56 protein-coding genes (2 of these 56 cut by a window edge) are annotated in these 55,360 nt (G+C 64.7%); 31 read left to right on the top strand and 25 right to left on the bottom strand.

The annotated features are described in order from the left end of the window. The 3 genes from VSR72_RS01850 to VSR72_RS01840 all read right to left on the bottom strand — a co-directional run. Positions 1-1,697, bottom strand: partial view of a tannase/feruloyl esterase family alpha/beta hydrolase gene (locus VSR72_RS01850; protein WP_342950697.1) — the 5' portion only. Its footprint begins 79 nt before the window's first position; 1,697 of the gene's 1,776 nt are visible here — the first part of the coding sequence; its start codon is at positions 1,695-1,697; the stop codon falls past the left edge of the window. A gap of 191 nt (positions 1,698-1,888) precedes the next feature. Then, positions 1,889-2,617, bottom strand: a complete 729-nt coding sequence (locus tag VSR72_RS01845; protein ID WP_342950696.1) for a substrate-binding domain-containing protein — start codon at positions 2,615-2,617, stop codon at positions 1,889-1,891. An 85-nt stretch (positions 2,618-2,702) separates the two neighbouring features. Next, entirely contained in the window at positions 2,703-3,728 is a 1,026-nt protein-coding gene (locus VSR72_RS01840; protein WP_342950695.1) for an amidohydrolase family protein, read from the bottom strand. 359 nt (positions 3,729-4,087) lie between these two features. Between VSR72_RS01840 and VSR72_RS01835 the strand changes: the two genes are divergently transcribed. After that, the gene (locus VSR72_RS01835) at positions 4,088-5,269 is read left to right on the top strand and encodes an epoxide hydrolase family protein (protein ID WP_342950694.1); all 1,182 of its coding nucleotides are present in this window, start codon (positions 4,088-4,090) and stop codon (positions 5,267-5,269) included. A 3-nt stretch (positions 5,270-5,272) separates the two neighbouring features. Here VSR72_RS01835 and VSR72_RS01830 read toward each other — a convergent pair whose 3' ends face one another. Next, positions 5,273-6,235, bottom strand: a complete 963-nt coding sequence (locus VSR72_RS01830; RefSeq protein WP_342950693.1) for a fatty acid desaturase — start codon at positions 6,233-6,235, stop codon at positions 5,273-5,275. A gap of 167 nt (positions 6,236-6,402) precedes the next feature. Here VSR72_RS01830 and VSR72_RS01825 point away from each other — a divergent pair, with 167 nt between their 5' ends. Together VSR72_RS01825 and VSR72_RS01820 are read left to right on the top strand one after the other, a co-directional pair. Continuing rightward, the gene (locus VSR72_RS01825; RefSeq protein WP_342950692.1) at positions 6,403-7,227 is read left to right on the top strand and encodes a PhnD/SsuA/transferrin family substrate-binding protein; all 825 of its coding nucleotides are present in this window, start codon (positions 6,403-6,405) and stop codon (positions 7,225-7,227) included. Positions 7,228-7,444: 217 nt separating this feature from the next. Further along, on the top strand, positions 7,445-8,245 hold the full coding sequence (locus tag VSR72_RS01820; RefSeq protein ID WP_342950996.1) for a MetQ/NlpA family lipoprotein: 801 nt from the start codon (positions 7,445-7,447) through the stop codon (positions 8,243-8,245). Between the two features lie 32 nt (positions 8,246-8,277). On the opposite strand, the gene VSR72_RS01815 is transcribed toward VSR72_RS01820, so the two are convergent. Continuing rightward, complete coding sequence (locus tag VSR72_RS01815) at positions 8,278-9,201, bottom strand: DMT family transporter (protein ID WP_342950691.1); 924 nt, start codon at positions 9,199-9,201, stop codon at positions 8,278-8,280. A gap of 124 nt (positions 9,202-9,325) precedes the next feature. Here VSR72_RS01815 and VSR72_RS01810 point away from each other — a divergent pair, with 124 nt between their 5' ends. The 3 genes from VSR72_RS01810 to VSR72_RS01800 all read left to right on the top strand — a co-directional run bounded on the left by VSR72_RS01810 (position 9,326) and on the right by VSR72_RS01800 (position 12,803). Further along, complete coding sequence (locus VSR72_RS01810) at positions 9,326-10,240, top strand: LysR family transcriptional regulator (RefSeq protein ID WP_342950690.1); 915 nt, start codon at positions 9,326-9,328, stop codon at positions 10,238-10,240. A 132-nt stretch (positions 10,241-10,372) separates the two neighbouring features. Beyond that, positions 10,373-11,770: a dihydrolipoyl dehydrogenase gene (locus VSR72_RS01805; RefSeq protein WP_342950689.1), complete on the top strand. Its 1,398-nt coding sequence runs from the start codon at positions 10,373-10,375 to the stop codon at positions 11,768-11,770. 52 nt (positions 11,771-11,822) lie between these two features. After that, positions 11,823-12,803, top strand: coding sequence for a zinc-dependent alcohol dehydrogenase family protein (locus VSR72_RS01800; protein WP_342950688.1), 981 nt, complete (start codon positions 11,823-11,825; stop codon positions 12,801-12,803). Positions 12,804-12,823: 20 nt separating this feature from the next. On the opposite strand, the gene VSR72_RS01795 is transcribed toward VSR72_RS01800, so the two are convergent. Then, a complete protein-coding gene (locus VSR72_RS01795; RefSeq protein WP_342950687.1) occupies positions 12,824-13,735 on the bottom strand; it encodes a TauD/TfdA family dioxygenase in 912 nt (303 codons plus the stop codon). A 210-nt stretch (positions 13,736-13,945) separates the two neighbouring features. Between VSR72_RS01795 and VSR72_RS01790 the strand changes: the two genes are divergently transcribed. Both VSR72_RS01790 and VSR72_RS01785 read left to right on the top strand, forming a co-directional pair. Continuing rightward, a complete protein-coding gene (locus tag VSR72_RS01790) occupies positions 13,946-15,394 on the top strand; it encodes an AlkA N-terminal domain-containing protein (RefSeq protein WP_342950686.1) in 1,449 nt (482 codons plus the stop codon). Then, positions 15,391-15,882, top strand: a complete 492-nt coding sequence (locus VSR72_RS01785) for a methylated-DNA--[protein]-cysteine S-methyltransferase (protein ID WP_342950685.1) — start codon at positions 15,391-15,393, stop codon at positions 15,880-15,882. Before VSR72_RS01790 ends, VSR72_RS01785 begins: the two co-directional genes overlap by 4 nt. A 56-nt stretch (positions 15,883-15,938) precedes the next feature. Here the strand turns inward: VSR72_RS01785 and treA are convergent, their stop codons facing one another. Further along, positions 15,939-17,633, bottom strand: a complete 1,695-nt coding sequence (gene treA / locus VSR72_RS01780; RefSeq protein ID WP_342950684.1) for an alpha,alpha-trehalase TreA — start codon at positions 17,631-17,633, stop codon at positions 15,939-15,941. Positions 17,634-18,149: 516 nt separating this feature from the next. Between treA and tkt the strand changes: the two genes are divergently transcribed. Then, positions 18,150-20,267, top strand: coding sequence for a transketolase (gene tkt, locus VSR72_RS01775; RefSeq protein ID WP_342950683.1), 2,118 nt, complete (start codon positions 18,150-18,152; stop codon positions 20,265-20,267). Here the strand turns inward: tkt and VSR72_RS01770 are convergent, their stop codons facing one another. Together VSR72_RS01770 and VSR72_RS01765 are read right to left on the bottom strand one after the other, a co-directional pair. Further along, positions 20,268-20,555 carry a DUF1488 domain-containing protein gene (locus tag VSR72_RS01770; protein ID WP_342950682.1) on the bottom strand — a complete coding sequence of 96 codons (288 nt, stop codon included), beginning with the start codon at positions 20,553-20,555 and terminating at the stop codon, positions 20,268-20,270. Positions 20,556-20,645: 90 nt separating this feature from the next. After that, on the bottom strand, positions 20,646-20,807 hold the full coding sequence (locus tag VSR72_RS01765; RefSeq protein WP_342950995.1) for a DUF1328 family protein: 162 nt from the start codon (positions 20,805-20,807) through the stop codon (positions 20,646-20,648). Positions 20,808-20,960: 153 nt separating this feature from the next. Here VSR72_RS01765 and VSR72_RS01760 point away from each other — a divergent pair, with 153 nt between their 5' ends. Next, positions 20,961-21,329 (top strand): BON domain-containing protein, encoded by a 369-nt coding sequence (locus VSR72_RS01760; protein ID WP_342950681.1) that lies wholly within the window; start codon positions 20,961-20,963, stop codon positions 21,327-21,329. Between the two features lie 19 nt (positions 21,330-21,348). On the opposite strand, the gene VSR72_RS01755 is transcribed toward VSR72_RS01760, so the two are convergent. Further along, positions 21,349-22,698, bottom strand: a complete 1,350-nt coding sequence (locus tag VSR72_RS01755; RefSeq protein WP_342950680.1) for a cation:proton antiporter — start codon at positions 22,696-22,698, stop codon at positions 21,349-21,351. A 142-nt stretch (positions 22,699-22,840) separates the two neighbouring features. Here VSR72_RS01755 and VSR72_RS01750 point away from each other — a divergent pair, with 142 nt between their 5' ends. The 3 genes from VSR72_RS01750 to VSR72_RS01740 are packed head-to-tail and all read left to right on the top strand — an operon-like array spanning position 22,841 to position 24,661. Beyond that, complete coding sequence (locus VSR72_RS01750; protein ID WP_342950679.1) at positions 22,841-23,230, top strand: ester cyclase; 390 nt, start codon at positions 22,841-22,843, stop codon at positions 23,228-23,230. A gap of 11 nt (positions 23,231-23,241) precedes the next feature. Further along, positions 23,242-23,652 carry a sugar ABC transporter ATPase gene (locus tag VSR72_RS01745; protein WP_342950678.1) on the top strand — a complete coding sequence of 137 codons (411 nt, stop codon included), beginning with the start codon at positions 23,242-23,244 and terminating at the stop codon, positions 23,650-23,652. 22 nt (positions 23,653-23,674) lie between these two features. Next, the gene (locus VSR72_RS01740; protein ID WP_342950677.1) at positions 23,675-24,661 is read left to right on the top strand and encodes a dienelactone hydrolase; all 987 of its coding nucleotides are present in this window, start codon (positions 23,675-23,677) and stop codon (positions 24,659-24,661) included. A 3-nt stretch (positions 24,662-24,664) separates the two neighbouring features. Here VSR72_RS01740 and VSR72_RS01735 read toward each other — a convergent pair whose 3' ends face one another. Continuing rightward, positions 24,665-25,468: an IclR family transcriptional regulator gene (locus VSR72_RS01735; RefSeq protein ID WP_342950676.1), complete on the bottom strand. Its 804-nt coding sequence runs from the start codon at positions 25,466-25,468 to the stop codon at positions 24,665-24,667. A 162-nt stretch (positions 25,469-25,630) separates the two neighbouring features. On the opposite strand from VSR72_RS01735, the gene VSR72_RS01730 reads away from it, so the two are divergent. The 5 genes from VSR72_RS01730 (at position 25,631) to VSR72_RS01710 (ending at position 31,570) form a co-directional block, all read left to right on the top strand. Further along, positions 25,631-27,385 carry an FAD-dependent oxidoreductase gene (locus tag VSR72_RS01730; RefSeq protein WP_342950675.1) on the top strand — a complete coding sequence of 585 codons (1,755 nt, stop codon included), beginning with the start codon at positions 25,631-25,633 and terminating at the stop codon, positions 27,383-27,385. A 57-nt stretch (positions 27,386-27,442) separates the two neighbouring features. Then, entirely contained in the window at positions 27,443-28,204 is a 762-nt protein-coding gene (locus VSR72_RS01725; protein ID WP_342950674.1) for an SDR family NAD(P)-dependent oxidoreductase, read from the top strand. Between the two features lie 42 nt (positions 28,205-28,246). Next, on the top strand, positions 28,247-29,611 hold the full coding sequence (locus VSR72_RS01720) for an aromatic acid/H+ symport family MFS transporter (protein WP_342950673.1): 1,365 nt from the start codon (positions 28,247-28,249) through the stop codon (positions 29,609-29,611). 281 nt (positions 29,612-29,892) lie between these two features. Continuing rightward, positions 29,893-30,465 carry a LysR substrate-binding domain-containing protein gene (locus VSR72_RS01715; protein ID WP_342950672.1) on the top strand — a complete coding sequence of 191 codons (573 nt, stop codon included), beginning with the start codon at positions 29,893-29,895 and terminating at the stop codon, positions 30,463-30,465. A gap of 103 nt (positions 30,466-30,568) precedes the next feature. Then, complete coding sequence (locus tag VSR72_RS01710; protein WP_342950671.1) at positions 30,569-31,570, top strand: hypothetical protein; 1,002 nt, start codon at positions 30,569-30,571, stop codon at positions 31,568-31,570. A 7-nt stretch (positions 31,571-31,577) separates the two neighbouring features. Here the strand turns inward: VSR72_RS01710 and VSR72_RS01705 are convergent, their stop codons facing one another. From VSR72_RS01705 to VSR72_RS01690, 4 genes are all read right to left on the bottom strand, one after another. Then, positions 31,578-31,775 carry a hypothetical protein gene (locus tag VSR72_RS01705; protein WP_342950670.1) on the bottom strand — a complete coding sequence of 66 codons (198 nt, stop codon included), beginning with the start codon at positions 31,773-31,775 and terminating at the stop codon, positions 31,578-31,580. Between the two features lie 152 nt (positions 31,776-31,927). Continuing rightward, the gene (locus tag VSR72_RS01700; protein ID WP_342950669.1) at positions 31,928-32,437 is read right to left on the bottom strand and encodes a hypothetical protein; all 510 of its coding nucleotides are present in this window, start codon (positions 32,435-32,437) and stop codon (positions 31,928-31,930) included. Positions 32,438-32,635: 198 nt separating this feature from the next. Then, positions 32,636-34,078: a carbohydrate porin gene (locus tag VSR72_RS01695; protein ID WP_342950668.1), complete on the bottom strand. Its 1,443-nt coding sequence runs from the start codon at positions 34,076-34,078 to the stop codon at positions 32,636-32,638. 97 nt (positions 34,079-34,175) lie between these two features. After that, positions 34,176-34,544, bottom strand: a complete 369-nt coding sequence (locus tag VSR72_RS01690) for a hypothetical protein (RefSeq protein WP_342950667.1) — start codon at positions 34,542-34,544, stop codon at positions 34,176-34,178. A gap of 725 nt (positions 34,545-35,269) precedes the next feature. On the opposite strand from VSR72_RS01690, the gene VSR72_RS01685 reads away from it, so the two are divergent. From VSR72_RS01685 to VSR72_RS01670, 4 genes are all read left to right on the top strand, one after another. Then, positions 35,270-36,604 (top strand): nitrate/sulfonate/bicarbonate ABC transporter ATP-binding protein, encoded by a 1,335-nt coding sequence (locus tag VSR72_RS01685; protein WP_342950666.1) that lies wholly within the window; start codon positions 35,270-35,272, stop codon positions 36,602-36,604. A 240-nt stretch (positions 36,605-36,844) separates the two neighbouring features. After that, positions 36,845-37,621, top strand: a complete 777-nt coding sequence (locus VSR72_RS01680; protein ID WP_342950665.1) for a DUF4118 domain-containing protein — start codon at positions 36,845-36,847, stop codon at positions 37,619-37,621. Between the two features lie 16 nt (positions 37,622-37,637). Then, complete coding sequence (locus tag VSR72_RS01675) at positions 37,638-38,552, top strand: alpha/beta fold hydrolase (protein WP_342950994.1); 915 nt, start codon at positions 37,638-37,640, stop codon at positions 38,550-38,552. Positions 38,553-38,575: 23 nt separating this feature from the next. Continuing rightward, positions 38,576-39,340, top strand: coding sequence for a MipA/OmpV family protein (locus tag VSR72_RS01670; protein WP_342950993.1), 765 nt, complete (start codon positions 38,576-38,578; stop codon positions 39,338-39,340). A 24-nt stretch (positions 39,341-39,364) separates the two neighbouring features. On the opposite strand, the gene VSR72_RS01665 is transcribed toward VSR72_RS01670, so the two are convergent. The 4 genes from VSR72_RS01665 to VSR72_RS01650 are packed head-to-tail and all read right to left on the bottom strand — an operon-like array spanning position 39,365 to position 43,820. Beyond that, positions 39,365-40,597 carry an FAD-dependent oxidoreductase gene (locus tag VSR72_RS01665; protein WP_342950664.1) on the bottom strand — a complete coding sequence of 411 codons (1,233 nt, stop codon included), beginning with the start codon at positions 40,595-40,597 and terminating at the stop codon, positions 39,365-39,367. Between the two features lie 27 nt (positions 40,598-40,624). Further along, a complete protein-coding gene (locus tag VSR72_RS01660; protein WP_342950663.1) occupies positions 40,625-40,978 on the bottom strand; it encodes a RidA family protein in 354 nt (117 codons plus the stop codon). Positions 40,979-40,980: 2 nt separating this feature from the next. Further along, positions 40,981-42,507, bottom strand: a complete 1,527-nt coding sequence (locus VSR72_RS01655; protein ID WP_342950662.1) for an amidase family protein — start codon at positions 42,505-42,507, stop codon at positions 40,981-40,983. Between the two features lie 26 nt (positions 42,508-42,533). Next, positions 42,534-43,820: an MFS transporter gene (locus VSR72_RS01650; RefSeq protein ID WP_342950661.1), complete on the bottom strand. Its 1,287-nt coding sequence runs from the start codon at positions 43,818-43,820 to the stop codon at positions 42,534-42,536. Positions 43,821-43,922: 102 nt separating this feature from the next. Here VSR72_RS01650 and VSR72_RS01645 point away from each other — a divergent pair, with 102 nt between their 5' ends. After that, a complete protein-coding gene (locus VSR72_RS01645; RefSeq protein ID WP_342950660.1) occupies positions 43,923-44,579 on the top strand; it encodes an XRE family transcriptional regulator in 657 nt (218 codons plus the stop codon). Between the two features lie 53 nt (positions 44,580-44,632). Here the strand turns inward: VSR72_RS01645 and hutU are convergent, their stop codons facing one another. Continuing rightward, the gene (gene hutU / locus VSR72_RS01640; protein ID WP_342950659.1) at positions 44,633-46,321 is read right to left on the bottom strand and encodes a urocanate hydratase; all 1,689 of its coding nucleotides are present in this window, start codon (positions 46,319-46,321) and stop codon (positions 44,633-44,635) included. Between the two features lie 56 nt (positions 46,322-46,377). After that, the gene (gene hutH, locus VSR72_RS01635) at positions 46,378-47,916 is read right to left on the bottom strand and encodes a histidine ammonia-lyase (RefSeq protein ID WP_342950658.1); all 1,539 of its coding nucleotides are present in this window, start codon (positions 47,914-47,916) and stop codon (positions 46,378-46,380) included. A gap of 266 nt (positions 47,917-48,182) precedes the next feature. Between hutH and VSR72_RS01630 the strand changes: the two genes are divergently transcribed. The 7 genes from VSR72_RS01630 to VSR72_RS01600 all read left to right on the top strand — a co-directional run bounded on the left by VSR72_RS01630 (position 48,183) and on the right by VSR72_RS01600 (position 52,915). Further along, positions 48,183-48,941, top strand: a complete 759-nt coding sequence (locus VSR72_RS01630) for an ABC transporter substrate-binding protein (RefSeq protein WP_342950657.1) — start codon at positions 48,183-48,185, stop codon at positions 48,939-48,941. A 91-nt stretch (positions 48,942-49,032) separates the two neighbouring features. Further along, positions 49,033-49,722 carry an ABC transporter permease gene (locus tag VSR72_RS01625; protein ID WP_342950656.1) on the top strand — a complete coding sequence of 230 codons (690 nt, stop codon included), beginning with the start codon at positions 49,033-49,035 and terminating at the stop codon, positions 49,720-49,722. Then, positions 49,719-50,432: an ABC transporter permease gene (locus VSR72_RS01620; RefSeq protein WP_342950655.1), complete on the top strand. Its 714-nt coding sequence runs from the start codon at positions 49,719-49,721 to the stop codon at positions 50,430-50,432. The genes VSR72_RS01625 and VSR72_RS01620 overlap by 4 nt, the downstream gene beginning before the upstream one ends. Positions 50,433-50,466: 34 nt before the next feature. Continuing rightward, positions 50,467-51,234 (top strand): ABC transporter ATP-binding protein, encoded by a 768-nt coding sequence (locus VSR72_RS01615; protein WP_342950654.1) that lies wholly within the window; start codon positions 50,467-50,469, stop codon positions 51,232-51,234. 265 nt (positions 51,235-51,499) lie between these two features. After that, positions 51,500-51,865, top strand: coding sequence for a hypothetical protein (locus tag VSR72_RS01610; protein WP_342950653.1), 366 nt, complete (start codon positions 51,500-51,502; stop codon positions 51,863-51,865). Between the two features lie 96 nt (positions 51,866-51,961). Next, the gene (locus tag VSR72_RS01605) at positions 51,962-52,480 is read left to right on the top strand and encodes an AraC family transcriptional regulator (RefSeq protein ID WP_342950652.1); all 519 of its coding nucleotides are present in this window, start codon (positions 51,962-51,964) and stop codon (positions 52,478-52,480) included. Between the two features lie 27 nt (positions 52,481-52,507). Beyond that, on the top strand, positions 52,508-52,915 hold the full coding sequence (locus VSR72_RS01600; RefSeq protein ID WP_342950651.1) for a VOC family protein: 408 nt from the start codon (positions 52,508-52,510) through the stop codon (positions 52,913-52,915). Between the two features lie 21 nt (positions 52,916-52,936). On the opposite strand, the gene VSR72_RS01595 is transcribed toward VSR72_RS01600, so the two are convergent. The 3 genes from VSR72_RS01595 to VSR72_RS01585 form a co-directional block, all read right to left on the bottom strand. Continuing rightward, positions 52,937-53,251 carry a hypothetical protein gene (locus VSR72_RS01595; protein WP_342950650.1) on the bottom strand — a complete coding sequence of 105 codons (315 nt, stop codon included), beginning with the start codon at positions 53,249-53,251 and terminating at the stop codon, positions 52,937-52,939. Between the two features lie 151 nt (positions 53,252-53,402). Beyond that, positions 53,403-53,594 carry a hypothetical protein gene (locus tag VSR72_RS01590; RefSeq protein WP_342950649.1) on the bottom strand — a complete coding sequence of 64 codons (192 nt, stop codon included), beginning with the start codon at positions 53,592-53,594 and terminating at the stop codon, positions 53,403-53,405. Between the two features lie 288 nt (positions 53,595-53,882). Beyond that, positions 53,883-54,338 carry a MarR family transcriptional regulator gene (locus VSR72_RS01585; protein WP_342950648.1) on the bottom strand — a complete coding sequence of 152 codons (456 nt, stop codon included), beginning with the start codon at positions 54,336-54,338 and terminating at the stop codon, positions 53,883-53,885. A 294-nt stretch (positions 54,339-54,632) separates the two neighbouring features. Between VSR72_RS01585 and VSR72_RS01580 the strand changes: the two genes are divergently transcribed. Continuing rightward, on the top strand, positions 54,633-55,124 hold the full coding sequence (locus VSR72_RS01580; protein WP_342950647.1) for an SET domain-containing protein: 492 nt from the start codon (positions 54,633-54,635) through the stop codon (positions 55,122-55,124). A 12-nt stretch (positions 55,125-55,136) separates the two neighbouring features. On the opposite strand, the gene VSR72_RS01575 is transcribed toward VSR72_RS01580, so the two are convergent. Then, positions 55,137-55,360 carry the 3' end of a porin gene (locus VSR72_RS01575; RefSeq protein ID WP_342950646.1) on the bottom strand. 916 nt of this gene lie beyond the right edge of the window, so 224 of the gene's 1,140 nt are visible here — the last part of the coding sequence; its start codon lies off the right edge, out of view — the gene reads right to left on this strand; the stop codon is at positions 55,137-55,139.

Below are 55,360 nucleotides of genomic sequence, written 5' to 3'. Positions count from 1 at the left end.
TTATACAGCGGTGCGCCCTGCGTCCAGTTCGCGCCGAGGTGCCAGTCGCCAGTGCCCGTGAACTGCGCGACTGCCGGGTACGGATACACCGGGCGGCTGGCCGTCACATTGCTGGACGCATCGGTCTGGTAGGTCATGACCGCGTTCGGGGCCGTGCCCTGCTCGGCCCACCCCGTGATCTGCGAGACGAGGTCGATGTTCGGGAAACCTTCGCCGCCACCGCAATGCGCGACGCCGGGCACGAGGTACAGGCGTGCGAAATCGCTCACGTTCGAGGCGCCCATCGTGTTCTGCATCGCCTCGTAGTACTGGATCGTGAACAGCGGCGAAATATGTTGATCCGCCCAGCCGTGCCACAGGATCAGCTTGCCGCCCGCCTTCTTGAACGCCGAGAGGTCGGGGCTCGTTGCGTCCATCAATGGATGGTTGGCCTGCAGGTAGGTCGGGTAGAAGCTCGCGTCCGTGTAGCCGAAGGTATCGATGGTCGGCATGGTGGGCGAGCCCGTGAAGATCAGGTTATAGGCGCCCGTCACGATCATGTAGCTGAACAGGCTCTTCACCGAAACCGGTGCGGCCGTCGAGTTCGTCGTCGGCACTTCCACGCCTACCCAGTTCTCTTCCGAACCCCTCTGCGGGGAGCCCGCCAGCATGCGCTCGCCCGTTGTCGCGTCCGTCGGTCCGCCGTAGATCTTGCTCGCAGTGTCCACCTCGGCTTCGGTCAGGCAGTTGCTCGTGTTCGTCGCGCCCTGCGCACACTGGATCGATGCGGGATCGAAATTGCAGGTGCGCGGGTCGGCGATCAGGCCATCGGGCACGCCTGCCTGGCCGCCGCATGCCGCCACGACCGCCTTGTGCAGCACGAGCGCCTTGTCGGCGTAGAGCGTTGCGTTGCCGGTGCTGTCGCCGGTCGTGCTTTGCGACTTCACGCTCCAGCCGTGATAGAGCGAATTCTGGATCTGGAAGTGTGCCGCCGGCGCGCCCGCGACGATGCCGTTATAGTCGTTCGGGTAACGCTGCGCCGCCATGAGCGCTTCGCGGCCGCCATCCGAGCAGCCGATGAAGTACGCATACTTCTGCGTCTGGCCGTAATAGGCCTTGATGAGCTTTTCCGCCGTAAGCGTCGTGATGTGCTGGCCGCGATAGGCGAAATCGGCCTGCTTTTGCGGGTCCGTGGTCCACGTCGTGTCGTTGCCCGAGTGGCCCATGTCCGTCGCCGCCGTCACGAATCCGCCTTCCTGCACGAGCGGGCACGTGTAGCTGAAGCTGAACGACGATTGCTGCGTCGGGTCGCTCACGTTGCCGCACAGCCCGCCGCAGCCCAGCGCCGCGAAGCGCTGCGTCCACGTGCTCACCGGCAGCGCGACTTCGAACGTATTCGAAGGCGCGAGCGTGCCCTTCACGGTACAGAAGTTGACCGCTGCGCCGTTGACGGTTGCCGTGGTCACGGTAGCCGAAGTAATCGCGCTGCCCGAACCGCCAATATCGGTGATGTCGACCGCAGCCAGCTTCGAGCAATCCACCACGGGCGCGACCACGGCGAGCGGCGCTTTCGACGCATCGCTGCTGCTGGTGCCGCTTCCGCCACTGCCGCACGCCGCCACGAGCGTGGCCGCCGCGAAGATGGCAAACAATGAGAGCAGCGATGCTGCACGTGCGCGCCCACTCGTGAAAAGCCGCCGGGTATGAAGCTTTCTCATGCTTGCCTCCTGGTATTGTGGGTATTGGTTTTCTTCTGATTCACTTTCACGCCTCCGATTCTGTTGTTTTGATAAGGATGTCTAACTAATGCAAGTGCGTAGACCGTGCAACACGAGATGTCCAATCCAATTGCCTTATTGCGCCTTCTGTTTTTCTTATTGCCGTCTTGCTGCCGTGCCCTGATGCCCTGCTACTGCCCCAACTCCGCGCCGCCCGCCGGCTCCATGCCGAACGCCCGCTTGGTCGCCTCGGCGCGTTCCGAACCCAGGAACGCGAGGAAGTCCGCCGCCGCGGACCGCTGCTGCGACACAGCGCAGATCGCCGCCGAAAAGACCGTGACGAGTTGAGCCCCCGCGGGCAGCGGCCCAATCACGTCCACGCCGGGCACGTCCTTTAGCTCGCTCAATTGCTGAAACCCGATCTCGACCTCGCCATCCGCGATCAGGCTCGCCACCGGCACGCCCGGCTGCGCCATCACGAGTCGCGGCGCGAGCGTTTCGGCCACGCCCCAGCGTTCGAGCAGACCGAGCAGATGGTCGCCGCTAGGCCCCGTCGAATAGCCGATGCGCGCTGCGCGCAGAATCGTCTCGCGCAATGCGCCTTCGGTGCCGATATCCGGATGCGCCGTTCCCGTGGCGACGGCCGCCGCCATGCCGGAGCGCACGACCTCCGTGCGAGCGCCAATGAGGTGCCCGCCCGCCGCCAGGCGCTCGATCGCAGCCGAGGCCAACACGGCGAAATCGAACGCCGCGCCCGCCTGCACGCGCCGCGCGGCTTCCACGCCGCCTATCGCGGCAACGGTGAGCAGCTGCCCCGTTTCGCGCGCGTATTGCTCGGCGAGACCCGCGAGCAGGAGGCGCGTCGCCATCGACCCGACACCCGCCAGCGCGGCGTTGTTGTTCACGTGTTCCTTTGCCATTGACTTCCGTTTCAGTCGAGAGAGCGAGGCGTCTTATTTTGCGCTTCGTCGGTGTTGCACAGACTGCGAGCCGCCGCGTGGGCGCTCACAACCCCTTTGCCTTGAGCCGCGCGTCGAGGCGCGGATAAACGCGGCGCGCGTTGCCTTCGTAGATCTTGTAGCGATCTCCTGCGTCGACATGCGCGGCTTCGATATAACGCTTCGTGTCGTCGAAGTAGTGACCCGTCTCGGGGTCGATGCCGCGCACCGCGCCGATCATCTCGCTTGCGAACAGGATGTTGTCCACGGGAATCACGCGCGTGAGCAGGTCGATGCCGGGCTGGTGATACACGCAGGTATCGAAAAACACGTTGTTCAGTAAATGCTCGTTGAGCGGCGGTTTTTTCAGCTCTTGTGCGAGGCCCCGAAAGCGCCCCCAATGGTACGGCACCGCCCCGCCGCCGTGCGGAATCACAAAGCGCAACGTGGGAAAATCGCGGAACAGATCCGATGTCAGGCACTGCATGAATGCGGTCGTATCCGCGTTCAGGTAGTGCGCGCCCGTGGTGTGGAAGCACGCGTTACAGCTCGTGCTCACGTGGATCATGGCGGGAATGTCGTATTCGACGAGCTTCTCGTAGATCGGGTACCAAAGGCGGTCGGAAAGCGGCGGGCTGGTCCAGTGGCCGCCGGAAGGGTCGGGATTCAGGTTGACCGCCACGTTGCCGTACTGCTCCACGCATCTGACGAGTTCTTCGACGCACGTGGCGGGATCGACACCCGGGCTTTGCGGCAACATCGCGGCTGGCACGAAATGCTCGGGAAAGAGTTCGCTCACGCGGTGGCACAGCTCGTTGCAGATCGCGGCCCACGTGCTCGACACCTGGAAGTCGCCGATATGATGGGCCATGAAGCTCGCGCGCGGGCTGAAGATCGTGAGATCGAGACCGCGCTCGCGCATCAGCTTCAGCTGATTGAGTTCGATCGATTCGCGCAATTCGTCGTCGCCGATCTTCAGCTCCGATGCCTTCGGCATCCCGGACGGATTGGCGATGCCCGCTATCTGGCGCTTGCGCCACGCCTCCAGCGCTTTGGGCGCCGTGGTGTAGTGGCCGTGAATGTCGATGATCATTGGGACCCCTGCTGCTGATTCGAATCGTTGCGCTACGGTACGAACTGGCCCCGGCGCGCTAGTAGCCAGGGCAATTACCTAGATTGCGCGAAAAACATCATTCATGCCAATAAGCGCGTGCGGCAGCCGCACACCAGGAATGCCGGAAACCACGGACGCCGCGGGGTTTGCGCGGCGCCCGGCGGCCCCAAAGACACCGCGCCGGATTTTCGAATCGCCAATAAATAAAACGGATGCCTCGATAAACATCTGGTAAGCGATGGAGCGAATTCGAAGGATCCTTGGGGTGGCCGCTGTGCTACGGCGAATACGCTCATAATGGTCGGCCCTTTGGCCTGACATTACGTGGACGAACCACCATGCATATCGACCCATTCGAGATTCGCGTTCCCGAAGAGGCGATCGACGACCTGCGCCGGCGCTTGCGCGCCACGCGCTGGGCCGCGGCTACGCCCGCGTCGGCGTGGCAACAAGGCGCCGACAATGCATGGCTGCGCGAGCTGGTCGCCTATTGGGCAGACGAATACGACTGGCGCGCCGCCGAACACGCGCTGAACCAGTTGCCGCAGTTCATGGCCGAAGTGGGTGGCACGGACGGTCCGGGCGGCGCAACGGGACAACGCGTGCACTTCGTGCATCGGCGCGGCGCGGGACCGAAGCCCTACCCGCTCGTGATCACGCACGGCTGGCCGGGCTCGTTCTTCGAATTCCACGCGCTGCTCGACCGGCTTTGCGACCCCGCCGCGTTCGGTGCGGACCCGGCCGATGCGTTCGATGTCGTCGCCCCGTCGCTGCCGGGCTTTGCCTTTTCGCCCGCGCCGGCCGCGCCCGGCACCTCCGCGTTCCAGATAGCGGACCTGTGGGCCGCGCTCATGCGCGGTCTCGGCTACGAGCGCTTCGGCGCGCAAGGGGGAGACCTCGGCGCGGGCGTGTCCATCGCGCTCGCCGCGCGGCACAGCCAGGCCGTGGAGGGCATCCACCTGAACTTCCTGCCCGGCTCGTACGAACCCGCAGTCGATGCCGCGCAAGCGCCGCTCACCCATGAGGAACAAGACTTTCTGCGCGAAAAAGCCGACTGGGCCGCGCGGGAGGGCGGATATGCGCATATGCACAGCACCAGGCCGCAAACCGTGGCGGCGTCGCTCAATGACTCGCCCGCGGGACTTGCCGCGTGGATCGGCGAGAAGTTTCGCGCGTGGAGCGACTGCGACGGCGTGATCGAGCGCCGCTTCTCGAAGGACACGTTGCTGACCGACCTTTCGCTGTACTGGTTCACGGGCAGCATTGGCACTTCCATGCAGATGTATTGGGAAAATGCGCTGCAGCCGTTTCGTTTCGCCGCCGGGCAACGTGTGGCGCCGCCGGTCGCGTTCGCGCGCTTTCCCAAGGAGATCAATCACCCGCCGAGGTCGTGGCTCGAGCGTGTGTTCGACGTCGTGCAATGGACCGACATGCCGCGCGGCGGCCATTTCGCCGCCATGGAAGAGCCCGATCTTCTCGCTGCCGACATTCGCCGCTTTTTCAAACGCTTCCGGGAGTGAGGGTCACGGCGCCGTGTTGTCGGCGAACGGATGCGTGGGGGCATCCGTTACGCGCCACGCGTAACGCCTGAAAAGCGCGGCGTAGCCGTCGATCACGAAGCCGCCGCACTTGCGCCGGTAATCATCTCGCCGCATGCGGTAGGCGCGCGGCAGTTGAAACCACGGCAAGCGCGGCAGATCGTGATGCACGAGATGGTAGTTGTTGTTCAGATACAGGAAGCGCATGACAAGCCCGGCCTCGTTGATGGCGATGCGCGCCTTGGGATGCGACGCCGCGCGGTGCTCGTACAGCGACCGAACCATCGCGAGCCCGAGCGCGGGCCACGTGATGGCGGCGAGATACCACCACCACGGCACGCCCGCGTAGCGCTGCACCCATGCGAGCAGCAGCGCGACGGCTGCGAGGTGGGCGAGCCACATCGGCGCTTGCCGCCAGTCGCCGCTTCGCAGCGCTTGCACTGCCCGCGCGAGCATTGCGGCCACGCTCATCGGCGGGCCGATCACCACACGTCCCACGAAGCTCTTGCGCGCGTGCCATAGCACGCGATGCCAGTGCGGCAGGCGAGCCCACTGCTCGTGCTGTACGTAGTTCGTTTCGGGGTCGATGCCAGGCACGGTCAACGCTTCGTCGCGATGATGCGCCATATGGCTCTCGCGGTACACCGCATAGGGAAACCACACCGCGAGCGGCGGCCAGCCCAGCGCCATGTTCAGCCATGCGATCCGCGTGGGATGACCGTGCAGCAATTCGTGCTGGAGCGACATATGCCATGCGCACAGCACGATGAGGCATGGTGTGGCGGCGGCAAGCGTGAGGCCACCCGCGCGCACGAGCGCGAGCACCGCGAACCAGCCGCCGTAGATCACGGCGATGAGCAGCCACGTGGGCCATTCCGTGCGTGCGGTGAAGCCTGTGCCGAGCGCGGCGACTTCCCGTGCGTGGTCTGCGTCGAAATATTCGGCCATGTTCGCCGGCTCCCGCGATGAAGGATGGTGCCACTCCCTGCGGAGAGCGAATCAACTCAGGCGCTCACCATACCGAACGCGAGGTGCTTGTCCAACCAACGAATTGCCATTTGCTTATTTCATCGCGCAGCGCGACGCGCGAGGTCCGCGCAGCGTAGAATGCGCCGATGACCCGCTGGATCGCCTCCCTGCCGATGTACAACGTGACGCCGCACCACGAGGCGTTGTGGCATTCGCTCTTGAGCGACTGCGTGGCGATATTTTCACGCTCGTTTGCCCCGGGCGACGTCACGATCGAGAACGCGCCCGGCGGCGAACTCATGTCCCACTGGCGCCGCGACGATTTGCTGCTCTCGCAGACCTGCGGGTTTCCGTACCGGATGCTCGGCCTCGCCAGCGACGTCCATCTGATTTCGACCCCGATATTCGACGCACCCGGTTGCGAAGGCCCGCACTATCGAAGCGTGCTCGCCGTCTCAGCACAGGCGTGGGAGCGCGGCGCGAACACGCTCGAAGCGTGCCGGGGCCTGCGCGCCGCGTGTAACGGCGCGGATTCGCATAGCGGCATGAACGCGTTTCGTCATGCCGTCGCGCCGCTCGCGCGTGACGGGCGCTTCTTCGACTCGGTGCGCTGGACAGGTTCGCACGCAGCCACACTGCGCGCGCTCGCGAGCGGCGCAGCCGACGTAGGCGCCATCGACTGCGTGACTTTCGCGTTGCTGCGCGATTCGCATCCCGAGCGATTCGACGGCGTGCGGGCCATCGGCATGACGGCTTGCGCGCCCGGCCTTCCGCTGATCGCCTCACGCGCGCTCCGCGAGGATCAGGCTCAAGCGCTGCGCGATGCGCTGGACGCCGCCCTGGCAGCCGACCCCGAACGCGCACGCGCGCTGCGCCTGCGCGGATTTGCGAGGCTCAGCGGCGACGCGTACGCTGAAATCGAGGCCATGGCCAACGCCGCCGCGCGACAAGGTTATTCCGAACTGCGTTGAACCTCGGCTTCAATGACCCCGCGTGAACTTCGGAAGGAACGCGCATGAGGCATGCGGTCACGGCATCCTCGCCACGCCATAGCGCGCCGCAAAACGACGAATCTTGCTAAGCAATGCAGCCGAAATTGGTTGTCCGGTTGCCGCGCGCTCTCTAGCATCGCCCTATCCACAACGCTTCGAATAACGGATCATGAAGAAAAGAACCTTGTTGGGCACGATGCTGGCTTCGCTCGCACTGAGCGTGAGCTTCGGGGGCGTGACGCTCGCACACGCGGCGGACCAGACGTTGCGCGTGGGCATCATGTCGGGTGAAGACGAGGACGTGTGGCGCGTGGTCGCCGCCAATGCCGCGAAGCATGGCCTCACCATCAAGGTGACCACGTTCTCCGAATACACGCAGCCCAACGAAGCGCTTTCCAGCCACGACCTGGACGCCAACTCGTTCCAGCACCAGCCGTATCTCGACGCGCAGATCAAGGCGCGCGGCTACAAGATCGTGCCGGTGGGCTTTACCTACGTGCAGCCTATCGGGCTGTACTCGCGCAAGGTGAAGTCGGTTGCGGACCTGCCGCAAGGTGCGACCATCGGCGTGCCGAACGATCCGAGCAATGAAGGCCGCTCGCTGCTGCTGCTCCAGGCACAAGGGCTCATTACGCTGCGCGACAATGTCGGTCTCCTGCCGACCGCGCGCGATATCGCGAAGAACCCGAAGAATATCCATATCAAGGAACTCGATTCGGGTATTGTCGGGCGCGCGATTGGCGATCTGGATGCGGCTGTCGTGAACACCGACTGGGCCGTCAAATCCGGTATCAAGATTCCGCAGGAGCGGATTGCCCAGGAGAAGGTGACGGGCAATCCTTATCGCAACTTCATCGCCGTCAATGAGAAGGACGCCAACGCGCCCTGGGTGCATGCGCTCGTGGAGAGCTATCAGCAGCCTAATGTGGCTTCGGAGATCGTTGCCGTGTACCACGGGGCGACGCTGCCCGCGTGGAAGGATGCACCTCAGCAGTAAGCGCGGTTGAGATTTACCACGGTGAGCGCGGCCTACGCTTTCACGGCGTCCCGCGCCTCACTCTCCGCTTCGACCTGCGGTTCCCGCTTGAGCGCGAAAAGCGACGCCGCAACGATCAGCATGCCCCCGATCCACGCGGGCAAAGAAAGCCGCTCGCCCAGCCACACGCATGCAAAGAGCGCGCCGAACACGGGCTCGCTGCCCATGAGCAACGCCACGCGCGTCGGGCTGCTGCGGCTCACGGCGTAGTTCTGCACGAAGAAGGCGAACAGCGTGCAACCCGCCACGAGATAGATCACGCTGCCCCAGAACACGCCGTGCCCCTGCCAGTGCGGCAACGGTTGCCACTGTTCGGGCGCGACCGTCAGCGCGAGCAGTGCGCAGCCAACCGACACGACGCCGGACTGCACGGCCGTCACCGTGAGCGGCGGCACCGCGCCCGACTTCATCACGCGCTTGACCGCGCAGGTCGTCAACGCGCGCAGCAGTGCGGCCACCACGACCAGCAAGTCGCCGGGGCTCGCCGCGACGTGTCCGCCCGTAAGGAGCAACGCGCCGAGCAGCGACACGGCGGCCGCCGCCCATTCGAGCGGCCGCGGCACGCGCTTGAGCCACGCCCACTCCACGAGCGGTGTGAGGACCACGCACAGGCTGATGAGAAACGCGGCGTTCGAGGCGTTCGTGAGCGACACGCCAAACGTCTCGGCCAGAAAGATGCCGAGCAGCAGCAGGCCCGCGCCGAGCACGCCAATCCGGTCGCGCCACGTCACATGACGCAACCCGCGCAGCGCGGGCGAGAGCAGCACGAACGTCACGCCAAAGCGCAGTGCGAGCAGGCCCAGCACCGGGTAGACGAGCAGCGCCCCCTTCACCACGCCATAGCTCGTACCCCAGATGAGCGCGACGGCAACGAGCAGCAGATCGACGGTGCGGGACGAACGGGTCAGGGCATTCATGAGAGCGAGCGTGCGTACGAGTCGGGAACAGGCACATTGTCCGATAATGCGTTCGCAGCGATAATCTGGTTCACCGGAACATCATTTATGCTTCAAATGCACAGATGATTACACCCTGCCTGCCATGAATCCCGCCGACCTTCTGCCCCTGCTGCCCGATCTCGCCACCTTCGCCCGCGTGGTCGACGCCGGTAATTTCTCGCTCGCGGCGCGCCAGCTCGGCAGCACGCCCTCCACCGTGAGCCGGCAAATGCAGCGGCTCGAACGCGCGCTCGGCACGCGCCTGCTGGAGCGCTCCACGCGCAGCCTGCGGCTCACGGAGTCGGGCGCCGAGGTCTACCGCCATTGCACGGAGATGGTCGAAGCCGCCGCGAGCGCGGCGCAAGCCGCCAGCCGTCTCACCAGCCGCCCGCATGGCCGCGTGAGCATCAGCGCCCCGATTTCGTTCGCGCAAAGCGTCATTCATCCGCTGATTTCCGGCTTCCTGCGCGCATATGAGGAAGTCGCGGTGCAACTTGTCTTCACCGACCACGACGTCGATCCGGTGCGCGACGCCGTCGATATCGTGATCCGCCCCACCCCCACGCCGCCGCCGGGGCTCGCGGCGCGGCGGCTCGGCACGCTGCAGTGGCTGCCGTGCGCGTCCCCCGTCTACCTGCGCGAGCGCGGCACGCCGAAGCACCCCAAGGACCTCGCCCGCCACGACTGCCTCTATCTAGGCGAAACGCCCGACGACAACCGCTGGACGTTCCGGCGCGGCGCGCAAACGCATACCGTCGAGGTGAAGGGCCGCTATATCGCCAACGACGTGGGCGCGCGGCGCGATGCCGCGCTTGCGGGCGGGGGCATTGCGAGCCTGCCCGAATTCGCCGCCGCGGATGCGCTGCGCGACGGCCTGCTCGTGCACGTGCTGCCCGAGTGGTCACTGGAGCCGCGCGCGTATAGCGGCCCGGTGTGGATGCTTTATCCGCCCAACCGGTTCCTGCCCCCCAAGGTGCGCGTGCTGATCGACTGGCTCGCGCAGCACATGCCCGAGTGATTCACGCGGCGGCCCCCGCCCCGCCGTGAGACGATCGGGCATGAACTTGAGCAGCGCCGACATTCACCCTCGCGCGTTGACCTCCTAGACTGGGTTCTGGAAACGAATGCCTGAACCCCTCAAGGAAACACCATGCAAATCCTGCGAACGGATGTCGCCATCATCGGCGCCGGCTCGGCCGGACTTTCGGCTTACCGCGCTGCGAAGGCGGAAGGTGCGAGCGCAATCATCATTGAAGGCGGCGCTTATGGAACGACGTGCGCGCGGGTGGGCTGTATGCCTTCGAAGCTGCTGATCGCGGCGGCCGAGGCAGCGCACGCCGTGAGCATGGCGCCGCGGTTCGGCGTGAACCCGCTCGGTATGGAAATCGACGGCCGGGCCGTGATGGCCCGCGTACGCAGCGAGCGGGACCGCTTCGTCGGTTTCGTTGTGGATGGCGTGCACGCACTGCCCGAAGCGGACCGCCTGGTCGGGCATGCCCGCTTCATCGACGACGGCCTGCTTCAGGTCGGCGAACACACGCAGGTGCGCGCGAAAAGCGTTGTGATCGCAACGGGATCGACACCCGCCATACCCGCGTCGCTCGCGGGGCTTGGCGACCGGCTCATCGTCAACGACGACGTGTTCGCCTGGGAAGACTTGCCGCGCAGCGTGGCCGTGGTCGGCGCGGGCGTGATCGGTCTCGAACTCGGCCAGGCGCTCACGCGGCTTGGCGTGCGGGTGACGTTGTACGGCGGCTCGCACGGCAGCGTGGGACCGCTCACCGACCCGCGCCTGATCGACGAAGCGCACCGCGTGTTTGGCGCGGAGATGCACTTCGAAACGCAGGGTCGTGTCGCATCGGCTACGCGCACCGACACCGGCGTGACGCTGCGGTACGCTCGCGCCGATGGCACGGAGTCCGAAGAAACGTTTGATTACGTGTTGGCGGCAGCGGGCCGCAACCCCAATGTGGCGAGCCTCGGCCTTGCGAACACCTCGCTCGAACTCGACGCGTACGGCGTGCCGCGCTTCGACCCGGCTACGCTGCAAGTCGGCAAGGCGCCGGTGTTCGTGGCAGGCGACGCGAACGACGTGCTGCCGCTGCTGCACGAAGCCGCCGACGAAGGCCGCGCAGCAGGACGCAATGCGGCGCGCTTTCCCGAAGTCGGACCCATCGTGCGCCGTGCGCCGCTTGCCATCGTGTTTTCGGATCCGCAGATCGCCATGGTCGGCAAGGCTCATCGGGAACTGGCGGCGGGCAGCTTCGTGACGGGCGCCGTGAGCTTCGAGGACCAGGGGCGCAGCCGTGTGATGCTCAAGAACCACGGCCTGGGCCACGTATACGTGGATCGCTCGACACGGCGCTTCGTGGGCGCCGAATGGTTCGGGCCCGCCGCGGAACATATCGGGCACCTGCTCGCGTGGAGCGCGCAGATGGGACTGAGCGTGGACGACATGCTGGCGATGCCGTTCTATCACCCGGTAGTGGAAGAAGGCTTGCGCACCGCATTGCGCGACGCCGCTTCGCAGCTCAATCACAAGGGCTAAGCGAAATTCGCCTGGCTATCCTCTTTAACTCGCAAGGGCACACACACCGAAAATGAAAGCGCTCGTCCTCAGCCAATACGATGGCCCGCTCGAACTCGCCACGCTCGATCTCCCCCAGCCACAAGCTGGCCAGGTGCTCGTGCGTATTCATGCGGCGGGGCTCAATCCGCTCGATGTCAAGATTCGCGCGGGCAAGGCCGATCATGCGAAGCATCCTCTGCCGCTCGTCCTCGGCATCGACATGGCGGGCGTGGTGGAGGCTGTGGGCGCGGGCGTCACACGCTTCGCGCCCGGCGACGACGTGTACGGCATGACGGGCGGCGTGGGCGGCATTCAAGGCGCGCTGGCCGAGTATGCCGCCGTCGACGCGGATCTCCTTGCGCGCAAGCCCGCGAATCTCTCCATGCGCGAGGCCGCCGCGCTGCCGCTTGCGTTCATCACGGCGTGGTCGGGAATCGTCGATCGCGCGCACCTGGCAGCGGGCGAGAGCGTGCTGGTTCAGGGCGGCGCGGGCGGTGTCGGCCACGTGGCCGTGCAGATTGCGCGCGCGCTCGGTGCGAATGTCTTCGCGACGGGTAGCGCGCGCAACGCAGACGTGATTTCGCAACTGGGTGCGACGCCTGTCGACTATCGAGCGCTAAGCGTCGAGCAGTACGTTCAGGCCCATACGGCGGGCGCGGGCTTCGATCTCGTGGTGGATACCGTCGGCGGCAAGACGCTCGACGCTTCGTTTGCCGCGGTCAAGCATTTTGGGCACGTGGTGAGCGCGCTTGGGTGGGGTACGCATGCGCTCGCGCCGCTGTCGTTTCGCGAGGCGACGTATTCGGGTGTGTTCACGCTTTATCCGCTGTTGAGCGGGATGAACCGCGCGCATCACGGTGAGATGCTTGCCGAGGCGACGCGGCTTGCCGAAGCGGGGCAACTCGCGCCGCGCGTGGATTCGAGGCGTTTCGGGCTCGCGGAAATCGAGCGCGCGTATGAAGCCGTGGCCGACGGCAGCGCGGCAAGCAAGATCGTCGTCGAGATCGATTGAGGCTAACGCCGGGACGCGCATCAGAACGGCGCGTCCCCTTCGATGGTGGTGCGATAAAGCTTGCGGCGCAGATGATCGGGCGTGCCCGCCGCGAGATGCATGAGCGAGCGGTTGTCCCAGAACACGAGGTCGTGCTCGCGCCATGCGTGCCGGTAGCAATGCTCCGCGCGCACGCTGTGGGCGAACAGCTCGTCGAGCAGCGCGCGGCTTTCGTCCTCGGGCAGATCGACAATGCGCGTCGTGAAGTGCTCGCTCACGAACAACGCTTTGCGGCCTGTTTCCGGGTGCGTGCGCACGACGGGATGCACAACGGGCTTCACCTGCGCAATCTGGTCAGCCGTTAGATTCGGCCGCCACGGGCTGCGCGCCTGAAGTTCGGCATAGCGCGCGAGATAGGTGTGCTCGGCGCGCTGCCCCTGCACGGTGCTGCGCAAATGCTCGGGCAGCGTGTCCCACGCGAGATGCATGTTGGCGAACAACGTATCGCCGCCTTGCGCCGGCAGCTCCTGCGCGTGCAGCAGCGAGCCAAGGCTCGGCTTCTCCTTGTACGACAGATCGGAATGCCAGAAGTGGCCCGCGTCGCCGAGGCCAATGGGCTTGCCGTTTTCCACGATGTTCGAGACGATCAGCACCTCGGGGTGGCCCGCCAGTGCGAACTGATGCAGCACGTGGATCTGCAACGGACCGAAGCGGCGGCTGAATTCGACCTGCTGCGCCGGCGTGATGCGCTGATCGCGAAACACCAGCACGTGGTGATCGAGGTGCGCGCGATGAAGGCGCGCGAAATCTTCGCTCGAAACCGGCTTCGCGAGATCGAGGCCAACTACTTCCGCGCCGAGCGGCGCATCCAAAGGAAGAATGTCGAAGCGTTGGGGCCCGCTCGATGTAACAGATGCGGTGAGCGTGGCAGCGGGTGTGTCGGTGTTAGTCACGCAGCAAGCCTTTCAGGTAAGCAATAGCTTCAATCTACGTGATCCACACGCCGGCTGACAACGAAGCAAATCCTATACGTTTATCCGTTCGAGTCATAACGGCGCTGTTAAGACATACGGGCGCATGAGTCGTTGAACGGCGCTCCGGGCTCGAATACACATGTCCGAATCTGGCCAGATTCCTCCCCGGATCTGTTTTAAAGTTTCGACATGCGCCTCGATCCCGACACCTGCTACCAGACCATGCTCTCGAAAGACCGCCGTTTCGACGGCTGGTTTTTCGTGGGCGTTTCGTCTACCGGGATTTACTGCCGCCCGGTCTGCCCGGTGCGCACGCCCCGGCGCCAGAACTGCCACTTTTTCTCCAATGCTGCAGCGGCTGAGCGCGCGGGCTATCGCCCCTGCCTGCGGTGCCGCCCTGAACTGGCCCCAGGCAACGGCCTGCTCGACGTATCGAGCCGGCTCGCGCACGCCGCCGCGACGCTGATCGAAGAAGGGTTCCTCAACACCGGCAGCCTTGCGGATCTGGCGGCGCGCGTGGGCGTGACCGACCGGCACCTGCGCCGGATCTTCGACGCGCAATTCGGCGTCTCGCTGTTGCAGTTCGCTCAAACCCAACGGCTTCTCATGGCCAAGCGGCTGCTAACCGATACCCGCCTGCCCGTGAATGCCGTTGCCCTCGCGGCGGGGTTCGGGAGCGTGCGGCGGTTCAATGATCTCTTCCTGAAACAGTACGGCCTGAACCCGCTGCGGTTCAGAAAAGAAACCGACGCCCCGCATGCTTCGAAAGCAGAGAGCGTGACCTTTGCGCTGGGCTATCGGCCGCCGTTTTGCTGGTCCGGCATTCTCGCGTTCCTCGCACGGCGGCAGATAGCGGGCGTCGAGCATATCGGCGACGAAATCTATACGCGGACCCTTGCATTGAGCCACAACGGCCGCGACCTCCACGGCTGGATCAGCGTGCGGCACACGCCACAGCGCTACGCGCTCGAAGTGACCTTGCCAATGTCGCTCATGCCGGCGGTGGGGCAGCTTCTGCTGCGCGTCAGGCGACTGTTCGATCTGGACGCGCGGCCCGACCTGATCGACCCGCATCTTGGCGATCTGGCGGCCGGCTCGCCGGGCATGCGCGTGCCGGGCGCCATGGACGGCTTCGAGATCGCGGTGTGCACCCTGGCCGGGCCATCGCCGCATTCATCGGGCACGCAACGCATCCTTTCTCGGATTGCCGAGCGCTTTGGCACGCCCGTGAGCGCGCCACAAGCGTTGACCCGCATTTTCCCCTCCGCAGCTACGCTCGCACGCGCGCCAGTCTGCGCACTCGAAGATACGGGCATGACGCGCAAGCGCGCGGAGTCGATCGTTGCACTCGCAACCGAAGTGTCGTCGGGGCGCATGAGGCTCGAGGCCGCCGCGCCCCTGGAAGACACGCTCCACGCACTGCGGAGCATTCCCGGCGTCAGCGAATGGGCCGTGCAATATATTGCCATGCGCGCACTGGCATGGCCCAATGCCTTTCCACCGGAAGACCTCAAGCTGAAACGGCAACTGGGCTACGCGAGCGCATCCGCACTCGGCCGCCACGCCGAACAGTGGGCACCGTGGCGAGCCTATGCAACCCTCCACATGTGGAGCCAACTCGAGGGCCAGCACCCATGACACCCGGCTATCTGATTCCAAGTCCACTGGGCGATATCGCGTTGCGCGTGGAAGACGACTTTCTGACCGGCCTCTTTTTCGTGGGCCAAAAGTATTTTCCGCCGATGTCGCTTACGCGCATTGGAGCCGGAGCGCCGCCACTCGCGCTTCACGTCCAGCGGCAAATCACGCAGTTCTTCGCCGGCGAGCGGCAGGACTTCGGCCTTCCCATTGCACTGCGCGGCACGCCGTTTCAGCGGCGGGTCTGGAAGGAGCTGGAAGCCATTCCGTATGGACGTGTGACCTCCTATGCGGAGGTCGCGCGGCGCTTGCGCCTCGACTCAGGGCACGCGCGCGCGGTGGGGAGCGCCGTGGGCCGCAACCCCATTTCCGTGATCGTTCCGTGCCACCGCGTTGTCGCGACGAATGGCGCGCTGACCGGTTACGCCGGCGGCGTGGATCGCAAGGCCGCGCTACTCGAACTCGAACAGGCAGGCCCATTGGAATGAAGCGCGAATGGACCGCTTCGCCGTGCAGTTCTGAAGCGGTCCATGACACTACACAGCTACTGCCCGCCCCCGTACATATCGAGCAGCATCAGCGTCACGCCGTTGGTCCAGCCAAAGCCGTCCTGCAGCGGATATTCGCCGCCCCCGCCGCCGCCCTCACCCGCGCCTTCGACAATATATTTCTCGACGAGCTTTTGCTGCGTGTTGTAGACGTTTTCGACATCGGCGAGAAAGCGCGTGCCAACCGGCTGCGCGAGATCGGGGCGCCCGTATTGTTTGAGGCCCTGTATGGCGATCCAGTGCAGCGGCGCCCAGCCGTTCGGTGCGTCCCATTGCTGACCCGTGTTGTAGGTCGACGTGGCTAGCCCGCCCTGCTGAAGCAAAACGCTTTGCATCGTCTGCGCCGTTTTCTTTGCGCGCTCGGGCCAGGCCACGCCCGCCATCAGCGGATACATCATCGCGGGCGTCTGGTTGTCGCGTGACTTGCCGAGCTGCCAGTCGTAGTCGCCGTAGTAGCCTTTGTTGTTCCAGAGGTAATGGTTGATGCCTTCCGCGCGGCGCGCGGCGTAGCCGGCGAACTGTCCCACGCAGCCGAAATCGCGCGCGATCGTGCAGGCGCGCACGATGGTCGTCTCCAGATGGAACAGGAGGCTATTCAGATCGACGGGAATAATCGACGTGGTGCGCACGGTCCAGAGGTTCTGGTTGTCGCCGAACCAGCGCGAGCTGAAGTCCCAGCCGCTTTCGGCAGTCGCACGCAGGTCTCGATAGACCTCGTTCGCGGGGCGGCCCGTGGCCTGCTGCGCGGTCTGGACGTCTTCGATATACGACTCGTCGCGCGGCGTGTCGAGTTCGTCCCAGTAGCGGTTGAGCACGGTGCCATCCTTCATCACGACCACGTTGCGCGTGGCCTGCCCTCGCGGCGTGCTGCTCGCGCCCTGCATCCAGTATGCGTATTCCTTGCGCAACGCGGGCAAGTACTTCTGATAAACGCTGTTGCCTTCCTTTTGCGCCGCGAGCTCCACCATGTACGAATAGAACGGCGGTTGCGAACGGCTCAGATAGTACGTGCGATTGCCGTTCGGAATATGGCCGAAGGTATTGATCATGTACGCGAAGTTGTCGAGCATGTCGTCGACGAGATCTTCATGCCCCGACTCCTGGAGCCCGAGCATCGTGAAGTACGTGTCCCAGTAATAGCCCTCCCTGAAACGCCCGCCGGGCACGACATAGGGCTTCGGCAGCGGCACGAGCGAGCTGCTGTCGGGCGCCGACGTCGTCGTGCGCGTGAGCCCGGTCCATAGCCAGTCGATGTGCTGACGCAAGGTCTGCCCCGCTGGCGGCGTGATGCTCTGGTCCGGCGGCGGCGTGAAGTACTGGTTCACGAAGTTCAGCAGCGAGAAGCCGGGCTGGCTCTTCTGCGCTTCGTAGAGCTGCACGATGGTTGCGGGGTCGGTGTTCGGCGTCGAATCGACGAAGGTCTTCTGGTCGGAGAAGATCTGCGCGGTCTGCACCGCCACGAACAGATCGCCGTACAGAATATCGGGCGCGGGCGGCAGCGGCCCGCCCACCTGGGTATCGGCGAAACAGTTTGCGCAGGCGAGCAAAAGCGTCGCGACGCTGGTGGCGCCGATGGCGTGGCGCGAGCGCTGCGGGGTCTTTCGGGGCGGGAGTGACTGTAAGCCGATTTGAATGCGATGCGCATCGTTTGGCGATGCGGCGCGGGTGCGAGATTGCAGCTGCGTGCTCATGTTGCCTCCTTGGTGTTGGGGCACTTCGCTGGTCTCCTCGCACCAACCCGTTCACGCCGTTTGTCTGCGGCGTGCGGGTCCGGCTGGATGCGTGATTGCAAAAGCGACGGCATCGCCGAATCCCGGGCATGGTGAGCATCGCATGATTTCGTACAACGAATCAACCGCGAGGTAGCAATGGGCCTCGATGCTGCATAAATGAGGAAATTTCTGCCGTCAGATTCAGCGTAGCGGTAAGAGTGGCCGCGCCGGCACAGCGCGTGATTGTCCACCTCGGTGTCGCACCTTTTGCGGCGCCGCACTCCACCCAGAAACGACGCGGAAGGCGCGGCCCGAGCAAGCCTGCACAAAAAGGAATACCGTCACAGGAGCGATTCTGGAGTGCGGTTTTCTTGTGGCACCCACGTGACACCAACTCGCGTGGCACCAACACGCGTGGCACCGCATTTGCGCATCGATCCCTTCGCGCGCTGCCGCCCGCCTGGCAAGCGCGCCCCTGCCGAGGAGTCCTGGACCATGTCATCGAACTCAACGTCGAATGCGAAGCCCACGCAGGCCGACCCATCCGATCTCGACCGCCGCGTCATCGACACGATCCGCACCTTGTCGATGGACGCCGTGCAAAAGGCCAATTCCGGCCACCCCGGCACGCCCATGGCGCTCGCGCCGCTCGCGTACCAGATCTGGCAGCATCATCTGCGTTACGACCCTGCCGCGCCGCAATGGCCCAACCGCGACCGCTTCGTGCTCTCGAACGGCCACGCGTCGATGCTGCTCTACTCGCTGCTGCATCTCGCCGGCGTGCAAGCCGTAGACGAAAACGGCAAGCTCACGGGCAAGCCCGCGGTCTCGCTCGACGATATCAAACAGTTTCGCCAGATCGACAGCTTGACGCCGGGACACCCGGAATATCGCTGGACGACGGGCGTCGAAACGACCACCGGCCCGCTCGGTCAGGGCTTGGGCAACAGCGTGGGCATGGCCATGGCCGAGCGCTGGATCGCGCAGCACTTCAATCGCCCCGACGCCACGCTCTTCGACTACCGCGTCTACGCGCTGTGCGGCGACGGCGACATGATGGAAGGCATCTCGCATGAGGCGGCTTCGCTCGCGGGCCATCTGGGTCTTTCGAATCTGATCTGGTTTTACGACAGTAACCGCATCACGATCGAGGGCCACACCGACCTCGCCTATAGCGACGACGTCGAGTCGCGCTTTCGCGGCTACCACTGGAATACGCTGCACGTGGACGACGCCAACGACTTGAAGGCGATCGAAGCCGCCATTGAAAAAGCGCAGACCGTGACCGACAAGCCGACGCTCATCGTGGTGAAGAGCATCATCGGCTGGGGCGCGCCGAACCGGCAGGACACGGCGGCGGCGCACGGCGAGGCGCTGGGCGAGGAGGAGGTGCGCCTCGCCAAACGCGCCTACGGCTGGCCGGAGGACGCCCAATTCCTCGTCCCCGACGGCGTGTACGACCGTTTCGCGCAAGGCATGGGCGCGCGCGGCAAGGCGGCGCACGCAACGTGGAAGCAACGCTACGACGACTACGCGAAGCGTTACCCCGAACTCGCGAAAGAACTAGGCCTGATGCTCGAGGGCAAGCTGCCCGAGGGCTGGGACGCCGGCATTCCCACCATCGAAGCCGACGAAAAAGGCATCGCCACGCGCGAGTCGTCGGGCAAGGTGCTCAACGCCATCGCGCAACGCGTGCCGTGGCTGATCGGCGGCGCCGCCGACCTCGCGCCCTCCACCAAGACCAACCTCAAGTTCGAAGGCGCGGGAAGCTTCGAGCGCGATCACTACGACGGCCGCAACCTGCACTTCGGCATTCGCGAGCACGGCATGGGCGCGGTCTCCAACGGCCTTGCGCTTTCGGGCTTGCGTCCGTTCGCATCGACATTCCTCATTTTCAGCGACTACATGAAGCCGCCCATCCGGCTCGCCGCGATCATGGAGTTGCCCGTGGCCTTCGTGTTCACGCACGATTCGATCGGCCTCGGCGAAGACGGCCCCACCCACCAGCCGATCGAACAGCTCGCCTCGCTGCGCGCCGTACCGGGCCTCATCACGCTGCGCCCCGCCGACGCCAACGAAGTCGCCGAGGCCTGGCGCGTTGCGCTCGCACATCCGCGCGAACCGGCCTGCATGGTGTTGTCGCGCCAGGCGCTGCCCACGCTCGACCGCACGAAATACGCGAGCGCGCAAGGTGTGCGGCGCGGCGCCTATGTGCTCGCCGACGCGCCCGACGGCAAGCAGCCCGAAGTCCTGCTTCTTGGGACGGGCAGCGAAGTGGCGCTGTGCATTTCCGCATACGAAACGCTGAAGAAAGAGGGAATCGCAGCGCGCGTGATCTCGATGCCTTCATGGGACTTGTTCGAGCTGGAGGATGAGGCGTACCGCGAATCGGTGCTGCCGCCGCATATCCATGCGCGCGTGGCGGTGGAGCAGGCGGCGACGCTCGGCTGGGACCGCTACGTGGGCCGCTTCGGCTCGCAGATCGTGATGCACACGTTCGGCGCTTCCGCGCCGCTCAAGGCGCTGAGGACCAAGTTCGGCTTCACGCCGGAGCGCGTGGTGGAAGAAGCGAAGAAGCAGATCGCGCGTTGCAAGGCCGGCGCGGGTGAGTAGTCAGTGCCTGCTCGCGCCGTACATGCGCAAATAGCCGCTGTGCAGTATCACCGGCTTGCCGTCCATCTCTTCGATGAGCCGGGCGGCGGCCGCCTCGATGGCCGCGCGGTTGCGGTGGAACGCGAGGCGCAGGTCGGACTCGCGCAACGATCTCGCGCCGAAGCGATCCTCCAGCGCTTCAGCCGTGATCGCGCAATCCACAGGGACAGAATCCGCCATCGCAACAAAGGTTAGCGCGAACTCCTCCGTGTCGTACTCGACGGGGCCTTCGGGAAAGAAAATATTCATGATGGATGGACTCCTGAATATCGGGCGCGCAGCCGCTCAGGCTCAGGCGCCGCCGCGTGGCGGGGCGCCCGGGACCCAGCCGGACACCGGTTAGCGCCTCGAGATGCCAAAAAGCAGGCTGGCCAGGAAGAGAATCACGAAGATCAGGAACAGAATCTTGGCGATACCCGCCGCGCCCGCGGCAATCCCGCCAAACCCGAAGACAGCCGCGACGATGGCTATCACGAAGAAAACGATCGCGTAGTAAAGCATTGCCGGCTCCTTTGAAAATGTCCCTGCTTGATGCGCACCGGCCGTGCCCGAGCAGATCTTCGCGCACAAGCGCCGAGTCCAGTCGTCCATAGCCCGATCGGCACGCTCATTGCGCGGCAAACGGCGTGCGGCTCTCTAGCGAAGGAGACGGTCATGAACCCGTCGCGATGCGCCACCCTTGCAAGCTTCTGCCTCGTGCTCGCAGCGCAGGCCGCGTTGGCCCAAACCGGCAACGCGGTTTCGCGGCCCAACCCGTTGCCGCCGCACAATCTGGCGGCCGGGGACCCGGGTTACGGCGGCGAGGCGAGCGACACCATCATCACCGCGCATGCGAAGGCGGCGTTGGTCGCCGCGGACGGCGTGACCTCCAGCGATGTGCATGTCACCACGAAGCGCGGCGCCATCACGCTCTCGGGGACCGTGCCCGACGAAGGACAGCGCGACAAGGCCGAAAGCGTCGTGCATGACCTCGACGGCGTGGTTTCCGTCACCAACGACCTGAAGGTTGGCAGCGTGCCGTGAGGCTGAACGGCGCATGCCGCTAGTCGAGCGCCTCCTTCGCGCGGAGTTGCGGCTGCGAGGTAGCCAGCGCTTCCTGGCGGCGGTAATAGCGTTCGAGCACGTAGCCCGCGGTCGCGCCGTGCAACACGACGGAGAGCACGATCGCGTCGAGTGCGGCGGGCAGCACGGGCCGCAGCGCGTCGCCGGCCTGGTCGATACCCCACACCGCGTAATAGAACGCACCCACGCCCCGAATGCCCATCCAGGCCATCAGCAAGCGCTGCGGGCCATCCGCCTTCGCGCCCATCATGGCGGCGAGCACGGCGAGCGGACGCACGATGAACACCAGCGCGAGCGCGCACAGCACCGCGCGCAGGTCGAGCATTTCGCGCCAATGCGCGGAGATCACGCAACCGATGATCAGCAGTACCGAGCATTCCGCCAGCCGTTCGATCTCCAGCGTGAAACCCGTCATGCCTTCGGCAAGCCATACGTGTGCGCGCTGCGGATCTTTCGCGACTTCCGCGCGCTCGCCGAGCTGCACGGTTTCCAGTGTTTCGGCGGGACGGCGCTCGCCCGTTGCGCGCAACTCCGCATGGCGCAGCGCCACGCCAGCGGCGAACACGGCCACGAAAGCATAGGCATGCAGGAGCAGCGCCACGCCATAAGTCACGGACATCAGCCCGATCGCAATGAAGCCGTCGAGCCCCACGGCTTCGCCATAGCGCGTGCGCAAGTGCAACACGATCCGCACGCAGAGCGTGGCGAGCGCCACGCCAACGAGGAGCGCGCCCGCAATGCCCCACGCCACCCACGCGGCGAACGCCGCCGCGTCTTGCGTTCCCGCGCTGTGAACGCCGCACAGCGCGAGGCCGAGCAGCGCGAATGGCATGGCCGCGCCGTCATTGAGCCCGCCCTCGCCCGAGAGCGCGAAGCGCACGGGCTCGGCGTCGCCGGCTTCGTGCACGCGCAGTTCGTTGGCGAGCACCGGGTCGGTCGGCGCGAGCGCCGCGGCGAGGAACAATGCGACGCCGGTAGCTGCGCCCATCGCCACGCCGAACGCGAACATCAACACGACACTGGCCGCCATGGCCAGCACGCCGAGGCGCAGCGGCAACCGCCAGAGCGGCTCGCGCAACCGCACGCGCAGATGCATGCCCACCGAAAAGAGCGAAATCACGAGACCCACTTCCGCGAGCACGGTGAGCGTGCGCACGTGCTGCGCGAGGTCGGTGCGCACGAGGCCGAGCATGCCCGGCCCCACCACCACGCCAGCGGTCAGATAGATCATCGCGCCCGTGAGCGGCAGGCGCGCGATCGGACCCCGCGCGAGCGCCACGAACATCAGCAACACGCCGATCAGCAAAAACCACAGTGCTTCTTCCAGCATCGAAAGGCCTTCCTCCTCGTCGATCGTTGCGGCTCGCGCGGACCGCTGCCTGCGCGGACCCCACACTTGCGCAACCGCCGTGCCCCTCATGCTTGTTTGGACTACCATCGCGTGTGAATCGTCATACGATGAGGAGACCGTATTGGACGCACACGAGCTGAGCACCCTTTACCGGCGCTACATCGACTGCCTGAACCGGCGCGATTGGGCTTCCCTCGGGGAATTCGTCGCTCAAGACGCGATCCACAACGATCGTCCGCTTGGTCTCGCGGGGTATCGCGCCATGCTGGAACAAGACGTTCGCGACATTCCCGACTTGCGCTTCGACATCGAACTGCTGGCCGCCGAGCCTCCGGTCATTGCGAGCCGCTTACGTTTTGATTGCACGCCCCGACAAGTCTTTCTCGGCCTGAATGTCGACGGCCGGCGAATCGCGTTTTCCGAGAATGTCTTCTACGCCTGGCGCGACGGCAAGATCGCGCAGGTCTGGTCGATCATCGACAAGGCCGCGATCGAGGCGCAATTGTCGTAACGGATATCGGCATGAAAAACCTGATCTCATCGACGCTTGCCGCGCTCTTCGGATGCGTCGTCTGTTGCGGGATCGCACACGCAGCAGGAAGCGCGGACGGATCGCCTTGCAGCGCGCAAAGCGCTCCACACTCCGGCGCTGCCTGGCCACCGTTCTTCCTTCCCGACAAGAATGGAAAGCCGCCGAAACCGGACTCGTCAGTACGCAGCTTCACCACGCGAGATTGCGCAGGCGCCGTGTTGCAGGGCGAACACGCGTCTGCACAGGTGCAAGGCGATTCGGTCGAACTGAGGGACGGCAACGTCTACGTGAACGACGTGTCGTACGGCGCCGTTACGCACGATCAATCGGTCGAATATGACGTCACGCGAGACAAACGCACGTTGCTGGTGGACGGCAAGGTCCGAACGCCAGCGCACTGAGTTCACTCACCCCGGAAGCGCCATGACAACAACCCGCAATCAACTTCCATGGGCCGCTGCTTCGATATTCGCCGTGCTCTTCTTTCTGCTCGGCACCGTTGCACATGCGGCAGGCTTCAAGCGCGTGAATATTCCCGCGGACGCCAACGGCCCGGCATTGAAAGCCATGGTATGGACGCCCTGCGCCGAGCCCGCCGAAGATGTGCCATTCGGCCCATATATTCTGCACGGGCGGCGCGACTGCCCGACCGTTGGCGACAAACTCCCGCTAGTTGTCATTTCGCATGGGCACACAGGCTCGTTCCTGGGCCACCATGATCTTGCCGAGGTGCTGGCCGACGCGGGCTTCGTTGTGGCCGCAATCAACCATCCCGGCGATTCGTACGAAGATGCGAGCCGCGCGGGCGACAAGTCCGTGTTCATCGAGCGGCCGACCGATATCAAGCGCCTGATCGACTACATGCTGAGCGCCTCAGCGGACGCGGCAAAGATCGACCCGCAACGCATCGGCTTCTTTGGTTTTTCGCGCGGCGGCTACACGGGCCTGGTATTGGCGGGCGGCACGCCGGATTTCAGGCACGCCGACGCGCCTTGCCCAGACCCGCGGCCGCCGATATGCGACCAGGTCGAGCGCGGCGAGATGCCCACCACCACGCTGACGCATGACCCGCGAATCAAGGCCTTTGTGCTGGCAGATCCGTTCAACACGTTCCCGGCCGCAGCCGACCTGAAGAACGTGAGCGCGCCGATTCAGATCTGGGCGTCCGAGTTTGGCGGCGACGGCGTGGTGCCTCACGCCGCTCCCGCACTCGTCACCGTGCTTCCTCGCAAGCCCGACTTTCACCTCGTTCGCAACTCGGCGCATTTCGCCTTTCTCGCACCGTGCCCCGCAGCCATGAAAAAGAATGTGCCGGAAATCTGCGTCGACGAGCACGGCTTCGATCGAGTGGCCTTTCACAAACAGTTCGACGAAGATGTGCTCGCGTTCTTTAGAGCGAATCTGCGCTAACTGTCACGCGGCCCGGTAGCCCAGCCGCCGCGAAATCGCCTCCACGCAATCGCGCAGCGCGCGGGCAACGGGGCCGTCCCAGTCGGTGTCCAGCGTGCCGGTCGGGCCCATGATGGTGAGCGTCAACGCAATATTTTTCGAATAGTCGAAAACCGGCGCGGAAAACGCCACGATGCCCGGCGTCGGATGATTGATGCTGCGCGCCATGCGCCGCTCGCGCGTTTCATCGATCATCGCCTCGACCACCGACGCGTCCAGCGGATGCGCTATGTCGGGGCCGAGCCGGATGCGATCGTCGAGCAGCAGCGTCTCGGTGAACTTGCGCGGCAGAAACGCCGAGAACACGCGGCCGGTCGCCGTGTTCGCGAGCGACATGACCGTGCCCGTGCGGATGTTCGTGTGGATGGGATAGGACGCGTCGATCAGGCGCACGATCACCGGGCCCAGATTGCCCCACACGGCGATCGCCACTGCATGCGATGTGTCTTCCGACAACGCTTCCGCAAAGGGCGTGGCCTCGCGGATGGGGTTTTGCGTCTGCAAGCTCGCGAGCCCCAACTGGATCGCCATGGGCCCGAGCAGGTAGTGCCCCGTGGCCGGGTCCTGCGCGACCAGGCCGATCTTGCCGAAGCTCACCAGATACGGGTGGATCTTGCCCGACGGCATGCCCGCCGCCTTCACGAGATCGCGCAGCGCCATGGGCCGCGCCTCGTCGGCCAGCACCTTGAGGATCTCTCCCCCCACTTCGATCGACTGTATGCCACGGCGCTCGCGCTCGGGCGCCGCCTCAGCATCGGTGTTCTCCACGTCCGTCCCCGTTATCCAAAGGTGGGCGCAGTATAGCATTAGTCATTATCTAATGCAGTTGTATAGGGTTAACAACAAGATATTCTCTAGCGAGCTAGGTTTAATCTAGCGTTCACGGAGGCGGCGTTGATCGACGCCGCGCGCACCAGAACGGAGAAGTCGATGTCTTTGACGCAAGCAGAATGCGATGTGCTCGTGATTGGATCGGGCGTGGGCGGCATGTCGGCAGCCATTACCGCCGCGAGCCGCGGCTTGAAGGTGATCGTGGCCGAAAAGGCCGCGTACTACGGCGGCACGACCGCGCGCTCGGGCGGCTGGCTCTGGATTCCCAACACGCATCTCGCGCAGGCCTGGGGCCACCACGAACTGCCGGATCAGGCGCTCACCTATATCCGCAACCAGGCCGGGCGCGGCTTCGACGAAGCGCGCGTGTGCGCCTTTCTCGCCAACGGACCGAAGGCGGTGGAATTTTTCACGTCGAACACGGCGGTGCAGTTCGACATGCCGCTCACGTTTCCGGACTACCACGCGGAAGCGCCCGGCGCGGCGCAAGGCGGCCGCTCGATGGTCACGCGCCCTTACGATGCGCGCGAGCTCGGCCCGCTGCTCAAGACGCTAGGCCCAGTGCTGCCGGAATTGACGGTCTTTGGCGTCACGATCGGTTCGGGCAAGGACATCGTGCACTTCATGCGCGTGACGCGTTCGCTCGAATCGGCCTGGTACGTGACTAAACGGCTCACGAAGCACTTCCGGGAAGTGATGAAGTTCGGGCGGGGCATGACGCTCACCAACGGCAACGCGCTCGCCGCACGGCTCGCCAGGTCCGCCGCCGACCTCGATATTCCTGTGTGGCTCTCATGCCCGGCCACGCGGTTGCTGTGCGAAGGTGGCCGCGTCACGGGTGCAGTGCTCGAACGCGCAGGAGAACGAATCGAAGTGAAGGCGCGGCACGCCGTTGTGCTCGCCACCGGCGGCTTCCCGCACGACCTCGAGCGGCGCAAGTCCACGTACCCGCACGTGCAGGCAGGGCACGGACACTACTCGCCCACGCCGCAGACCAACGTTGGCGACGGCATCCGCATGGCGGAAGCGGTGGGCGCCGTGTTCGACAGAAGCCTCTCCAACGCCGCCGCGTGGACGCCCATGTCGCTCGTGCCGCGCAAGGATGGCTCGACGGGCATCATGCCGCACTTCATCGACCGGGCGAAACCGGGCGTGATCGCGGTGAATCTCGACGGTCGGCGCTTTGCGAACGAGGCGAACTCGTACCACGACCTCGTGCAGGCGATGATCGCCGCTTCGAAGGGCAAGACCGAAACGGCGTGCTGGCTCATTGCCGACCACGCGGCCATCCGGCGCTATGGGCTCGGCTTCGTCAAGCCGTTCCCCATGCCGCTCGGCACGCACCTGCGCAATGGCTATCTCAAGCGCGGCAAGACGCTCGAAGCGCTCGCGAAGGAAATTGGCGTGGATGCGGCCACGCTCGGCGCTACGGTGCGCCAGTACAACGAGGGCGCGCGGCTTGGCCGCGATCTCGAATTCGGCCGCGGCAGCAAGGCCTACAACCGCTACCAGGGCGATGCGCTGCACGCGCCCAATCCGTGCGTCGAGCCGCTGGCGAACGGCCCGTTCTACGCAATCAAACTCGTGCCCGGCGACCTCGGCTCGTTCATGGGTCTGCGCACGAACGAACACGCCCAAGCCCTTTCGCGCGATGGCTCGCCGATCCCCGGCCTGTACGCCGCCGGCAACGACGCCGCCAGCATCATGGGCGGCGAATACAACGGCGCGGGCATCACGCTTGGACCTGGCCTCACGTTCGGTTACATCGCGGCCAATCATATTGCCGACCGCGCCCGTCAGGCGCACTGCGAGCCGAACGCCATGCCCGCGCAAGTCTCGTTCGCGGCGCACTGAGCGCCGTCGTTAAACGAACCCGTTGCCGCCTGATTTTTCTATTACTTAGTTACGCTAATGAACCAGATCCCACTCCTCACCGGCAAAATCGCCTTCGTCACCGGCGCCGGCCAAGGCAACGGCCGTGCCATTGCCATCGGACTCGCCGAGGCGGGTGCGTCCGTCGTTGTCTCAGATATGAACGAGGCCAACGCCCGCGAGACCGCCGCGATCGTCGAAGCCAGCGGACACGCGGCGTACGCCTGCCAGCTCGACGTGACCGACGCCGCGCAATGCCGCGCCGTGGCCGAAGACATCGAGGCCAGGCTCGGCGCAATCGACGTGCTCGTGAACAACGCTGGCATCCTGATTCGCGAAGGCATCGACAGCGAAAACGCGCCCTCCAACCTTCAGCGCGTCATGCAGGTCAATCACGAAGGCACGTTCAATGTGTGTCACGCGTGGCTGCCGGCGCTGCGCAAAACGCGCGGCGTGATCGTCAACGTCGCCTCGATCGCGTCGTTTTCGGGCCAGCCCAACACGCTCGGCTATTCGCCATCCAAAGGCGCCGTGAAGATGCTGACCCAATCGCTCGCCGTGGACCTCGCGAGCGACGGAATACGCGTCAACGCCATCGCGCCGGGCGTGATCGAAACGCCCATGACCGTATTCACGCGCGACGATCCGGCCAGGCTCGACCGCTTCATGAGCCGCGTTCCCATGAAGCGGGTTGGCAAACCGGAAGAGCTTGTCGGCGCGGTGCTGTTTCTCGCCTCGCCGATGTCCACCTACGTCACCGGCGTCACCCTGCCGGTAGATGGCGGTTATCTCGCGGCCTGAAGCGCCCGAGCTTTTCGAAAACTATTCAGGAGACAGGCGGCGATGAATCGCATACCCCACCCCATCGACGTTCAATCGTTCATCGACGCCGAGCGCTTTGCCCCACTTCAGTGGCTCGTGCTTCTATTTGGATTCCTGATCGTTTCGGCAGATGGATACGACACTGCCGCCATCGGTTTCATCGCGCCGTCTCTCGTTCAGGAATGGGGTGTTGCACGCGGCGAACTGGGCGCCGTGATGAGCGCGGCGCTCGCGGGCCTTGGCCTCGGCGCGATTCTGGCAGGACCGGTGGCCGACCGTTTCGGCCGCAAATGCGTGCTCGTTGCATCGGTCGTGGCGTTTGGCGTCTGCACGCTCGTTGCGGCGCAGGCCCAGTCGATCGGCACGCTCACCGCGCTGCGCTTCATCACCGGCCTCGGCCTCGGCGCTGCGATGCCCACAACGATCACCATGATGTCCGAATACGCGCCGAAGCGTTTTCGCGCCCTTTCCGTCAACGCCATGTATTGCGGATTCTCGTGCGGCCTCATGGCAGGCGGCGCAGCCTCGGCATGGCTCATTCCGCATTTCGGCTGGCGCAGCGTGCTGATGGCGGGCGGCGTCGGGCCGCTCGCGCTGGCCCTCGTCCTGCTCGTATGTCAGCCGGAATCCCCGCAATACCTCGCGGTGCGCACCGGCAACGAGCGGCGTATCGCGCGCATTCTGCGCCGCATCGCACCGGCGAAGGACTTCACGGGGAGCACCTTCGTCGCCCACACTGCGCCTTTGGCGACGCGAGAAAACCCGCGAGGTAAATCGGCGCTCGCGCTTTTGCTCGCGCACGACTATCGCCGCCGCACGCTGCTGCTGTGGCTCACGATGTTCATGAGCCTGCTGGTCTATTACTTCATAACGAACTGGATGCCCACGCTGCTGCGCACAGCCGGATTCAGCATCGAGCATGGTGCGTTGATGGCTTCCGTGTTTCCGCTTGGCGGCCTGATCGGCAACCTGATCGCCGGCCGCCTGATGGACCGCTTTGGCGCCAACCGCACGATCGTCGTCGATTACCTGCTTGGCGCACTGCTCGTCGCCGTGATGGGCGCGAGCGTGGAGCATCCCTTCTTGCTCGGCGTTTCGCTCTTCCTGTGCGGCTCGCTCGTTACGAGCGCAGCGACGTCGATGTCCACCTACGCGTCGATGATTTACCCAACCGAGGCGCGCACTACGGGCGTGGCGTGGATGCAGGGCGTGGGACGCGTGGGCGGCATGGCCGGGTCGTTCGTCGGCGCGGCGCTGCTTGGGCTGGGGTGGAATTTCAACACCATCTTCGCCCTGCTCGCGCTGCCGGCGCTGGTCTCCGCCGGTGCGCTCATGCTGATGAAGCCCCAGCGCGCCTATGCTCCGGTGAACGCATTGGAACAATAAGCGGCGCAAGCGCATTGTCGCCTCGGCCATCGCGTTGTCAGGCCGCCGCGCCGTCCGAAAGTCGAGATGCGCCCGTTCAGGTCGATTGCCTTCGGGGCCTGGGCCTTCTCCATCACTTCGGACATGCTGCGTCGCCGCATCGATCCGACGCCCGAGGCGCTGCGCCTGCTCGACAGCCTGAGCCGCGTCTTTGACGTGATCGAGTCGGCCTGCACCGAGGTCTCCCTCGCGCCGCAAGCCCAGGTGCTCGCCGTGTACAGCGCGCCGAGCTTCGCCGTGAAATGGCTCGGGCCCAGCTTTCCGACTTCACTCGCCATCATCCCAACATCACGCTCAGGCTTTCCACCGGACCGGACCCGGTCGACCTCACGCGTGCTCAGGAGATCGACGTGGCGATTTCGTACGGCGGCGCGCTGGAGCGGCCGGGCGTGGAGACGGTGGCGTTAGGCGTCGAACCGCTCGTGCCGATGTGCTCGCCCAAGTTGCTGGCGAGCGCAGGCTCGACGGACGCGTTGATGCGCGAGGCCACGCTGATCGACAGCCCGTTGAGCCGGGTGACCTGGCGCGACTGGTTCGCCGCGAACGGCCTGCCGATGCCGGACCGTCCGCGGCCCTCGTTCGATCGCGCGGCGCTCGCGATTTCGGCGGCGGCCGACGGCATGGGCATCGTGCTCGAAAGCACGCGCCTCGCCGAGCGCGAACTCGCGCGCGGCAATCTGGTGGAAGTCGGCGCCGGCCGCTTCACGCGTTTTTTACGCGAAACGCATTTCGTTTCGTGCCGCACGACCGACATCAAACAGAGCCGCCTGGCCGCGTTCCAGCAGTGGTTGCTGGAGCAAGCGTCGCCGGGTTGAGCGCTTGCGTTCGTCTGCATACTTAAGGGGTTTCCCACCGCTTGAATGTCATGAGCCGCGTAGTACGATGAGATCATCCAAGAACAGAATTAGAGGTCCCTCCATGGACACGACCGCACGGCACGCGACGGCCATCGCATTGCTTGCACTTGGCAGCACACTATCGGCAGCGTCGCACGCCTATAGCAAGGAAGAAGATGCCGCGGCGCAGGACCGCGAAGTCCAGGCGGCCTATGACCGGGGCTACAAGGCAGCCAGAGAGGAAATGGCGCAGGCGCCTGCCGCGGCGCCGGCTACAGCGCCCACGAAGAAGGCCGCCGGCGTGGCAGCCCAAAAACCCATCCTCGATATCAAGCACACGTATAGCGACGCGGGCGAAGTCTCGACGGTCATGACCGTGCCGGTCGTCGTCAAACCGCTCGGGGGTGAACAAGGCGGACAAAGCGCGCAAGCGACGCAGGAAGCGCAAGAGGCGCAAGACGTGCAGGACTCCACCGCCGCGGCTCCGGCTCAAGCGGCGGCGGCGCCCGAGCAGACGAACGAGCGCGCTCACGTTGCGAACGCTGCCAGTGCAGCGCCGGCTGCGGCCGCGCGGCAACCGCAAGCTCGTGCCTATGCGCAAGCGCCCGCGAACCATCGCGCCGTTGCGGCAACGCCGCCCGCGCAGGACGACGTCGCGCCGCCGGAGTCGCTGGCGAGCGACGAAGCCGTCGACGAATCGGAGCCGCCGCGCTCGGCGCAGATCTATTCGACGCAGGGCCAGGGTTACGCCCAACCCTACTCGCAACCGCCGCAGCCGCGCGTCCCGCCGCAAGTCCAACAGCAAGCCCAACAATACGCATACGCGCCGCCGCCTCAACCGTATGGCTATTCCCAGCAGCCGGCGTATGCCCAGCAGCGCCCGGCCTACGCGCAGCCGCCCGCCTATGCGCAGCAGCAGCCGGCGTATGCGCAGCAATACGCCCAGCAGCAATACCCGCAGCAGCAGCCGACGTACGCACAGCCCCGGCCCGCTTACTACCCGCCGCCCGCACCGCAGTACCAGCAACCGCCGGCGCGCTGGGTGTACTGGTCGCCGCAGTACGGGCGGTGGATGTACTACTGAGCGGCGCTTACCAGCGCGCGTCGTTCATCTGGCAGGCGAGCAGGCAGCCCAGCGCAGAGATGGTGCCGACGGAGCCGATACCAAAACCCAGGGCAAGATTTTCCGCGGTCGTCGCGCACCCCTGCAGCATCAGCGTCGAGCTGAGCAGCGCGGGGAGCAGGAACTGACCCAGGATGCGCGAATGGATTGGGCGTCGTTGTGACATGAGGCGTGGGTCCGGGAGGATTCTTTTGCGGGAGATGAGCTTGTCAGCTTACTGGCTCGCCCGATTCGCATTCCCGGGAGCAACGCGTCACAACGGCAATTCCTTACCGAATACCTTGCGGTGGTAAGGAGGTGGGGCGGGGGATTTCTTTTTTAGAACCCATGCCGGGCGCTAATAGCCGCCCCCGTATCATGCGAGCGCGTCAAAGGTAGATGCGCATCGGCAGAGAGATCCCAGTCGCCCACGGTGGCGAGCGGCGGCGTTTGCGGATGGAGCGCCTGGTTCGGGATCCCATTGCTATCGACAAGGGCGCCTGGCGTGTGCGGCCCATTGCCTCCCGCATCGAGCGCGCTATCGGTGTCGTCCGGACTGCCAGGCGTTGCAGCGGTGGTTTTCCCCAGGTGCGCGTCGTACTGCCTTTCAAACGGCGACTGGTATTCGTAGCGCTTCGCAATTGCGGGCAAAGAAACGGAAGGCACCGCCGGCGCAGGCGCTGGTGTGGCCGCGACGGCGTGCTTCGGGGCGTGGCCCCGCGCGTACTTCTGGACGTGCTTCTGGACTGGCTTCTGGGTGTGTCCCGCCTTGGCGGGCTCGGCCGCCGAGACGCTGGCAAGCGCCAGCAGAAAGACACCCAAAAACCATCCCTGGATCGGATGCTTCATGGAACGAAATCTGCGTCTGGAAACTGGTGCCGCATCGGATAGCTGCGCGGCACTCGCCCCTGGAGTCTAGTTCAATCAGAAGTACGACCAATCGGGGTCTTCCCTCGTCTTTCGCTCACATCTTCACGCAGGTAACGCAGCGCTTCGTCGTTCTGCGCGCTCCTGCCGCCAATCCGGCGGCAGGAGCGCGCTTTCCAGTCAAAACGCGACCGTCGTACGCAGGCCGAGCACCGCCTCGTCGCCAATGCGCCGCGACGGGTTCTGCGGATCCGGAATGCCGCCGGCCGGCCGGAAGAAGTACTGAAAGTCCGCCTGCAATTGCCACCACGGCGCGATCTGATACTGATACGTCGCTTCCAGAACCGTTTCGGCGCCGCGCGACGGGTAGCCCGGCGTCGAGGCCGCCTGGGCGCTCGCGTAGTCCTGCGCATGCGAACCGATATGCGCGTAGCCCACCGCCAAGCCGGCCACATCGTTGTCGCGTCCCTTGAACGGCGCTTTGAGCGTGACGCCCGCGTTGACCCCGAGGTCCACCAGGTTGCGGTCGCCGGGCGCGCCCATCACACGCGCGAACACGCCCACCGACTGCGGACTGTCGGCGCTCGGACGCCACACCATCTGGTCCGCCACGGCATAAATGCTGTAGTTGCCGCGATGGCTTACCGGGCCGCCTACGCCCGTCACGCCCGTTGCTGGATCGGCGAAACGGTTGCTGTTGTACCAGAAGCCGAGCTTGTAGGTAGCGGGCATTCCGCTTGGTTTGGGATCCGAATCATTTGACGGCGGCTGATTGATCGCATACTGGATCTCGCCGATCACCAGCGCGCCATTGCCCAGGTTGAAATTCGTGCCGCTCGCATTGAGCTTTTGCGGGTCGCCCTCGCCCGGCGCCGGGTTGCCGTCGAATATGCCGCCGAGCACGGTGATGGCATCCGTAGGCGTCGCACGCACGCGCACACCGAGCGACGAAAGCGGATAAGCGGGCCCGCCCGCGGGCAGATCGACGGACGGCAGCACCGACCAGCCAAACGTCGCGTTCATGAACGTGTTCGCGTACTGGCTGATCATGAACTCCTGGTCGAGGCTTTGCTGACCGACCTTCACGTCGACCTTGCCGCCAGGCAGCGTCTGCTGGTACCACAGTTCCCACAAGCGGGTCGAAGCATCGGCCTCGATGCCGCTCGCGCTCTGCAGCGTTTGCAGGTTGCGCGCAGTCAGGCTCGTGCCGTGAATCTGGAAGCCGGACACATTGAAGATGCCGCCCGGCAACCCGAGCGCCTTTTGCGTATCCATGCCGAGGCTGAACTCGGTGAGCCCTTGATAAGCGCCTCCGCGACTCGTTCCGCCGCTCACGTTCCCCATGTACTCGCTGGTTTCCTGCAGACCGAACGACAAGCCGTACTGGGCGAGCCATGGCCGCAAACGGCCCATATCGCCAAAGAGATTCGAGCGCTCCCAAAGGCCCGTGGGCGCGGGAGCAGGAGCTTGTTGCTGATCCGCTGCGCCGGGTGACGAAGCAGGTTGAGCGGGCTCACCGCTGGTCTGCGCAAAGGCGGCTGGCACGACGCCCAGCGAGAGGGCCGCGCTCAGCGCAATCGGCCAGCCCGCACCGGGCAGCCTGCTCTTGAGGATGTTTTTCATAGTATTTATGGGGCTGTAGTCACTTGCGGATCAGTCCGCTATTCAACGCAGAGGGTGCCTGCGAAGCTTGATGAAACGGTGTCCGGCGCGCAGTTTTTTACGCGAAGCGCGAGCGCGGCCATAAAGGTCGCTCCGGCTCAGTGGCGCACGCGCGAGCTGTCGCGCACAGCAGCGAAACCAGCGCGGCCGCCGCTACGGTCGCGCCGAGAAGCATGTAACCCGTCGGCGTGAGCGGATGCCCTGCGTGTACGGTACGCAGCGCACCACGTGCAGCCATATGCGCGGCGCGGCGCGCGAGGTGCAGCGAACGGCGGCGCACGCCCGCGGGCGTGGCGCGAGCCGCCGATGCGAAAGCGAAGCCGTGCAGGCAGGCAAGCGCCGCTACGCCCACGAGAATCCGTGCGCGTCGGCAGACTGCCCGCAACGCGCGCAGCTGAAAGACAGGAAAGAGAAAGACGAACATCATCCCTCCGCGTTGGCCGCTGCGATTAGCGGACGAAATGCGAAAGCGAAGCCATTCCTGCAAGCAAGCTTGCAAATGGCAATCGATAAGAGGGAGCGTGCTGCTGAGAGACTGGCCGCAATGGCAACTGAGACCAGTCAGTAACGAAGCGCGCTAACCCGGCGTAAGCGAGTTAGCGGCGAAGGAGTGAACCTGTGGCGGCTATCTCGCGGTTGTGCTGCCGGCGCTCGCCGGCATCGGACTTCCACTACTAGAACATGCGTCCACGGAGGACTCCTTTGCTATGACGGGGCGCATTGTATTGGGCGCGCAGATAAAAAAGCAAGTAAAAAAAGCATAAAGGTTCGTCTCGCCAGCAACAGCCCTGCATGCCTGAATTTCTTTCAATTGCGTTTCTCCAACCTTCAGAATTTATTCTCTGCTGTGCTTAGCAATTCTGGTTGACTTCGCGTTTTCACCGAGACTCGTGGCCGGCGCTCGCTGAAAGACCTGTGGCGCCACATCAAGTCCCACTTTTCCTAAGTTCTGCAAAACTCCGGTCACGAAGATTCGCCATCGTTGAACAAGCGGGACGCCCCCTGATCATGATCGCGAGTTGACCATTGCCTTTCACGCCCATTTCGTTTCACCATGAACCGACTGGCCGTCACGCTTTTCAACCGCGCGCTGCGGCGTCCCCTGTGCGCGTATGCCGAGTCACCTCCTCGCCTTGATTGAGTACGATTCCCATGCAAAACCTCAAAACGATCACTCCCGGCGTGCTGCAAACGCCTCCTCGCACCGGCCAGGACGTGCTGTGCGTTCAGCGCGTGTGCCGCGGTTTCGGCAAGAACCCGGGCGAGCAACTGGTACTCGACGATGTCGACGTCACGCTGCGCGAAGGCGAGATCGTCGGCTTGCTCGGCCGTTCGGGCTCCGGCAAGTCCACGCTGCTGCGCATCATCGCCGGCCTGATCCCGCCTACGAGCGGCGACGTGAACTACCTCGGCAAGCCGCTGAGCGGTCCCGCCGAGGGCGTCGCGATGGTGTTCCAGACCTTCGCGCTGTTCCCATGGCTTACCGTGCTGGAAAACGTCGAGGCCGGACTGGAGGCGATCGGCGTGGGGCCGCACGAGCGTCGCAAACGCGCGCTCGCCGCCATCGACCTGATCGGTCTGGACGGCTTCGAAAACGCCTACCCGCGCGAGCTTTCGGGCGGCATGCGCCAACGTGTGGGCTTCGCGCGCGCACTCGTGGTCGATCCCACGGTCATGCTCATGGACGAGCCCTTCTCCGCGCTCGATGTGCTCACGGCCGAAACGCTGCGCACCGACCTGCTCGACCTGTGGACGCAAGGCCGCCTGCCGATCAAGTCGGTGCTGATCGTCACGCACAATATCGAGGAAGCGGTGTTCATGTGCGACCGCATTCTCGTGCTCTCGTCGAACCCGGGCCGCGTAGTGGCCGAAATTCCGGTGCCGTTCAAGCACCCGCGCAATCGTCTCGATCCGGTGTTCCGCAAGCTCGTGGACGACATCTACGCGAAGATGACCGCGCGCCAGCCGGGCGCACCGGCAAAGCCCGAACTGGAGCCGGGCAGCTGGTTGCCGGGCGTGTCGGTCAACCTGATGGCCGGCCTGATCGAAACGCTGGCCGCGGCGCCCTACAACGGCCGCGCCGACATGCCGGAGATCGCGCGAACGCTGCAACTGGAAGTCGACGATCTGTTCCCGATCGCGGAAATGCTGCAGCACCTCGGCTTTGCGGAGGTCAGCGAAGGCGACGTGGTCCTCACGCACGCGGGCAAGACCTTCAACGAATTCAGCACGCAGGAGCGCAAGCTCATGTTCGCCGAGCATTTGCTGCGCAACGTGCCGCTCGCCGCGCGCATCAACACGGTACTCAACGAGCGCCCCGGACATCGCGCGCCGCGCGTGCGCTTCGAGCAGGAACTGGAGGACCTGCTGGCCGACGACGCCGCACAGGAAACGCTCGACGCCGTGATTGCCTGGGGCCGCTACGCCGAGATCTTTTCGTATAACGACAAGACCGGGATCTTCAGCCTGGCCGACGTGGAATCCTGACGTCTAGTTCCCGCCATGGCTTCCCGGCGAGCCGGAGTCGCCAATCCTATGTTTGTAAACAGTGGTAACATTCCGAACGCGAAAATTCCGTCGGAACACGGAGGGTGACAGGCCCGTCACCCACACTCCGTCTCGCCGTTCCTGTCGAATTCATTACACTGTCTACAACTAAAGCGTCAGCGATTGCCCACGCGCAATACGCACGCGATGGCCCGCCACAGGCGGGCGACCCGGGAAGCCATGAAAGTCCGTAACGCCCGCCTCTGGGCGCCAAGAGGTCCGCGCCGGTGGTGTCTGGCCGCTGGCGCGCTCGCACTCGCGAGTGCCATCCGCTTTGCACTGCACCCCCTGCTCGGCCCGATGATGCCGGGCACGACGTTCTGTATCGCCGCTTCGCTGGTCGAATACTTTCTCGGCCTCGCGCCCGCGCTGACCGTGATGGTGCTCGGTCTCGGCATTGCGGACTACATGTTCGTGCCTCCTTACAACTACATAACTTTCATCGACACCCACGATCTGATCCTGCTGGTGTCCTACCCGCTCGTCACGGTGATCGTGATCACGCTGATCGAGCGTCTGCGGCGCGAACAGTTTCGCGCGCAGTTGATTACCTCGGTCGCGCAGTCCCGCTACGAAATGCTGCTGCGTCACGACAACGAACGCGCGTTGGCGCGCCGCGCCGTCGACGAGACGCATCGCCTGCTGCGTCACCTCGCGCAGCATCACGAGGGTTTCATCCTCATCAAGGGGCTGGAGCGCAACGCTGCCCAGCGCGCGAGCGTAGGACAGAGCATGTCGCGCGCGCTGCCGGCCGCTGCCGAAGTCGCACCTGGCCCGCTCTTCGACGCACTGCATCCCGACGACGTGCAGCGCCTCACGCACGCGCTGTCGCCGGGCCATCTTCGCGTGCGCCTTCGCAGCGAGCAGCAAAAGCCCGAGTACCGGCACGCCAATTGCAACTGCGAACGGTTCACCACTCACGCGGGCGATTTTCTCGTGCTGCGCACGGAGAGCTGACATGGCGACGCTCGAAATGGAGTTGGCGACGACCGAAGCGCCAGCGGTGCAGTCCACGCGTTTTTTCTGCGAAGGCGACGGCCACGCCGTCCTCATGCTTCACGGGCTTTCCAGCTCGCCGATCGAACTGCGCTATCTCGCGCGCTATCTGCAGGGCGACGGCTTCACGGTGTGCGCGCCCGTCATCGACGGCTATAGCGCCGGCACCGGCCAGTTGCCGATGGAGCGCTGGGTGGAAAACGCCGTGCGCGAATTCGACGCCCTCGCGGCACGCTACGAGCGCGTCTCGATCTGCGGCCTTTCGATCGGCGGCGCGCTCGCGCTGCGGCTGATTCGCGAGCGGCCCGCCGCGCAGTCGCTCGTCCTGCTCTCGCTCACGCTGGCCTACGACGGCTGGGCGATCCCGTGGTATCGCTTTCTGCTCGACTGGGCGTATTTCACGCCGCTGCGCCACCGCTACCGCTATCGCGAGGCCGAACCGTTCGGCGTGCGTAACGAAGCGCTGCGCAAGAAGATCGCGCGCGCCATGCAGCGCAGCGACTTCAGCGAAGTCGGCCCTTCGACCATTGCCCTGCCCGCGCTGCATCAGGCGCTGCGTCTCGCGCGCGCGGCGCGCAAGGATGTCGCCGCGATCGAAAACGACGCGCTCGTGATCCACGCGATCGACGACGAAACGTCGAGCCCGCGCAATCCGCGCCACGTGATCGACCGTATCGGCTCGAACTTCCTGCGCACGCTCTGGCTCGACGATTCGTATCACATGATCACCTCAGACAACGAACGCGAGATCGTTGCGCGCGAAACGGCCCTGTTTCTGCGCGAGAGCGAAGCCGCGCGCGGTTCGAACGATGCGCAGGGCCAACCGGTGGTCTCCAAGGCGCTCGCCCGGCGCCTGCGGCAACTGGCAGCAGTGGGAAGAAAAAATACGTGAAGCAGTCCATAGCATTCAAGGGGATGGCGTGCGCCGCCGCGCTGACCCTGGCCTCGCACGCGTGGGCCGATACCGATCCCGCCAATACCGCAACAACCGACTCGCCGTGGAAAATCTCGATCGGCCCCGGGGCGTATTTCGCGCCTGAGTATCCTGGCGCGCGGCATATGAAGTTCTATCCGTTCCCGTCGCTCGACATCTCGTACCGCGACCGCTTCTTCTCGCAAGGGCCGGACGTGCTGGGCGTGAACGTGATTTCCTCGCAAAACTACCATGTGGGCGCTTCGCTGAGCTTCGACTTCCAGTCGCGCACCGTCTCGGACGACCCGCATCTGCACGGTCTGAGCAATGTCGACGACGGCCCCAAGCTGCGGCTCTTCGCCGATTACACGCTGTGGGCGTTCACGGGCGCCGTGGCCATGTATCAGGACATCAGCGGCCACGGGCAGGGCACGACAGCAACGGCGGACCTCTATGTGTCGCTGCCGCTCACAGGGTGGCTCTTTTCGGTGGGACCGGGGCTCACGTGGGCCAACGGCGTCTACACGCGCACGCTATTTGGCGTGACGCCGCAAGAGAGCGCGGCGTCCGGCTTGCCGGCCTACGCGCCCGGCGCGGGCATTCGCGATCTGCACATGACGGTCTATGTGACGCACGACTTTACGAAGCACTGGGTCGGCTCCGTGAACGCCACGTTCGGACGCCTTCAGCACTATGCCGCCGACAGCCCGATCACCGAGAGCCGCCGCGAAATCACGGCTTTCGCGGGGCTCAATTACCGGTTCTAACTGCGTGCGCCGGGTCGAGTCGCGTCAAAACCGCTCGACGCGGAATGGCCGTGGGTCCACCACGGTCGGCGCGCCCGTCATCATCTCCGCGATCAGGCGCCCCGTGACCGGGCCGAGCGTGAGACCGTGGTGCGCGTGGCCGAACGCGAACCAGAGGTCGTCGTGCTTAGGCGCGGGCCCGATGATCGGCATCATGTCGGGCGTACAGGGGCGGCGGCCCAGCCACGGCTCGGCATCGAGCCGCGCGCCCAGCGGGAAAATGCCACGCGCGAGCGGCTCGACCGCTTCGAGCTGAACGGGCGTCTTGGGCGAATCGCGCAAGCCGAGTTCGACGCCGGTCGTGAGGCGAGTGCCGCGCACCATCGGCGTAATCAGGAAGCCCGCTTCGGCGTCGAGCACCGGCTGGCTCAGCTTCGCGCCATCCGTGAGCGCGTAATGCATGTGATAGCCGCGCTTTACGGCGAGCGGCAACGCGTAGCCCAGCCGCGCCGTGAGATCGCCCGACCACGGCCCCATGGCGATGACAGCCGATTTCGCCAGCACCGGGCCGTCCTGCGTCATGACGCGCCACGACGGTTCGAGCGTGGCGGCATCGCCAGTCAGCACGCGGCCGCCTAGCTGTTCGAAGAGCTTCGAGTAGGCGGTGACCAGTCCCTTCGGATCGCTAACTGAATCGGAATCGGTGTAGCGCACGCCGCCTACCAATGTGTGGCTCAGCGCAGGCTCGGCAGCGCGCAGCGCCGCGGCGTCCAGCGCCTCGTGACCCACGCCGTACTCGCGCTGCCAGCGTTGCGCTTCGGCCACCGTGGCGTCCATCGCGGCGGCGCTGCGAAACACCTTCATCCAGCCGTTGGTGCGCAGCAGCGCCTCGGCGCCCGCAGCCTCGATCAACGCGCGATGCTCGGTCACGCAATGCTCGATGAGCGTGGAATACGCGCGCGCGATCTGCGCGTGCCGGTCGGCGCGCGAATGGTGCCAGTAGCGATAGAGAAACGGCAGCAGCTTCGGCATCGCCTCCGGGTGATAACGCACGTCCGTCGAGCGGTTGCGCGCGTAGCGCAGCAGCGTGGAAAGCTCGCGCGGAAAAGCGTAGGGATAGACGCCCTCGCGCTGAATCAATCCCCCGTTGCCGTGCGATGTTTCATTGCCCGGCGCCCTGCGGTCCACGAGCGCGACCGAAAGACCGCGCCGCTGCAACTGCAAGGCCACCGACACGCCGACGATACCGCCGCCAAGCACGACCGAATCGAATTTCATCACGCAATGTTCCTGGCTCGAAGGCGCTCAGGCGAGCGCGGTGACGGCCACTTCGACGTCGAGGCCCGGGCGCATCAGCAATGCCTGCACGCAGGCGCGCGTGGGCGCGTGCCCTTGTGCAACCCAGGCGTCCCAGACGGCATTGAAGGCTTCGAAATGCTTCGGGTCGCTCAGCCACACGTTCGCAGTCAGCAAGCGCGTTTTGTCCACGCCCGCCGATGCGAGCAGTTTGTCGATGCGCGTAAGAATTTCGGTAGCCTGAACGTCGATCGGCGCGCCTGCCGTATCGGGCACCTGGCCCGAGAGATACACCACGCCGCCCGCAATCACGACCTGGCTCATGCGCGCATTGGTTTGCAGCCTTTGAATATCGTTGCTCATGTTCATACCGCCGAAAGACCGGCAGCGTCGCTACCGGTTGGGTTATAAATGGGAGGCGCCGTGACGATGGACGTCAGCGCCGGATTGCGTTGCGTGAGGCGCGTGAGATCGGGGCGCGGGCGACGCAGATCAGGATGCGCTGAAAACGCCGTTTCCAGCGCCTGCGAGACGGCGAGCGTCTTCATGTCGCCGCGGAACGGCCCTACGATCTGGAGTCCGAACGGCATGCCTGCGTGATCCACGCCGCATGGCAGCGCGAGCGCGGGATGCGTGGTGAGCGTGACGACGTAAGTGAGCGCTAGCCAGCGGTAGTAGTTCTCCTGCGCGCGGCCGTCGATCTGCGCGGCATAAAGCTCGGTCCACGGGAACGGCGTAACCGGGGTGGTCGGAGAAACGATCACGTCGTAGCGCTCGAAGGCGCTCTGGAAGCGCTGGAAAATGCGCGTTTGCTCGGCTTGCGCCCACGCGCTGTCCGAGAGCGACATCTTTGCGCCCATTTCGTAGTTCGCGCGCGTGTTCGGACCGAGCGCGCCCGGGTCCCGCGTATAGGCGGCATGCAACCCCGCGACGAAGCTCTCCGCGCGAATCACGTCGAAGCAGCGATGCACGTCGCCAAGATCGAACTCCACCGGCTCGCAGGTGTGAACGATGCGCTTGAGTTCCGCCACGCGCGCGCGAAACACGGCGCGAATCTGCGGATCGACGTCGCAGCAGCCGAAGTCCTCCGTATAGCCGATGCGCAGCGTCGACGGATCGATGTGCGGAGCAAACGCGAACGAGTTGGCATTCACGGCATAGCTCAGCGGATCGCCCGCCGATTCGCCCGCCGTCGCCGCGAGTTGCAGCGCCGTTTCGGCGACGTCGCGCCCCATCGGCCCGACCACCGAGATCGGCGTCCAGCCGAGCAGGCGGCGCGAGTTCGGCACGAGCCCCGGTGATGGACGAAAACCCACTACCCCGCACTTCGCGGCGGGAATGCGCAGCGACCCGCCCGTGTCGGAGCCGGTGCAAACCGGCAGCATGTCGCACGCGAGCGCCGCCGCAGAGCCGCCGGACGAGCCGCCGGCATTGAGCGCGGGGTTGAACGGATTGCCGGTCGCGCCCCACACGGGATTGCGCGTATTCGCGCCCGCGCCTAGCTCCGGCACGTTGGTCTTCGCCACGAGAATCGCGCCCGCTGCGCGCAAGCGCTCCACGAGCACCACGTCGCGCGAAGGCACGTGGCCGCGCGACATCGGCGAGCCGTAGGTCGTGAGCAGGCCTGCCGTGTCTTCGAGATCCTTCACGCCAAGCGGCAGGCCGTGCAACAGGCCAAGCGGCTTGCCGTCCATGACGGCCTGCTCGGCAACTTTGGCCGCTTCTCGCGCGACGTCGAAACTCGTCGCCGTAACTGCGTTGACGGCCGGATTGACGGCTTCGATGCGCTCGATGCACGCTTCGAGCAGTTCAACGGGCGAAATAGCTTTTGCGCCGATCAAGCGGCGCAATTCGACCGCGGACAGACTGACCAGCTCGGTCTTGTCATGCATCGTTCGGTTTCCTGATGAAATGATGTTCAGCCGATGGACTCGCCGGTGCGGTCGCGCAGCCAGACGAGCGGGATCAGCGAAATGGCGCAGGCAGCCGCGACATACCAGGCGGGTGCGAGCGGATTACCTGTGCGCGCAACGATCCAGCTTGCCACAAGTGGCGAAAATCCGCCGAAGATCGAGGCGCTTACGACATAGGTCAGCGCGATGCCGGTGGCGCGCACTTCACGCGGGAAGAGTTCGGGGATCATCACGAGCACCGGCACGACCTGCCCCGCCACGAACACGGAGAGGAAAGCGGAAACCGCGCAGAGCAGCGCCATCGAAGGCGCGGCGGAAAGCCATGCGAACGCCGGGTACACGCTCAGCAGCAGCACGATACGCGAGATCACAAGCACGCGCTTGCGGGTGTAGCGGTCGGCGAGCTTGCCCACGAGCGGTGCGGCGACGAACAGCACGAGCGAGCTGACCACGCCCGACGTGACGGCCGCCGTGGACGAAAGATGCAACACGCGCACGGCGTGGTTCGGCAGAAAGAACGCCGTGATGTAGATGGAGACCGAACCGCCGAGTTCGGCGAAGGTGCCGAGTATCGTGAGCTTGAGATGCGTGGTGAGCGCCGCCTTCAACGCGCCGCTGCGTTGGCCGCTATGCGCAGGCGCGGCGCTCAGCGTTTCTTCGAGGCGGCGGCGAATCAACATGCCCACCGGCGCGGCCACGATGCCCACGAGGAACGGAATGCGCCAGCCCCAGCTATCGACCGCTTCCTTGGGCAGCAGCACATTGACGAGCGTGGCGACCACCGCGCCGAGCGCGAGGCCCAGCGCCGTCGCCGCGAAGTTCCAGCTTGCGAAGAACGCGCGCGTGTTGTCGCTTGCATATTCCACGAGCAGCGTGGTGCCGGGGCCAAACTCTCCGCCCGCCGCAAAGCCCTGGATCAGACGCGCCGCAAGCACGATGAGCGGCGCGGCGATGCCCGCCACCGCGTACGGCGGCGCGCAGGCGATCAGCGCGCAGCTCAGCGCCATCAACATGATGGTGAGCACCATGGCGCGCTTGCGCCCGGCGCGGTCCGCATAGGCGCCGATGACGATCCCGCCGAGCGGACGCACGACGAAGCCCACGCCGAAGAGGCCAATGGAAAGCAGGAACTGGTTGACCGACGACGCGGAAGGAAAGAACAGCTTGCCGATCTGGATCGCGAAGAAGCTGTAGATCGTGAAGTCGTAGTACTCGAGCGCCGTGCCTAGCGTGGTGGCGGCAATGACCTGGCCCTTCGAAAGGCCGGCTTTTCCCAGTGCAATTGAGGCCACGACGCTGCTCCTTCAAAAGGGAGTCGAGATGCGAGTTATCATATACGAGAAAAAAACATTTCTCGTATACGACAAAACCCGTAACCGGGAACCGTCCCTTCTATGGCAAAGAGCGCAGCACGAAATACCGCAACCGAGCCTGACAAGCATGCGCAGGCGACAACGGAGATCGATCACGCTGCCGTTGGCGCGCGTCTGCGCGAGGCGCGCAAGGCGCGCGGGCTGACATTGATGCAGCTATCGGAACTGTCCGGCATCGCCGTCTCGACGATTTCGAAGGCCGAGCGCGGCGACATTGCGCTTACCTATGACAAATTTGCGGCGCTGGCGCACGCGCTGAACGTCGACTTCGACACGATTTTCGGGCGCAGGAAGCGCAAGGCGGTCGGCCCGATGAAGCCGTCGCTCACGCGCGCGGGCAAGCAGATGATTTACGACACGCCGAACTACGAGTACGGCATGATCGCCAACGACCTCACGGGCAAACGCATGGTGCCGATGCGCGGACGCATCCACGCCCGCGCGATGGAGGCGTTTCCCGATTACATCCGCCACAGTGGCGAGGAGTTTCTGTTCCTGCTGGGCGGGGAGTTGGAACTGCATTTTGAAAACGGCACTGTCTTCAAGCTGACGCCAGGCGACAGCCTCTACTTCGACAGCGCCGTGGGGCATGTATATCTCAGCACGGGGGCCGAGGATGCCGAGGTGCTGGTCTGTTGCGTTGACAACGACTCACACAGACTGCCTGAAACGCTCTGAGCGAACGCTCGCAAGCGTGACGCCGCCGCTTTTGAGCAGCGGCGTCACGTCGCTCATCGACCGAGCATCGGCAGCTTGAGACCCGCCTCGCGCGCGGTTTGCTGCGCGAGTTCGTAGCCAGCATCTGCATGGCGCATCACGCCCGTGGCCGGATCGTTGTGCAGCACGCGGCCAAGACGCTCGTGCGCCGCCTGCGTACCGTCCGCGACGATCACCACGCCCGAGTGCTGCGAGAAGCCCATGCCCACGCCGCCACCGTGATGCAGCGAGACCCACGATGCACCGCCCGCCGTGTTCAGCAGCGCGTTGAGCAGCGGCCAGTCGCTCACCGCGTCCGAGCCGTCCTTCATCGATTCCGTTTCGCGGTTCGGGCTGGCCACCGAGCCGGTGTCGAGGTGGTCGCGGCCGATCACGATCGGCGCCTTCAGTTCGCCATTCTTGACCATTTCGTTGAACGCCTGGCCCAGACGATAGCGATCCTTCACGCCCACCCAGCAGATCCGCGCCGGCAGGCCCTGGAACGCAATGCGCTCACGCGCCATGTCGAGCCAGTTGTGCAGGTGCGGATCGTCGGGAATCAGTTCCTTGACCTTGGCATCCGTCTTGTAGATATCCTCGGGATCGCCCGAGAGCGCCACCCAGCGGAACGGGCCCTTGCCCTCGCAGAACAGCGGACGGATATACGCGGGCACGAAGCCCGGGAAATCGAATGCGTTTTCCACGCCCATTTCCAGCGCCATCTGGCGGATGTTGTTGCCGTAGTCGAGCGTGGCCGCGCCACGTTCCTGCAGCGTGAGCATCGCGCGCACCTGTTCGGCCATCGATTCCTTCGCGACCTTCACGATGGTTTCGGGCGCAACCTTCTGCGCTTCGCGCCATTGCTCGACCGTCCAGCCCTGCGGCAGATAGCCGTTGATCGGGTCGTGCGCGCTCGTCTGGTCGGTCACGCAGTCGGGCGTGATGCCGCGCTTCACGAACTCGGCGAACACATCGGCTGCGTTGCCGAGCAGACCCACGGATACCGGCTTGCCCGTCTTCTTCGCTTCCTCGATGATGGCCAGCGCCTCGTCGATGGTCTTGGCCTTGCGGTCCACGTAGCGCGTCTTCAGGCGGAAGTCGATGCGCGTCTCGTCGCATTCCACCGCGATCATCGAGAAGCCCGCCATCGTCGCCGCGAGCGGCTGCGCGCCGCCCATACCGCCGAGGCCGCCCGTGAGAATCCAGCGGCCCTTCGGGTCGCCGTTGAAGTGCTGGTTCGCCACCGAATAGAACGTTTCGTACGTGCCCTGCACGATGCCCTGCGAGCCGATATAGATCCAGCTGCCCGCCGTCATCTGGCCGTACATCATGAGGCCCTTGCGGTCCAACTCGTGGAAGTGTTCCCACGTGGCCCAGTGCGGCACGAGGTTCGAGTTCGCGAGCAGCACGCGCGGTGCGTCGGCATGCGTGCGGAACACGCCCACGGGCTTGCCCGACTGGATCAGCAGCGTTTCGTCTTCGTTCAGGTCCTTCAGCGAAGCGAGGATCTGGTCGAAGCACTCCCAGTTGCGCGCGGCGCGGCCAATGCCGCCGTACACCACGAGCGCATGCGGATGCTCGGCGACTTCCGGGTCCAGATTATTCTGGATCATCCGGTAGGCGGCTTCGGCCAGCCAGGTCTTGCAGACCTTCTCCGCGCCGCGCGGCGCGCGGATCGTGCGGGTCGGGTCGAGGCGGGGATCGGTGAAGTTCGGGTGGTTCATAACGTCTTCGTCTCGGATGTTATTCAGGAATGCTGTTTTTATTCAGGCTCTAGCGCTTATTGCTCGGACTCGAACGTCAGCGGGCTGTGCTTGGCGATCGCGCCGTTCTGCACGAGCTTTGCCATCGCGGCGATGTCCGGCGCGAAGTAGCGGTCGAGGTCGTAATGCGGGACTTCGGCGCGCACCGACTGCATGACGTGCGCGAGCGCCGGGCTCGTGTGGTGCGGCGCGCGCAGGTCCACGCCCTGGGCTGCGGCGAGCAGTTCGATCGCGAGGATGTTGGCCGTGTTGTCGGCGATGTCGGCGAGCTTGCGCGCGGCGAACGTCGCCATCGAAACGTGGTCTTCCTGGTTTGCCGAAGTCGGCAGCGAATCGACCGAAGCCGGATGCGCCAGCGTCTTGTTTTCCGAAGCCAGTGCGGCAGCGGTGACGTGCGCAATCATGAAGCCCGAGTTCACGCCACCGTCCTTCACGAGGAAAGGCGGCAGGCCCGAAAGCGTCGCGTCGATGAGCAGCGCGATGCGGCGCTCGGCCAGTGCGCCGATTTCGGCTGCGGCCAGCGCGAGATTGTCGGCGGCGAACGCCACCGGTTCCGCGTGGAAGTTGCCGCCCGACAGCACTTCATTCGTTTCCGGGAAGATCAGCGGATTGTCCGACACCGCGTTCGCTTCGATGAGCAGCACCTGCGCTGCGTGACGCATCTGGTCGAGACACGCGCCCATCACCTGCGGCTGGCAGCGCAGCGAGTACGGGTCCTGGACCTTGCCGCAGTCGCGGTGCGAGAGGTTGATCGCCGAGCCTTCGAGCAGCGTGCGATAGGCCGCTGCCGCCTCGATCTGCCCGCGATGGCCGCGCAGTTCGTGAATGCGCGCGTCGAATGGCTTCACCGAACCGGCTGCCGCATCCACGCAGAGCGCGCCAGCAACGAGCGCCGTGCGATACAGGTCTTCGATTGCGAACATGTTGTAGATGGCGAGCGCCGTGGAAGCCTGCGTGCCGTTGAGCAGCGCGAGACCTTCCTTGGCCTGCAGCGCGAGCGGCTTGAGGCCGACGAGACGCAAGCCTTCTACTGCGCTCATACGCTCGCCCTTCGCAAACACATCGCCCACGCCAAGCAGCACACAGGACATATGCGCGAGCGGCGCGAGGTCGCCCGAGGCGCCCACGGAACCCTTCACCGGAATCACCGGCAGCACGTCGGCGTTGAACAGCGTGATGAGCGTGTCCATCACTTCGCGGCGGATGCCCGAATGGCCGCGGCCCAGGCTGGACAGCTTCAGCGCCATCAAGAGGCGCACGACCGGACGCGACATCGGCTCGCCCACGCCCACGGCATGCGACAGCACCAGATTGCGCTGCAGCAGTTCGAGCTGCTCACGCGGAATATGCGTGCTCGCCAGACGCCCGAAGCCCGTGTTGATGCCATAGGCGGGCTCGCCCTTCGCCGTGATCTCCGCAACGGCGCGTGCGCCTGCGTCGATGCCCGCGAAGCTGGCCGGATCGAGTTCGAGCTTCACGCCCCCATTTTCATCGGCACGCGCGATCTGGCGCAGTTGGGGCAGGGTCAGGTGGCCGGGAGTGAGTTTGATGTTCATTGCGGTGTCAAAGTTGTCTGGACAAGGTGGAATCAGATTACCGAACCAAGCTTGTCTATACAAGTTCAATCTGCTCCACGTATACCCGAATTCGCACTTCCTGACGCCTGAATTACGCCATCTTTCGATTGCGGCACAGTGGAATCCCCAGGTGATAACACCGATTGCCGGTCTTTTCGACACATCGATAATTGTATAGACAACTTGGCGAGCCGAACCTCCCGTACCTGACCGGGCACACGCCAACCATTCTTATCGGAGACTTCATGAAGAAACTTGCCTTGTGTGTCGCCCTCGCCCTTGCCGCCGGCGGCGCGTACGCGAAAGACTGGTCCACCATCCGCTTCGGCACCGACGCGAGCTACGCGCCGTTCGAATCGAAGGCGACGGATGGCAAGCTGGTCGGTTTCGACATCGACCTCGGCAACGAAATCTGCCGCCGCCTGAACGCAAAGTGCGTGTGGGTCGAGCAGGACTTCGACGGCATGATTCCGGGCCTCAAGGCCAAGAAGTTCGACGGCGCGCTTTCCGCGCTCACGATCACCCCGCAGCGCGAGCAGCAGATCGCCTTCTCGGCCAAGCTCTTCAACACGCCTACGCGCCTCGTCGCGAAGCAGGGTTCGCCGCTGCAACCGACCATCGCTTCGCTGCAGGGCAAGACCGTGGGTGTCGAGCAAGGCTCGATTCAGGAAACCTATGCGAAGCAGAACTGGGCGCCCAAGGGCATCAACGTGATTCCCTATCAGAACCAGGACCAGGTCTATCTGGATCTGCAGTCGGGCCGCCTCGACGCCGCACTGCAAGACGAAGTGCAGGCCAATCTCGGCTTCCTGAAGACGCCGCGCGGCGCGGGCTTCGCGTTCGCGGGTTCGGAAATCCCCACCGGCGCCGCCGCTATCGGTCTGCGCAAGGAAGACGCCGATCTCAAGGCGAAGATCGACAAGACGATCGCCGACATGATCAAGGACGGCACGTACAAGAAGATCGAGTCGAAGTATTTCGACTTCGACGTGTACGGCGGCTAAGCACCACCGTCTTCACCTGCAACAACAAAGGGGAGCGCTGCTTCCCTGCGCAGTTCTCCTGCGCAGCTTTCCCGATAAAGGACACATTTCCATGGTCTTTCAAGGCTTCGGCCCGCTGCTCCTCGCGGGCACGTGGGAAACCATCAAGCTCGCGGTGCTCTCGCTCGGCGCCGCGTTTCTGCTCGGGCTTGCGGGCGCGGCCGCCAAGCTCTCGCCCAACCGCGTGCTCTCGCGCATCGGCACGGCGTACACCACGCTCATTCGCGCGGTGCCCGACCTCGTGCTCATGCTGCTGCTGTTCTACAGCATCCAGATCTGGCTCAACGACGCGACCGACATGATGGGCATGGACCAGATCGACATCGACCCGTTCGTGGCCGGCGTCATCACGCTCGGCTTCATTTACGGCGCGTATTTCACCGAGACCTTCCGCGGCGCGTTTCTCGCCGTACCGCGCGGGCAGATCGAAGCGGGCTTCGCCTACGGCATGAGTTCCACGCGCGTGTTCACGCGCATCCTGTTCCCGCAGATGATGCGTTTCGCGCTGCCCGGCATCGGCAATAACTGGCAGGTGCTCGTGAAGGCCACGGCGCTCGTTTCGATCATCGGTCTCGCCGACGTGGTGAAAGCCGCGCAGGACGCTGGCAAGGCCACCCAGTCGTTCTTCTTCTTCACGCTCGTGACCGGCGCGGTCTATCTCGCCATCACGACGGTTTCCAATCTGGCATTGCACCGCCTCGAAAAGCGCTATTCGACCGGTGTGCGGAGGGCAGCGCTGTGATCGAACTGCTTCGTCAATACTGGCCCAACTATCTGTACAGCGACGGCTTCAACATCAGCGGCCTCGCCATCACGCTCTGGCTACTGGTCGTGTCGATCGTGGCGGGCTTCCTGCTCGCCGTGCCGCTCGCCATTGCGCGCGCGTCGCGCAATCCGTGGCTTTCGCGGCCGGTTTGGGTCTACACGTATGTGTTCCGCGGCACGCCGCTCTATGTGCAACTGCTGCTGTGCTACACCGGCCTGTACAGCCTGCACTTCGTGCATTCGAATCCGGTTCTTGGCGACTTCTTTCGCAGTGCCATGAATTGCACGCTGCTGGCGTTTGCATTGAACGAGTGCGCCTACGCCACCGAAATCTTCGCAGGGGCGATTCGCGAGACCACGTATGGCGAGATCGAAGCGGCTCAGGCGTATGGCATGTCGAAGACCAAGGTCTACACGCGCATCATCCTGCCTTCCGCGCTGCGCCGCGCCCTGCCCTCGTACAGCAACGAAGTCATCCTGATGCTGCATGCGACGACGCTCGCTTTCACCGCGACCGTGCCCGACATTCTGAAAGTGGCGCGCGACGCGAATTCCGCCACCTATATGACGTTCCAGGCGTACGGCATCGCGGCGGCGCTCTATGCGTCCATCGTCTTCGCCCTGATCTGGGGCTTCCGCCGCCTCGAAACACGTGTGCTGGCTTATCTGAAGCCGCAAGGCCACTAAGAATTTCACGCAGTCCTGATGGAGTGAACCGAGTATGTACAAGCTGATTGTCGACGACCTGCACAAGAAGTTCGGCGAGAACGAGGTTTTGAAGGGCGTATCGCTCAAGGCAAAGGCTGGCGACGTGATCAGCCTGATCGGGTCGAGCGGTTCGGGAAAGAGCACGTTCCTGCGTTGCATTAACTTTCTCGAATCGCCCTGCTCGGGTCGTATCACGCTCAATGGCGAGGAAATCCGCACGAGCGCCGACCGCGGGGGTTCGCTGCGCGTGAGCGATCCGAAGCAGCTCCAGAAAATGCGTACGCGCCTTTCGATGGTCTTTCAGCACTTCAATCTCTGGGCGCACATGACCGTGCTCGAGAACATCATCGAGGCGCCGGTTAGCGTGCTCGGCCTGAGCCGCAGCGAAGCCGAGGCCCGTGCGCGCAAGTACCTCGACAAGGTCGGCCTCGCAGCCGGTGTCGAGAACAAGTATCCCTCGCACCTTTCCGGCGGCCAGCAGCAGCGCGTGGCGATTGCGCGCGCACTCGCCATGGAGCCCGAAGTGATGCTGTTCGACGAGCCCACCTCCGCGCTCGACCCCGAACTCGTGGGCGAAGTGCTCAAGGTCATGCAAAAGCTCGCGGAGGAAGGCCGCACGATGATCGTCGTCACGCACGAAATGGGCTTCGCGCGCAACGTTTCGAATCACGTGGTGTTTCTGCACAAGGGGAAGATCGAAGAGCAAGGCGACCCCAAGGAGGTGCTCAATGCGCCGCGCAGCGAGCGGCTGCAGCAGTTCCTGGCGGGCCGCTTGAAATAAGGTCGTGGCGGGGCGTCATTTCACGCCCCGCCCGCGCATCGGGGGGCCATGCCGAACGATGCGCCGGCATCGATGTGGGGCTCCGGTTACACGCCTTGTGTGCGCCAGGCCACATTTGCGCAATTGGGCAGCGCTATAGTGAAAGCGTGAACGGGAGCGACGCGCAACGCCCGCCTCCGCGCCCCGCATCAGGCTATCCCCGGACGCCCGCGCCGTTCCATCGCGTCAAAGCAAGGCAGTAATCCGGCTTTTCAGGAGACCTCCCATGAAAATGCTGCTTGCCCTCCTGCTCATCATTCCCGCTACGGCTTTTGCAGACGCAGCGGCCTTCCCCGACGGTTCCGCGAGCCCCAGTGCGGCCGACATCCAGCAACGCCTCTCAGGCAAGGCGTTCGACATCAAGATCGCCGACGGCAGCACGTGGCATGTGCAATACGGCAATAACGGCGACTACGACTTCAAGTCGAGCAAAGGCTTTGCCGACCACGGCGACTGGAAAGCCGAAGACGGCAAGATCTGCAGCAAGGGCACCAAGATGCCTTATTCGTGCAACGAAGTGCGCATGAAAGGCGCCGACCTGTACCTCAAGCGCGACAACGGCGAGATCATCCAGTTCGTCGAATCGCAGTGAGCGACGCCTGGCAGGCCCAATCAATCGAAAGCCAATCGTCGGCGCTCGATTGATTGGGCCTAAACTACCGGCATGCCGCCCACTTCAGACGAACGCATGCCAGCTAGCGCAGCCCTCGACGCCCGTGCCCCCACCGTCAACCACGCGCACGCCGAAGCCCTTCAGGACCCGGCTCTGCTGCGCCGTTTATTGCGCGCGAAAGACCGCATGGACGCCGCCTCCCACGAGGCCTGGCCCGTCAAGCGCCTGGCCGAGGTGAGCGGTGTATCCGAAGCGCATTTCGCGCGCTCCTTCAAGCGCGCTTTCGGCCTCCCGCCGCATCGCTATCTGCTCACGCGGCGCATCGAGCAGGCCACCACCCTGCTGCGCGACACCGATCTGGACATTACCGATATCGCCTTCGCCACTGGCTGGGAGAGTCTTGGCACCTTTGGCCGCACGTTTCGCGACGTCACCGGATCGAGCCCCAGCGCCATGCGCGATCAGGCGCGGGCCAATCTGGCCGAGATCGACAGGGTGCCCGCCTGCGTGCTGAAAGCGGCGCAGCGCCCCGATCTCACCACAGCAGTTTTGGAGAAGCGCCGGCGCGCGGGCAAAGCTAAAGTGCAGCCCTGAGGTACGGTCAATAACCAGGGAGGTGTCATGAATCAAGGTATCAATGTGGTGGGGCTGTATGTGGACGACCAGGACGAGGCGCTCAAGTTTTACGTCGACAAGCTGGGATTCCGTGTGCATACCGATGTACGCAATGGCGCATACCGCTGGCTCACGGTCCAGCACCCGGAGCAGCCCTCGTTCCAGCTCGGGCTCTTCCTGCCCGGCCCGCCCGTTCACGATGAGGCCACCGCGCAAACGCTGCGCGCCATGGTCGCCAAGGGCGCGATGCCGCCGCTCGTCCTGGCTGTGGCGGACTGCCGCGCCAGCTACGAGCGCCTGAAGGGCCTGGGCGTGGAATTCACCCAGGAGCCGATCGACCGCTACGGCAGCGTCGACGCTGGTTTTCGCGACCCCGCCGGCAACGGCTGGAAAATGATTCAGGCGCCTAAGTAGTCACCCAGGCGGCCGTAGAGGCTATGCACGCGCGGCGCTGAAGGCGACGCATTCGGCCGCGTCTTCGAAATGCTCCCGGCTTTCGGCGATTTCCTGATAGTCGATCTCGCCGTCGAGCATGACGTATTCGTGTATGCGCAGGCCCGCGCACAGGATCACCTCGATATTGCGATCCGTTGCCGGAAACACGGCCTGTGGCTTGCCCTGCTGGGTAATCACCAGAAGCTGGCTGCCCAGCCGGTCCTTCATGAATAGCGTCTGCGTGACCCGCGAGGTTTGCACGCGCGTACGATCGCCAATCAGGTCCAGATACGTTTCACTGATGTTCTTGAACATTGTTGCCTCCATTTAGGCGCTGCCTGCTGCTGGCTTTCAGTTCGATGACAAATCAACTATAGTGCCGAAGCGACCCGTTCGCTGGCGACATCCTGTCGCAAGCGAGCGCTTAATGGAGCGCACCCGTCTTCAGATCATTGACACGTTTGCGCTATTCGTGCGCAGCGAACGGCGCGTGGCCGTCCATCCAGTCGTACTGGCTGGTCGGCGTCGCCCACGCCCAGTTCGACGGCGAACGCGCCGCCGCGCTGCGGCTTGCGCGTTCTGCGCCGCTACGCGGCGCAGCGCCCGTCGCGCGATCCTCGGTGCTCGTCTCGTGGCTTTCCGCGATGATGTCTTTCATTTCGTCCCGCTCCAAAGAATTTAGACCCGCATGCAGCTGCCGGCGGTTTGCGCGGCGTGATCGGCATGCTTTTCGATGTGAGCGAACGATACGGCAATCCAGCGAAGCGCTTTTCGCTTCAAATGCCATTCTTTTAGGCTTCGGCGCCACCGGGCGTTAACGCCAGGCCCAGCCGGGCCCGGCCAGGCCGGGCCCGCCACGAAACGGCATGGCGTCTCGCGGCGGCACAAGATGACAATTCAATGACCATTTGAGTGCCTGAAGACCCGGCACGCACGAAGGCGGCGGTCAGGGCGTGGCGTCCCAGCCGTGTGACGCGAGGACCTTGTCGAGCAGAAAGCGCAGCGCCACGCGCTCGGCCTCGTTCAGCCCGTGGTAAAGGTCGCTGTCGCGCTTGTCCAATGTCGGGCCGATCTTTTTGAAAATCTTGCGGCCTTCGGCGGTGAGCGAAATGATGACGCTGCGCCCGTCCTTGTCGTTGCCCGTGCGCGCGAGGATCTCTTTCAGGAGCATGGCTTCGACCGTGCGGCTCGCCTGGCTCTTGTCGAGGTTGGCGCGCCGCGAGATGTCCATCACGGTTTGCGGGCCGAACGTGCCGATCGCGGCGATGATGCTCGCCTCCGGATACGGTACACCCAGCTTGTCGCGCGACATCTCACTGCTCATGCGATCGGCGATCTTGGTCAATGCCTTCAGCCGATAAGTCAGCGAGGCGTCTGCGCCTGGCTCATTCGTGCTTGCCATATGCCCACTCGAGAATTGGATCCGGAAACCCGGCAAAGAAACCCGCGTATGTTGCACCGATCCCGCCCGCGAGGTCAACCGTGCGGGAACCACGAGGGGACTGCGAGGCGACCGCTGGGTCACTTTGGAGCAACTATGCGGCAACTGCCGTGCGCCGGCGCACTGTGCGCATCATTAAGGTGCGTGCACCGTGCGAAGGCGCCATACCCGGTGTCCTCGCGCATACGCAATTTCATCACTCGCTTTGATCCTGGCCGCTTATACTGCACGCGTTCAACGCGCGCGAAGATGGCCATGAGCAAACGAATGACTGTCCGGCACTCGCCGGTGCACGGAAAAGGCGTCTATGCGTTGCGGCACCTGCGGGCCGGCGAGCGCATCTTCGAATACAAAGGCAAGATCATGAGCTGGCGCAGCGCGGCCCGGCGTTATCGTCTGCGTGAAGACGGCGCGCATACGTTTCTCTTCGGCCTTTCCGATGGCCGCGTGATCGACGGCGGCCAGGGCGGCAACTGGGCGCGCTGGCTCAATCACGCGTGCCAGGCGAACTGCGAGACCATCGAAATTAACGGCCACGTATTCATCGACGCGTGCCGCGACATTCTGCCAGGCGAAGAGCTCTTCATCGACTACGCGCTCGAACTGCCCGACGACGCCTGCGAAGACAGCATGCGCGAATACACCTGCCGCTGCGGCGCGCTGGCGTGCCGCGGGACGATGCTCGCCGGCGCCGGTGTCAGCCCGGACGCCGGCGTTAGCATCGTCAGCGTGATGAGCCTGCTTTAGGCTTCACGTCGATCAAAACCGGTGCCGCATGCCGATCGCGACAACCGTCTGCTGATTCGTCGACGAAGGCGACTGCCCGCTGATATCCGCACCCAGACCCGACCCATCCGCGCTGATGTGCTGGTAGCTTGCCTGCGCATAGACGTCGGTGCGCTTCGACAGGAAGTAGTCGGCCTGCACCGAGACCTCGTGCCAGCGCGGGTGATACTCGCCGCCTGAACTCGAAAGCGCGCCCT

Source organism: Paraburkholderia sp. JHI869 (genome assembly GCF_038900775.1).
In the GTDB taxonomy this organism is placed as follows: Bacteria; Pseudomonadota; Gammaproteobacteria; order Burkholderiales; family Burkholderiaceae; genus Paraburkholderia.
The sequence above is the reverse complement of the archived record's forward strand: the minus strand, read 5'-3'. Positions and strand labels throughout refer to the sequence as shown.

What these genes read in the sequence shown, in the direction of transcription:
- VSR72_RS01665 (WP_342950664.1), bottom strand. Translation starts at nt 40,597, where the DNA reads ATGAAATTCGATTCGGTCGTGCTTGGCGGCGGTATCGTCGGCGTGTCG.
- treA (WP_342950684.1), bottom strand. Translation starts at nt 17,633, where the DNA reads ATGAGCACGCAGCTGCAATCTCGCACCCGCGCCGCATCGCCAAACGAT.
- VSR72_RS01820 (WP_342950996.1), top strand. Translation starts at nt 7,445, where the DNA reads ATGCTGGCTTCGCTCGCACTGAGCGTGAGCTTCGGGGGCGTGACGCTC.
- VSR72_RS01585 (WP_342950648.1), bottom strand. Translation starts at nt 54,338, where the DNA reads ATGGCAAGCACGAATGAGCCAGGCGCAGACGCCTCGCTGACTTATCGG.
- VSR72_RS01805 (WP_342950689.1), top strand. Translation starts at nt 10,373, where the DNA reads ATGCAAATCCTGCGAACGGATGTCGCCATCATCGGCGCCGGCTCGGCC.
- VSR72_RS01755 (WP_342950680.1), bottom strand. Translation starts at nt 22,698, where the DNA reads ATGCTGGAAGAAGCACTGTGGTTTTTGCTGATCGGCGTGTTGCTGATG.
- hutH (WP_342950658.1), bottom strand. Translation starts at nt 47,916, where the DNA reads ATGAACATCAAACTCACTCCCGGCCACCTGACCCTGCCCCAACTGCGC.
- VSR72_RS01660 (WP_342950663.1), bottom strand. Translation starts at nt 40,978, where the DNA reads ATGAGCAACGATATTCAAAGGCTGCAAACCAATGCGCGCATGAGCCAG.
- VSR72_RS01625 (WP_342950656.1), top strand. Translation starts at nt 49,033, where the DNA reads ATGGTCTTTCAAGGCTTCGGCCCGCTGCTCCTCGCGGGCACGTGGGAA.
- VSR72_RS01600 (WP_342950651.1), top strand. Translation starts at nt 52,508, where the DNA reads ATGAATCAAGGTATCAATGTGGTGGGGCTGTATGTGGACGACCAGGAC.
- VSR72_RS01765 (WP_342950995.1), bottom strand. Translation starts at nt 20,807, where the DNA reads ATGCTTTACTACGCGATCGTTTTCTTCGTGATAGCCATCGTCGCGGCT.
- VSR72_RS01815 (WP_342950691.1), bottom strand. Translation starts at nt 9,201, where the DNA reads ATGAATGCCCTGACCCGTTCGTCCCGCACCGTCGATCTGCTGCTCGTT.
- VSR72_RS01830 (WP_342950693.1), bottom strand. Translation starts at nt 6,235, where the DNA reads ATGGCCGAATATTTCGACGCAGACCACGCACGGGAAGTCGCCGCGCTC.
- VSR72_RS01800 (WP_342950688.1), top strand. Translation starts at nt 11,823, where the DNA reads ATGAAAGCGCTCGTCCTCAGCCAATACGATGGCCCGCTCGAACTCGCC.
- VSR72_RS01770 (WP_342950682.1), bottom strand. Translation starts at nt 20,555, where the DNA reads ATGAATATTTTCTTTCCCGAAGGCCCCGTCGAGTACGACACGGAGGAG.
- VSR72_RS01700 (WP_342950669.1), bottom strand. Translation starts at nt 32,437, where the DNA reads ATGAAGCATCCGATCCAGGGATGGTTTTTGGGTGTCTTTCTGCTGGCG.
- VSR72_RS01705 (WP_342950670.1), bottom strand. Translation starts at nt 31,775, where the DNA reads ATGTCACAACGACGCCCAATCCATTCGCGCATCCTGGGTCAGTTCCTG.
- VSR72_RS01590 (WP_342950649.1), bottom strand. Translation starts at nt 53,594, where the DNA reads ATGAAAGACATCATCGCGGAAAGCCACGAGACGAGCACCGAGGATCGC.
- VSR72_RS01710 (WP_342950671.1), top strand. Translation starts at nt 30,569, where the DNA reads ATGGACACGACCGCACGGCACGCGACGGCCATCGCATTGCTTGCACTT.
- VSR72_RS01725 (WP_342950674.1), top strand. Translation starts at nt 27,443, where the DNA reads ATGAACCAGATCCCACTCCTCACCGGCAAAATCGCCTTCGTCACCGGC.
- tkt (WP_342950683.1), top strand. Translation starts at nt 18,150, where the DNA reads ATGTCATCGAACTCAACGTCGAATGCGAAGCCCACGCAGGCCGACCCA.
- VSR72_RS01655 (WP_342950662.1), bottom strand. Translation starts at nt 42,507, where the DNA reads ATGCATGACAAGACCGAGCTGGTCAGTCTGTCCGCGGTCGAATTGCGC.
- VSR72_RS01605 (WP_342950652.1), top strand. Translation starts at nt 51,962, where the DNA reads ATGCCAGCTAGCGCAGCCCTCGACGCCCGTGCCCCCACCGTCAACCAC.
- VSR72_RS01685 (WP_342950666.1), top strand. Translation starts at nt 35,270, where the DNA reads ATGCAAAACCTCAAAACGATCACTCCCGGCGTGCTGCAAACGCCTCCT.
- VSR72_RS01785 (WP_342950685.1), top strand. Translation starts at nt 15,391, where the DNA reads ATGACACCCGGCTATCTGATTCCAAGTCCACTGGGCGATATCGCGTTG.
- VSR72_RS01690 (WP_342950667.1), bottom strand. Translation starts at nt 34,544, where the DNA reads ATGATGTTCGTCTTTCTCTTTCCTGTCTTTCAGCTGCGCGCGTTGCGG.
- VSR72_RS01610 (WP_342950653.1), top strand. Translation starts at nt 51,500, where the DNA reads ATGAAAATGCTGCTTGCCCTCCTGCTCATCATTCCCGCTACGGCTTTT.
- VSR72_RS01675 (WP_342950994.1), top strand. Translation starts at nt 37,638, where the DNA reads ATGGAGTTGGCGACGACCGAAGCGCCAGCGGTGCAGTCCACGCGTTTT.
- VSR72_RS01630 (WP_342950657.1), top strand. Translation starts at nt 48,183, where the DNA reads ATGAAGAAACTTGCCTTGTGTGTCGCCCTCGCCCTTGCCGCCGGCGGC.
- VSR72_RS01845 (WP_342950696.1), bottom strand. Translation starts at nt 2,617, where the DNA reads ATGGCAAAGGAACACGTGAACAACAACGCCGCGCTGGCGGGTGTCGGG.
- VSR72_RS01670 (WP_342950993.1), top strand. Translation starts at nt 38,576, where the DNA reads ATGGCGTGCGCCGCCGCGCTGACCCTGGCCTCGCACGCGTGGGCCGAT.
- VSR72_RS01645 (WP_342950660.1), top strand. Translation starts at nt 43,923, where the DNA reads ATGGCAAAGAGCGCAGCACGAAATACCGCAACCGAGCCTGACAAGCAT.
- VSR72_RS01720 (WP_342950673.1), top strand. Translation starts at nt 28,247, where the DNA reads ATGAATCGCATACCCCACCCCATCGACGTTCAATCGTTCATCGACGCC.
- hutU (WP_342950659.1), bottom strand. Translation starts at nt 46,321, where the DNA reads ATGAACCACCCGAACTTCACCGATCCCCGCCTCGACCCGACCCGCACG.
- VSR72_RS01615 (WP_342950654.1), top strand. Translation starts at nt 50,467, where the DNA reads ATGTACAAGCTGATTGTCGACGACCTGCACAAGAAGTTCGGCGAGAAC.
- VSR72_RS01840 (WP_342950695.1), bottom strand. Translation starts at nt 3,728, where the DNA reads ATGATCATCGACATTCACGGCCACTACACCACGGCGCCCAAAGCGCTG.
- VSR72_RS01790 (WP_342950686.1), top strand. Translation starts at nt 13,946, where the DNA reads ATGCGCCTCGATCCCGACACCTGCTACCAGACCATGCTCTCGAAAGAC.
- VSR72_RS01595 (WP_342950650.1), bottom strand. Translation starts at nt 53,251, where the DNA reads ATGTTCAAGAACATCAGTGAAACGTATCTGGACCTGATTGGCGATCGT.
- VSR72_RS01740 (WP_342950677.1), top strand. Translation starts at nt 23,675, where the DNA reads ATGACAACAACCCGCAATCAACTTCCATGGGCCGCTGCTTCGATATTC.
- VSR72_RS01580 (WP_342950647.1), top strand. Translation starts at nt 54,633, where the DNA reads ATGAGCAAACGAATGACTGTCCGGCACTCGCCGGTGCACGGAAAAGGC.
- VSR72_RS01760 (WP_342950681.1), top strand. Translation starts at nt 20,961, where the DNA reads ATGAACCCGTCGCGATGCGCCACCCTTGCAAGCTTCTGCCTCGTGCTC.
- VSR72_RS01835 (WP_342950694.1), top strand. Translation starts at nt 4,088, where the DNA reads ATGCATATCGACCCATTCGAGATTCGCGTTCCCGAAGAGGCGATCGAC.
- VSR72_RS01680 (WP_342950665.1), top strand. Translation starts at nt 36,845, where the DNA reads ATGAAAGTCCGTAACGCCCGCCTCTGGGCGCCAAGAGGTCCGCGCCGG.
- VSR72_RS01745 (WP_342950678.1), top strand. Translation starts at nt 23,242, where the DNA reads ATGAAAAACCTGATCTCATCGACGCTTGCCGCGCTCTTCGGATGCGTC.
- VSR72_RS01715 (WP_342950672.1), top strand. Translation starts at nt 29,893, where the DNA reads ATGGCTCGGGCCCAGCTTTCCGACTTCACTCGCCATCATCCCAACATC.
- VSR72_RS01825 (WP_342950692.1), top strand. Translation starts at nt 6,403, where the DNA reads ATGACCCGCTGGATCGCCTCCCTGCCGATGTACAACGTGACGCCGCAC.
- VSR72_RS01810 (WP_342950690.1), top strand. Translation starts at nt 9,326, where the DNA reads ATGAATCCCGCCGACCTTCTGCCCCTGCTGCCCGATCTCGCCACCTTC.
- VSR72_RS01730 (WP_342950675.1), top strand. Translation starts at nt 25,631, where the DNA reads ATGTCTTTGACGCAAGCAGAATGCGATGTGCTCGTGATTGGATCGGGC.
- VSR72_RS01695 (WP_342950668.1), bottom strand. Translation starts at nt 34,078, where the DNA reads ATGAAAAACATCCTCAAGAGCAGGCTGCCCGGTGCGGGCTGGCCGATT.